Genomic DNA, 57,671 nt, shown 5'->3' with positions numbered 1-57,671 from the left:
GCGGCGTCTTCCATCAGGTTGTGGATCGGCACGCAGCCTTGTCCGTCCAGCCAGGCCGCCAGGTAGCGCACGCAGACGTCGATGTTGGCGTAGAAGCCTTCGCGGGTGATGGTGCCGATGCTGGGATGGATCAGCAGATCGCGATCGACGCGCACATCGTCGCGACGCACATGCAGCTGGTTCGGCGTTGGCATGTGTTTGTCGAAGATCTCGCGCGCCACCGGGATCAGGCCCGGATGCGCGACCCAGGTGCCGTCGTGGCCGGCGGTGACTTCGCGCAGCTTGTCGGCACGAACGCGGCCGATCGCTTCTTCGTTGGCGACCGGGTCGCCGGAGATCGGAATCTGCGCCGCCATGCCGCCCATCGCATGCGCACCGCGGCGATGGCAGGTCTGGATCAGCAGTTCGGAATAGGCCTTCAGGAACGGCACAGTCATCGTTACCTGGCTGCGGTCCGGCAGCACGCGATCGGGGTGACGGCGGAAGGTTTTGATGTAGCTGAAGATGTAGTCCCAGCGCCCGCAGTTCAGGCCGACCACGCGGCAGCGCAGCGCGTGCAGGATCTCGTGCATCTCGAACACGGCCGGCAGGGTTTCGATCAGCACGGTCGCCTTCATGCTGCCGATCGGCAGGCTGAGGTGGTGCTCGACGAAGGCCATGGCCTCGTCCCACAGCGCGGCTTCCTCGAAGGCCTGCAGCTTGGGCAGATAGAAGTAGGGGCCGCGGTCCTTCGCCTGCAGCGCGGCGGCGTTGTGGAACGCGAACAGGGCCATGTCGAACAGGCCGCCGGCCATCGGCGCGCCATCAACTTCAAAACTCGCCTCGGACAGATGCCAGCCGCGCGGCCTCACGATCAGGGTCGCCAGGCCTTCGGGTTTGAGCGCGTAGTGCTTGCCCTCGGGCGAGGTGTACTCGATGGTGCCGGCGACCGCATCCATCAGATTGATCTGGCCGTCGAACATGTTGCCGCGGGTCGGGCTGCTGCTGTCCTCGAAGTCGGCCATGAACACCTTCGCCCCCGAGTTCAGCGCGTTGATGATCATCTTGCGTTCGACCGGCCCGGTGATCTCGACCCGACGATCCTTGAGCGCATCCGGAATCGTCGCCACGGTCCATTCGCTCTCGCGGATCTCGCGGGTTTCGGGGCGGAAATCGGGCAGCGCGCCGGCGTCGATCCGCGCCTGATAGACACTGCGCGCCGACAGCAGCTTCTGCCGGGTGGACTCGAAGCGACGATGCAGCGCCTGCAGCAGAGCCACCGCATCCGGCGTAAGCACCCGGCCCACGCGCGGGTCGACGCTGGGGCTGGCGTGCTGGATCTGCTGGGCGGCGGTGCTGGCGGCCATGGGTGGATTCCAAGTCTCAAGGGATTCGGACCTTATGCCGCAGCGCAGCGTTTGCCTAAACAAATGTTTCAATGGATTGGATTAACTTTGCAAATACACAGATTTCATAATGCTAGGACTTTTACAAAAACAATGACTTACCGAGCTTCCTTGCGCACGCTCCGCGACTTGCGCCGCGCAACCTGATCATGGGCTACAGCGACGCACGCAAGCGCTGGGCGGATTTCGGGAGCGTTCGATGCCGGCTATCGAAGACCACGACGACCTGATGGGACATGCCTTGGCGCAGGGAGTCGTCGACGCTGAGGGCTAGCTGCTGCTGGAGCGCGCGCACAACGTGCGCAGCGCAGACACGCGCAGGGCCCTGCTGCGCGGGGTCGAGCGGCTGTGGGATTGAGCGGGGATTCGGGAATCGGGATTCAGAGCCGGCGGTGATTCTGCCCGCGACATCTGCCGTGCGTCAGCGGACGGCACCCACCTCGAAGCCATCGGCGAACAGCGCCGTGCGCGTTGGTGCCCGCCACACCCGCCGCAGCAGGGACGTCGAGGATGCGGCCAGCCCGCTGCGGTACTGCGCGGTGACCCGCAGCCACTGGCCGGCGAGTGGTGCAGTCGACTCGAAGCACCAGCGCGCGCCCACGCGTTCGGCATCACCCAGCAGGCTCCACTGGCTGCCGTTGTCCGAGCGCTCGAAGCGCGCGGCAAACGGCCGTGGTGCGGCACCTTCCGCCGCCCAGCAGAGCCGGGTGTCCGCCTGCTCCAGAAACCAGCTGTAGCGTGCGGGCTCGCGCAGGGCCAGTCGCACCATTCCGCCGCGCGAGCTGCCGCTGATTTCGACCGCCAGGCCGCTGATCAGCAGATGCGCGCGGTCGTCCAGCGCCAGCGCGTACACCAGCGATACCCCGTCCGGGTCGACGCCGGGCGTGGCGAACTCAGGGTCGCGGCTGCCGTCGCCCAACAGACGCGCGATTCCGGCCTGCACATGCCCCTGCACATTGCGAAAGTCGCCGCCGATGATGACCCGGCCATCGGCCTGCTGCACGGCCGTGCGCACTGCGCCGTCGAGACCGGCATCGACACGGAATGCCGGATCGAACTGCCCGTCGGGCAGCAGCCGGACCAGGTGTCGCCGTGGCTCCCCGCCGATGGCGCTGAAGTCGCCGCCGAGCAGCAGACGGCCGTCGTCCATCTCCAGAATCAGATCGATCGTGCCGTCCACACCGCCGGGCACATCGAAGCCCTGGGCAAGCTGACCGTCGGAAGTCAGCATGGCGAGGCCGCGACGGGGCTGGTCGTTGTACTGATCGAACAGGCCCGCCACCAGCACGCGACCATCGCTCAGGACGCGAGCGGCCGTCATGCGCAGGGCGTTGCCGCCCGCGGGCGCGAAGCTCGGGTCCACGCTGCCGTTGGCGAACAGCCGCGCCAGCGAGGGACGGGGCACACCGTTGATGGAAGTGAACAGTCCGTGGACCAGCCAGCGCCCCTGCGCGTCGCGACTCAGCCCCAGCACCTCGGGCGCCGAACTGACTGCGACGGCGGCGAAGGGTGGCAGCACGGTCGCGTTCGAATCGATGCGTGCGAAACCCTCGCGCACCTGTGCGCCGACGCGGTTGAACTCACCGGCCAGCAGCGCGCTGCCGTCGTAGTCCAGCCACTGCGCGAAGGCCTGGGCGAACGCACCCGTCCGCGTCAGGCCGCTGCTCACGCCGAAGGTCCGATCCAGCACGCCGTCTCGCGACCAGCGCGCCAGGCTGTCGCGCATCTCGCCATTCACCCGATTGAAGCCACCCGCCAGCACCACACGCTTGTGCGCGTCCAGCGCCAGCGCATTGGCGATGCCATGGACGAAGGCGCCGTTGAGCAGTGGGCGCTCGCGCAGGCCCTCCTCGTCGAAGCGCACCAGGCCCCGCTGCAGGACGCCGCCCACGGTGCTGAAATCGCCGCCGACGAGCAGACCGCCATCGGCCTGTCGAACGAGAGCGCGGGCGCCGCGCGTGTCGAGCGCATCGGGCTCGAAGCTGCCGTCGAGGCTGCCATCGGCCAGCAAGCGCGCGAAACCGCCCATGGTCGAGCCGGCCACGCGGTCGAAGTCGCCTGCCAGCAGCAGCCGGTCGACTTCGTCGATCGCCAGCGCATGCACGCCGCTGCCGCCTTGCACTTGCGGATCGATCTCGGCATCGAGGCGGCCGTCTTCGCTGAGCCGCACCAGGCCGCGTAGGGCGCCCTGCGGCTCGGTGCTGAACTGGCCGCCGACCCAGAGCCGCTCGGCGCGATCCAGCCGCAGGGCGCGGACCGCCCCACTCAGCGCGGGCGGCAGCGGCAGCGGCAGCGGCACGGCACGGCCCGCGCTGTCCAACAGGGTGAGCCGCGCCGCCCCCTGCGCGTCGAAGCTGCTGAACTCACCGCCGACCCAGACGCGACCGTCCGCGCGCTGCGCCAGCGCCCGCACCCGCCCGTCTGCACCCGCACCCACGGCGTAGGCGAGGTCCAGCCGGCCGTCGGTGCCCAGCCTTGCCAGTCGCCCGCGGTCGACGCCACCGACCCGCGTAAAGGCACCGCCCAGAATCACGCTGCCGTCGGCCTGCACCAGCAGCGCATTGACGCTGCCGTTGGGCGCCGCCGTCACGCCGACGCCGGGCTGCAGCGCGCCCTGCGGGCTCAAGCGCGCGATCTGCGCGCGCGGCTGGCCATCGACCGCGGTGAACTCGCCGCCGATCCAGACGCTGCCATCAGCCGCCACCGCCACCGCGAGCACGCGACCGTTCGCGCCCTTGCCTGGATCGAAGCCGAGGTCCGCCTCGCCGTTGGCGTGCAGACGCGCGATGCCGCGCCGCTGGGCACCGCCGATGCGCCCGAAGTCGCCCCCCACCAGAGCGCGCCCGCTGGCGTCCCGCGCCAGCGCCAGCACCTCACCGTCGGGATCGGGCGCATAGAACTCGGGCAGGGCCTGGCTGGGCGGCGCGACGCTCAGCAGCAGCCAGAACAACAGGGCGCAGGGCAGCGACCGCCTGTGCGCAGACACACCAGAACGCGAACGCAGGAAGAGATACATGGGACCACCACGGGGCAGCAAGGGATGCACTGAGAAGGCGGGAAACCGCGCCCTGCCCCTTAAGGCAACCCCGATCACGTCCATCCTGGCCTTGATCAATGGCCGCGCCCTCCATGGCGCGCGCCAGTGCTGGATTCTTCAGCCTTGCCTCAAGCCACCCCGATCACCTGCATCCGGACCTGATCCGCGCTGGCGCCATCAGCGCCTCGGCCCCGCACCTCGCCGGCTTACTCGCCCAGAGCTCGGCCCAGGTCTTCCATCTCCCTGCGCATCAGCACAGCGGGCGCCCAGACCGGCCGCAGAACGCGCGCCGCCTCGATGAAGCGCTGCCGCGCGGCCTCGCGCTGACCGGCAGCGAGCAGCGCCCGCGACCACCACAGATCAAGCTTGGCCACATCGGGATGCTGCTCGCCCATATCGCCGGCCAGAAACGCCCGCGCATCAGCGAAGTGCTGGACCGCGACCTCAGGCTGCGCCTCCAGCAGGGCGAGGCGGCCCTGCAACCGCAGCACCAGCATGCGGTCGAAGCGCTCGGCGACGAAGCCGCTGTCGGCAATCGCCTTGAGCTGAGCCCGGGCTTCATCGGCCCGGCCACGCTCCACGGCGAGCACGCCCAGGTACACCCGGCTGATCACGGTCTCGAAGTGCGTCGGGCCGAGCAGGTCGAGACGCGTGCGCAGCGAGGCATCCAGCAGCGCCTGCGCCTCGTCGTGGGCGCCGAGCCGCGACAGCAGATCGCCGAGATTGCCCTGCATCCGCGCCATCGGCACGCTGCGCTCCGGCTGGGTGCGCAGGCGCAGGCGCATGGACTCGCGGAAGTACGGCAGCGCCGCGGGTGGATCACCGCGGTCCACCGCCAGCGTGCCCAGGTTGTTCAGCGCCATCGCATGCTGCGGGCTGTCCGCGCCGTAGACCGCGATGGCGGCTTCGGCCTGGGCGCGGTAGGCGGTCTCCGCTTCGGCATAGCGGCCGAGATCGTGCAGGGCGGCCCCCAGATCGGCCTGCGCCGTGACCGCACCGGCGCTGCGCTGCTCGTCAGCGGAGAGGCCTTGAAGCAGGCTGCGGTAGAGGGCCACGGCCTCCTCGCCGCGCCCCTGGTCGCGCAGCGCACGGGCGATGCCCGCATCGAGGCTGCGCAGCGCCGGCGAACCCTCGCCGAGCCGCGCCGCCACGCGCTCGCGCGCCGCGCGCAGCACGCGCTCGCTGTCGGCATACCGGGCCAGCAGCCAGTACACCTCGCCCTGCTGCTCCAGCACGCGCTGCAGCGGATCGACCTCAGCCACCGGCAGACGCTGCGCGACGGGCTCGGCCGCGCTCAGGCGCGCCAGCGCCTCGTCGAGTTGTCCCGCGGCTTCGAAGGCCGCCGCCTCGGCCACCAGCACGGCCAGCCGCAGCGTGTCGCCGCCCGGCGCCGTCGCCTCCAGCTGCGACCCGGCATGCGCCCGCGCGCGCGCTGCCGAGGCCAGCGCCGCGTCGATCTCACGCGCCTGTGCCTGCAGCAGCGCCTGCTCAGCGGCACTGTAGGCCGCCGCCGGGCCCGCGGCGGACTCAAGATGCAGACGCTCCGCCGCCGCCCAGGCCTGCAGCGCAGGCTGGGGCAGACCCAGATTGCGATGAATGGCGCCGAGCGTGTCGTACAGGCGGGCGCGCACCTGCGGGTCCAGTGAGGCTTGCGCGTCGATGGCCTGCAGGCCCTCCGCCAGCACGCTGCGCAGATCGCGTTCGGCAGCGCGCGGCGCGAAGGGATCGGCGCCGCGAAACAGCCCCACCAGCAGATCGGCGGTGCGCTCGGCGGTGCGCGCCTCGCGCTCGGCGCGCGCTTCGGCGGCCAGCGCGCGGTCACGCTCGCGGACCAGCCCAAGCGTGAACGCGATCGCCACGCCCACCGCCATCAGCGCGGCGACCACGCCCAAGCGATGCCGGCGCAGAAAGCGCCCACTGCGATAGCGCCAGCCGCCCGCGCGCGCCAGCACGGGCTCGCCCGCGAGCAGTCGGCGCAGGTCCTCGCCCAGTGCTGCCGCACTGGCATAGCGCGCGGCCGCTTCCTCGCGGGTCGCGCGCTCGATGATCGAGACGAGATCACGTCGCCATGCGCGGGGTGGCTCGGGCATCAGCTCGCGCAGGATCACGCCCAGGCTGTAGACATCGCTCGTCACGCCCACCGTCTCGCCGCGCGCCTGCTCGGGGCTGGCGTAGCCCGGCGTCAGCAGACGCAGGCCCTGGGTCTGCGCGTCCTCGCCCTTGCCCATCCACGCGCCGATACCGAAGTCGAGCAGGCGCGCGCGACCCTGTTGATCCACCCGCACGTTGGCGGGTTTCAGATCGCGATGCAGCACCAGCTGCCCGTGCGCATAGGCCACGGCATCGACCACCTGCAGCCACAGCGCGAGCCGCTGTTGCGGCGAGACCTCGGCACGCGCGCACCAGGCATTCAGCGGCATGCCGTCGACAAACTCCATCGCCAGCCAGGGCTGGCCTTCGTCGGTGTGGCCGCCGTCGAGCAGACGCGCAATGCCCGGGTGTTCGAGCCGGGCCAGCAGCCGGCGCTCGCGCTCGAAGCGCTGCCGCAGCTCCGCTCCGGGAAATCCGCGCAGCAGCTTGATCGCCACCTGCTGCGCATACAGCCCGTCGCTGCGCTCGGCGCGATACACCACGCCCATGCCGCCGCGGCCGACCTCCTCGATCAAGCGCCAGGGGCCAAGACTGCGGCCGCCGAGATCGGGCGCGGCGTCCAGCGTGCGCGCCAGCCGCTGCGGCGATTCCAAAGCACGGCTGTCGCCGGCATCGGCGGCCAGCAAGGACAGCACTTCGGCGCGGATCTCGGCGTCCTCGCAGGTCGCGATCAAGGCGTCGCGTTCCGCCGGATCGGCCAGCGCAGTCGCCGCATGAAACAGCGCCCCGGCGCGCTGCCAGCGCTGCGGGCTCAGCACGCCGATGAGCTCATCACGTCAGCGCCCGCTTCAGGAACGCGCGCGCCATTCGCAGGTCGCGCTCCACCGTGCCCAGCGAGACATCCAGCAGCTCGGCGATTTCGGGCTGGCTCAGCCCGCCGAACACGTGCAGCTGCAGCGCCTGCGCCTTGCGTGCGTCCTGCGCCTGCAGCGCGCTCAAGGCCGCATCGAGGCTGAGCAGGTCGGCGGCGTCGGGCAGATCGGCTGCCAGCTCGACGTCCAAGGTCACCCGCACGCCGTCGCGCTTGGCCGCCAGCCGCGCGCGGGCATGGTCGACCAGGATGCGCCGCATCATCAGCGCGGCGATCGCCAGCAGATGCGCGCGATCGCGAAACGGCCCCGCGCATTCGCGCAGACGCAGCCAGGCCTCATGAGCCAGATCGGTCGGACGCAGGGTGTGCTCGCGTCGCTCGCCGCGCAGGCTGCGCGCGGCCAGCTGGCGCAGCCCGGCATAGACCTCGCGCAGCAGCGCCTCCTGCTGAAGCGCGTGAGCCGCATCCGGCTGCGCCTGCGCGGCGGGCGCGGACGACGCGCCCCAGCGCGCCAGCAGCGCCTCCAGATCGGTATCGATCTCGAATTGATCGAGCTCCGTCTCCATTCCTCTGCCGCCCCTGCACTGTCAGCCGACCCGTCAGAGCTTAGCAATGCTGATGTTTTCTGCTGTGTCGAGGGCGCGAGCGGGCCGGAGCTGTCATCGGCTGGCGGCTGCGGGATGCGGGATGCGAGGTGTGCCCGCACGGCGCAAGCCTCATGCGTGCGATGCGCGAACTGGCGCGAGCGACGGCGGCGAAGCAGCAGATCAGCCTGCCAGGCCGAGCGACCGCGCGAACGCCGCGAGCGTGCGCTCAACCGCCACATCGTCGATATCCAGATGCGTCGCCAGACGAATGCGCGGGCCACCGATCGAGGCCAGAATGCCAGCGTCGGCAAAGGCCGCACGCAGCGCATCAAGCCGCGCCTCCGGCACGTGCACGAACAGCAGATTGGTCGGCGTCGCCTCGACCTTGAGGCCCCGCGCCTCAAGCCCGCGCGCCAGATCCGTGGCACGGCGATGATCGTCGGCCAAACGCTCGACATGATGATCCAGCGCATAGCTGCAGCCCGCCGCAAGAATGCCCGCCTGTCGCCAGCCACCGCCCAGCACCTTGCGCCAGCGCCGCGCCTTCTCGACCAGGACCGCGTTACCCAGCAGAACAGAACCGACCGGTGCCCCCAGGCCCTTCGACAGACACACCGACACGCTGTCGAAATGCCGGGTGATCTCAGCCGCCGGCACGCCCTGCGCCACGGCCGCGTTGAACAGGCGCGCACCGTCCAGATGCAGTCCCAGCCCACGCGCATCGCACAGCGCGCGCGCCTCGGCCAGGTAGTCCAGCGGCAGCGGCCGGCCGTGCCAGGTGTTCTCCAGGCACAGGATCTTGGTGCGCGCAAAATGCGGGTCGATCGGCTTGATCGCCGCGCGCACCGCGTCGAGCGGAATCGAACCGTCGCCCGCCTGCGGCAACGGCTGCGGCTGGATCGAGCCCAGCACCGCCGCCCCACCGCCCTCGTACTTGTAGGTGTGCGCATCCATGCCGACGATGTACTCGTCACCGCGCTCGCAGTGCGCCATCAGCGCCAACAGATTCGACTGCGTACCCGACGGAACAAACAGCCCCGCCGCGAAGCCCAGCATGTCCGCGAGCTTGAGCTGCAGCGCATTGACGGTCGGATCATCGCCATACACGTCATCGCCCACCTCGGCTGCAAGCATCGCGGCGCGCATCGCGGCGGTGGGGCGGGTGACGGTGTCGGAGCGGAGGTCGATGGGGGGCATGGGCTGCGGTGGCGGCGAAGGGATTGACGAAGCCTCCATGCTCCGCGCCGGCGGGTCCAGTGTCATTGGGTGGGCCATCGAAAGTTCGCACTCACCAGGAACAAGGACCGAGAGTCGAAAGGTTGCCCGCTCACCCGGCAACTCAAGGCGCGGAGGCTGGCCATGTCACGCCTTGGCACCGGATCCACGCGCAACGCGGGAAACCAGCGCGCGACAGCGTCCCGGCGCCTGGGCTTTGCAGATGCGCTGGCAGCGGATTGCAGATAATCCTCGGTGAAGCACGCGCGCAGGCCGCTGATTCATCGAGTATTGATCTGCCGACTTTGCAGATGCAAAGGAATCCAGCTTGCAGAACCTGCGAATGGAATTCGCCGGTTGGCGCCCTTGGCAAAGCCACCCGAAACTGCTCGCGTTTGAATCGAACTCGAGGCGCCTCAGGCTTGCACAGACAGGGTCGAGCCGAAGAAGGGCCGAAAGTCGCCTTTCTGCGAGGCTTGCAAACGCTCTCACGGGAGAAGTGCCCTGAACTCTGAGCCCGCCGGCCTTGGGTCCCTGCCCGAAAGCCGTTTGCTACCCCAAGGCACTCTGTCCCCTCGATCGCTCAAGTCCGCATTCGTCTCGTCCCCCGAGACTGCACCGCCTAGAATGCCAAGGGTCAACAGAGGGCGAGCCAGTGCTGAAGCTTGAGAACATCACCAGGGGTCAAAGGCTCATGGGAGTCGACCCCGGCGGGCCCGTGGAGGTGTTGGTCTGTGAACCGGTGGGTGCAGATGCTGTGACGCTCGTCTATCGACGTGCCGCTGGCACGATTGGCGAACGGATGGTGCTGCGGAGCGAAGAGCCTGAGATTGCCGAGGCCACGCTGACCCGACCGTGGTCCTTCCTTGCCGGCGGTGAGGCGTTCCAGCTCGGCGCCGAAGCGCTGCGCATCCGGTTCGCTCACCTGTTCGACCCGATGATGGCCGTGCACACCTCAGATGTGGAACCGTTGCCGCACCAGATTTCGGCGGTCTACGAGTCCATGCTGCCGCGCCAGCCCCTGCGCTACGTGCTCGCTGACGATCCAGGCGCGGGCAAAACCATCATGGCGGGGTTGCTGATTCGCGAGCTGATCATGCGCTCCGACGCTCAGCGCATTCTGGTAGTCACGCCGGGCTCGCTGTGTGGACAGTGGCAAGACGAACTACGCGACAAGTTTGGCCTTGAGTTCACCCTGTTCGGCCGCGAGCATCAGGAGCTCTCGTCCTCGGGCAATGCGTTCGCACAGCACGACCAGTTGATAGCACGCCTCGATCAGCTCTCCCGCAGCGAAGAGCTTCAAGAAAAGCTCAAGGCCACTCACTGGGACCTGATCATCGTCGACGAGGCGCACAAGCTCTCGGCGAGCTTCACCGGCAACGAGGTCAAGAAGACTCAGCGCTTTCAGCTCGGCGAACTGCTCGGCTCGATCTGTCGACACTTCCTCTTGATGACCGCGACGCCCCACAACGGCAAGGAAGAGGACTTTCAGCTGTTTCTGTCCCTGCTTGACGGGGACCGCTTCTACGGGAAGTTCCGCGACGGCGCGCGCCGTGAAGATGTCTCCGATCTCATGCGCCGCTTGGTCAAGGAGGAGCTGCTCAAGTTTGATGGCACGCGCCTGTTCCCGGAGCGTCGCGCGTACACCGCCAACTTCGATCTATCGAATGCGGAAGCTCTGCTCTACGCCAACGTCACCGAGTACGTCCGAACGGAGATGAATCGCGCAGAGAAGCTAGACGGCAAGACCAAGAACACCGTCGGCTTCGCGCTCACCCAGCTGCAACGCCGCTTGGCGTCCAGCCCAGCCGCGATCTACCAGTCCCTGCACCGGCGTCGCAAACGGCGAGAGGAAAAGCTCGAAGAGGCCAAGCTGGCGGAACGCGGCAACTGGATTGCTCAGACGCAGCCGGCCTATCGGATGGTCGCGATTGATATCCCCGACAACCTGGACGACGCCGAAGACGCCCTGACCGCAGAAGACTTCGAGACCGTCGCGGATCAGATCGTCGAGCAATCCTCGGCGGCGACCACCATCGTCGAGATGGAAGCGGAACTCGCGAGCCTGCGTGCGCTTGAGGCCGAAGCCAAGCGCCTGCACGACAGCGGTGAGGATCAGAAATGGCGCGAGCTATCGCAGATCCTTCAAGTTGATCCCTTGATGCGCGACGCCCACGGTCATCAGCGCAAGCTCATCATTTTCACCGAGCACCGCGACACACTGAACTATCTGAGCGACAAGATCGCCGGGGTACTGGGCCGACCGAGTGCGATCGTGCAGATCCACGGCGGCACCAAGCGCGACGAGCGCAGGCGCATACAAGAAGAGTTTCGCCAGAACAAAGACGTACAGGTTCTAGTGGCAACGGACGCCGCGGGCGAAGGCGTGAACCTGCAGAACGCCCACCTGATGGTCAACTACGACCTGCCCTGGAACCCCAACCGCCTCGAACAGCGCTTCGGACGCATCCACCGAATCGGCCAGCGCGAGGTCTGCCACCTGTGGAATCTGGTGGCGAAAGAAACCCGGGAGGGGGCAGTCTTCCAGCGCCTGTTCGAGAAGATCGAGATCGAGCGCAAAGCGCTGGGCGGACGTGTGTTCGATGTCCTCGGCGAGGCCTTCTCCAACACCTCGCTCAAAGACCTGTTGATGCGTGCGATTCGCTACGGCGAACGCGAGGACGTGCGGCAGCAGCTGTTCGAGGTCATCGACAACAGCCTGGATGCAAACCACCTCAAAGAGATCTTTCGCCGCAACGCGCTGGTCGAGGACCACATGGGCCTCGACACCCTGCATGCCATCAAGGAAGAGATGGATCGAGCGGAAGCTCGGAAGCTGCAGCCTCACTTCATCCGCGCGTTCTTTCTCAAGGCTTTCGAGCAGCTCGGCGGCGAGGCACGCGCTCGCGAAGCCGAACGCTATGAACTGCCGCACGTGCCCGCGCAGATCCGCGAGCGCGACCGCCAGATCGGCGCAACCCGCCAACCGGTGCTGCGCAGCTACGAACGTATCTGCTTCGAGAAGTCGCAGATGCGAGTCACTGCCCGCCCGCTTGCCGACCTAGTCCACCCTGCGCACCCACTCATGGGTGCCGTGATCGACCTGACCCTGGAAGCGCGCGAGTCGGCCTTGAAACAGGGCTGCGTTCTGATTGACCCGACCGACACCAGCTGCGAGCCACACCTGCTGCTGATCGTCGACCACGCCATTCGAGAGGGCAGCGCCGAGAGCGAGCGCATCATCTCGCGCCAGCTGCAGTTTCTCCGCGTGGCGCCCGACGGCAGCACTGGCTTCGCGGGTTGGGCCCCGCATCTGGATCTGCGCGCCGCCACCGATGCCGAAGCGCAACAGGTAGAGACCCTGCTGGCCGAAGCGTGGCTAAGCCAAGGCCTAGAGCGGCGCGCCCTCGACTGGGCCGGCGGCGAGTTGGTCCCGCAACACTTGAACGAAGTGCGCGAGCGCCGTCTTCGCCATGTCGACAAGGTTCGCAAGGCCGTGCATGAGCGGCTTACCAAGGAAATCAACCACCTCTCCCATCGCGCCATCACCCTGCAGGAGGACGTGCGCGCGGGCAAACAGCCGCGCATGCAGCCCGAGTTGCTGCGGCGTCGCGCGGAGGAACTGACCGCTCGGCTCGCAGCACGCGACAAGGCGCTGGAGGCTCAGAGCCATATCGTGTCGGTCACGCCGCGCGTGGTCGGCGGCGCCCTGGTGGTGCCGTCAGGTTGGTTTAAGCACGCCGAAAACCCCAGCACACTCCCGATGTTCACGGCTGACGCCGCGGCGCGCGCGCGCATCGAACGCATCGCGATGCAAGCCGTGATGGCGGCGGAGCGCGCCATGGGCCACGAGCCGCGCGACGACTCCGCCTTGAAGTGCGGCTACGACATCACCTCGCGCCAGCCGGCTCGAAGCGACCTGTTGCCCGACGACCGGCTGATCGAGGTCAAAGGCCGCGCCAAAGGGGCCACCACGATCACCCTGACCAAGAACGAGATCATCGCTGCGCTCAACAAGCCGACCCAGTACTGGCTGGCGATCGTGCTGGTGAACGAGGACGATTCCACCGAAGGGCCCTACTACCTGCAGGGCCCGGTGAGCCAGGCGCCAGACTGGGCAGAAGTGAGCAAGAACTTGGATATCTCCGACCTCCTGGAGCGCGCGCAGCTTCCCGAAGGCGTGCGGCATGCTTGAGCCTGCGACGCCCCATACACAGATGAGAGATGTTCCATGTACCTGAAGAAGGTCACGCTCAAGAACTTCCGATGCTTTGAGCACATCGACGTCGACCTGCATCCGCAGCTCACAGTGCTGGTCGGAGTGAATGGTGCAGGCAAGACCGCAATCCTCGATGGCATTGCCGTGGGCTTGGCGCCGATCTTGAGCCAGCTTTCGTCGGCCAACCAACGCCTGTCCACCGTCGGCGCGAAGATTCTGGATACCGACTTTCGACTGGTTCCCGCGGGAAGAAGAGGTAATAGCGAACGCTGGGTCGCCAGCGACTTCACCCAAGTCATCGTCGAGACCACTGAAGGCTTACGCTGGGACGAGTGGCGCGCCTCTGGCAAGAACAAACGCGCTGGTGCCGAAGAGCGCATCGGCCACAAACCTCTCTATGCGCGACTCTCCGAGATTTCTGAGAGCTTCAAGCGCCCTGTGCGAGAGCTTCTGCCGATCTGCGCCTACTACGGTGGCCAACGCGGGAGGATCGAGGAGCCGAAGCGGCTGCGGGAAAACAAGAACAACTACGATCATCCAACCTCGGCCTTGAGCAACGCACTCAACCCCTTGACCGATTTCCGCGAGATGCTGGCATGGTTTGATCGCGAGGAAGCGTCCGAGCTGCGCAAGAACAAGGGATTGAAACCTGAGCAATGGAAAGCCTCACTGGCCTTGGATGCCGTTCGAGAGGCGATCCGCCTGCTGCTCAACGACGACTACGGCAACCCCTACTTCAACGATCAGCATCGCTTCGTCGTCGTCTCGAAGACGAGTGAGACCCCACTCCGTGTCACGCAGCTGAGCCAGGGCTACCAGAGCATGCTCGCGCTCGGGATGGACTTTGCCCGGCGACTAGCGCTGGGCAACGATCACCTGGATATCAAAGACAACAAAGCCGCGGTTGACGATCTGTTGGAGCGACTGCAGCGCCTTGACCGATCGATGCCAGGACTCGGGACCGGCGTAGCCACCAAGTTCGCGCCTGCGGTGATGCTCATAGACGAGATCGATCTGCACCTGCACCCTGCCTGGCAGCAGCGGGTTCTGGCAGACCTGATGCGGGCGTTTCCAGGCACGCAGTTCATCGTGACCACACACAGTCCTCAAGTGCTGACCAGCGTTGACGCTGCGTGCATCCGCTTGATCCAAGAAGAGCCCGATCCAGAAACGGCAGGGCGCAGCTTCTCCATCCAGTCAGGTTTTGCGCAAACGAAGGGCGTCGCAAGCTCGGACTTGCTCGCGGAGATCATGGGCGTCAACCCCATCCCCGACCTTCCAGAAGCGCGGATGGTGTCGAGCTTCCACGCACTCATCCAACAGAACCTTCACAACACCAACGAAGGAGGCCAGCTGCGCGCGCGCTTGAGCGCCCATTTCGGTGATTCCCATCCCGTTCTCCGCGAGTGCGATCGCATGATTCGTCTGCAAGGCTTCAAGCAGAAACTTCCGCTACCGACGGGGCAAGACTGAATGCACCGCCTACATCGCGACCCGCTTGTACCTTCAGGCTTGGGTCGATATCGACATGGCGTCGACACTTGGGGTGGCGGCTGTCCCACCCAGCCGGAACGACAGGCCATCTGGGAAAAACTCGACGCGATGCAAGGCGAACGCTGTGCCTACTGCGAGGCACAGACTTCCGCAAACAACCGTCACATCGAACATTTCCGGCAACGCGGCCGCTTTCCGCAAGGCACGTTTGATTGGGCCAATCTGTTCGGCTCCTGCATGCGGTCGACAAGCTGCGGCAAGCACAAGGACTCGTGCGGGATGTACGACCCGCAACACCTGATCAAGCCCGATATCGAGGACCCAGAGCACTTTCTGGTGTTCGCACCAACCGGGGCGGTGTCGCCCCGAGAGGGGCTGTCGTCGGACGAGCTGAGAAGAGCGACCGAAACCATCCGTATCCTCAATCTGGATGCTGCGCTTGAACAGATTCGGCACCGCGAAGTCAGCGGCTATGTCCAGACGGCGGAGCAATTTGCGGAGTTCGCTGAGCACTTCCCCGAGACCGAGTGGATGCCCTTGCTGCAGCAGGAACTCCAGAACATCGAACACCTCCCCTTCGTGACCGCGATCCGGCACGTGCTGACGCGCCAGAGCCCATGACAGTTATCAGATCCCCCAAGAAGCTCATCGAAGTCGCGCTCCCTCTCGACGACATCAACGAGGAGGCCTCGCTCAGAAAGCGCAAGGCACCGGCCGGCTATCCGACTGCGCTGCACAAGTGGTGGGCCCAACGCCCGCCTGCGGCCGCCCGGGCGGTGTTGTTTGCGCAGATGGTGAACGATCCGGGCTACGAGTCAGGCGGTGGGTTCCAGCGGGGAGTCAACAAGAAGGAAGCTGCGATTCAGCGCGAACGGCTGTTCGACATCATTCGCAAACTGGTGCTCTGGGGCAATACCAATAACGAGGCTGTGCTAGACGCTGCACGCGAGGAGATTCGCAAGAGCTGGCGGGAAACCTGCAAGCTCAATGAAAAGCACCCGCGGGCGGCCGAGCTGTTCAACCCGAACACGCTGCCGGGCTTCTACGACCCTTTCGGCGGCAGCGGCGCGATTCCGCTTGAAGCGCAGCGGCTGGGCCTGGAAGCGCACGCCTCAGACCTCAACCCGGTGGCGGTGCTGATCAACAAGGCGATGATCGAGATCCCGCCGAAGTTCGCCGGCTGCGCGCCGGTGGGGCCGCTGCCGGCCAGCGAGAAGCAAGCCCGACTGCACGAGGACTGGTCCGGTGCCAAGGGCCTGGCTGAGGATGTGCGCCGCTATGGACACTGGATGCGCGAACAGGCCGAGCAGCGTATCGGCCACCTGTACCCGCGTATCGAAATCACCGCCGAGATGGCCGCGCAGCGGCCAGACTTGAAGCCGCTGGCGGGCCAGCAGCTCACCGTGATCGCCTGGCTGTGGGCGCGCACCGTGCGCAGCCCGAACCCGGCCTATTCGCAGGTCGAGGTGCCGCTGGCCTCGACCTTTCTGCTGTCAACCAAGGCAGGTAAAGAGGCCTGGGTGGAACCGATACTGAGCGGCAGCAGCTACCGGTTTGAAGTGCGAAGCGTGGCAGCGGGGCATGGCAAGCCGCCTGAGTCGGCCAAGGCCGGCACCAAACTCTCGCGCGGCGCCAACTTCCGCTGCGTGATGTCGGATACGCCAATCGAGTCGCAGCACATCTACGCCCAAGCCAACGCAGGCCGCATGGGCGCACGGCTGATGGCCGTCGTTGCCGAAGGCGCCCGCAGCCGTGTCTATCTGGACCCTAGCGAGGCGATGGAAGCCATCGCCAGATCCGCGCAGCCTACATGGCAGCCAGACGTACTGATGCCGGAGAACCCGCGCTGGTTCTCCCCACCCTTGTACGGGCTGAAGACGTTTGGCGACCTATTCACCCCCCGCCAGCTCGTCGCACTGACCACCTTCTCCGATCTCGTGGCCGAGGCTCGCGAGCGCATTCGCGCCGACGCTCTGCAAACCGGCATGGCTGATGACGGACGCGGGCTGGATGCCGGTGGTTCTGGGGCAACAGCATATGCAGAGGCTGTGGCCACCTATCTCGCTTTCGCAGCGAGCCGCGCTTACGACTACGGTTGCTCGATCGCAACCTGGCGGCCGAAAGACAATGCCATGCGCTCCGGCATGTCCAAGCAGGCCATTCCGATGACTTGGGACTTCGCTGAGGGCAACCCTTTCGGAGAGTCCAGCGCCGGGTTCGTCGAGTGCGCGACAGTCGTGTCCAAGGTCGTCGCGACCTCGCTTGCACCCCACAGCGGAAGCGCGGGCCATGCCCTACAAAGAAATGCCGCCGGGGCCTTCCCAGACGGCTGGGCGACACGTCCTGTTATCAGCACCGACCCGCCCTACTACGACAACATCGGATATGCGGACCTGTCTGATTTCTTCTATGTCTGCCTGCGTCGGATCCTGCGACAGCAATTTCCCAATCTTTTCTCCACCTTGGCGGTTCCAAAGGCAGAGGAGTTGGTTGCTACGCCCTATCGGCACGGTGGCAAAAAGGAGGCTGAGCAGTTCTTCTTGGCTGGCATGACCGATGCGATGCATCGAGTGGGGGAGTCGTCGCACCCTGCCTTTCCCATCACAATCTATTACGCGTTCAAACAATCCGAAACCAAGGACAAGGGCACAGCATCGACAGGATGGGAGACCTTCCTTGCCGCGGTGTTGCGCGCGGGCCTGTCGATCTCTGGCACCTGGCCCGTGCAAACGGAGGGGGACAACCGCCAGGTAGGGGTCGGAAACAACGCGCTCGCCTCCAGCATCATCCTGGTCTGCCGCCGCCGCGCCGACGATGCGCCGTCCATCTCTCGCAAGGACTTTTTGCGCGAGCTGAAAGACGAACTGGCCGAGGCCCTGGTGGCGATGCTCGGCGGCGAGGGCAATATCTCGCCGATCGCGCCGGTCGACTTGGCCCAGGCCGCCATCGGCCCCGGCATGGCGGTGTTTTCGAAGTATTCCGCTGTGCTCGAAGCCAATGGCGAGCCAATGAGCGTGCACACCGCGCTGACCCTGATCAACAAGCAGGTCGACGAAGCGCTGGGCGGCGAGAACTTCGACGCCGACACCAACTTTTGCCTCGGCTGGTTTCAGGATGTCGGCTGGTCGGCCGGCGAATTCGGAACCGCGAACGTGCTGGCCCAAGCGAAGGCGACATCGGTGCTCGCGGTCGAGCAGGCCGGGGTGATCACCGCCAAGGGCGGCAAGGTCAAGCTGCTGAAACCCGCCGACTACCCCACCGACTGGGACCCGCAGCACGACAATCGCACCCCTGTTTGGGAAGCCCTGCACCAGCTCGTGCGCGCGCTGAACCAGGGCGGCGAATCCGCCGCTGGCCGCCTGCTGGCGCGCATGCCCGAACGCAGCGCCGACATCCGCCGGCTGGCGTACTGGCTGTACACCCTGTGCGAGCGCAAGGGCTGGGCCGAGGATGCGCGCGGGTATAACGAACTGGTCACGGCCTGGCATGCGATTGAGGCGGCGTCGCATGAGGCGGGGCCGATCCACGCGCAAACTGCATTCGATCTCTGAGGGCGAACCTATGCTGAGCGAACTGTACGTTTCCCAGTTCACCGTGTTTCGGGATGCCAAGTTCCGATTCTCGGAAGGCTTGAACGTGATCGTGGGCGACAACGGCACCGGCAAGACGCACCTGCTCAAGCTGGCCTATCTGTTTGGCCGCGCGTGGCCCGACTTGCAATCCAAACGGCTGCGGGTGACGCAAAAAAGTGCCGAGGCCTACCTGGCCGAGCGCCTGGCGGGCCTGTTTCGTACGTCCGACCTGGGCTTGTTGATCCGCAAGGGCCACAAGAACGGCGCGCGCCTGAAGGCCAATGTCCACGGTCACATCCCCACGGTCTCGGTGCGAACGGCGAATGAACCGGCGCCGACATCACCCGGGCTGCTCGAAGCCATGCCGTGGACAGTTGTGATCAAACGCGCGCAGGGCGTGGGTGCCTTGAGCACGGAAGTTCTGCCCGAGGTGGTGCCCGACTCGGCCGCGAACAACGCCTTTCTGCCGCGCCAGGTCTTCGTGCCCAGCAAGGAGATGGTGTCCCTGTTCAAGGGCCTGATCGGTCTGTTCGAAACCTATCGCGACTTTCCGCTGGACGATACGTATCGGGACCTGGCGGTTGCGATGTCCACCCTGGAACCGCGCGAGCCTTCGCCGCTGCTGCTCGGTGTCACCCAGGATATCCAGCGACTGCTGGGGGGCCACTTGAAGCTGGAGCAGGATGAGCTGGTGTTCGTGCAGGAGGATGGTTCTCGACTGCTCTCGCAGCTCCTCGCCGAAGGCCATCGCAAGTTGGCGATGCTGGTCTATCTGCTGCGCAACGGTCTGATCGAGCCGGGCAGCACGCTGTTCTGGGATGAGCCCGAAGCCAACCTGAACCCGTCGGCCGTCAAGCTGCTGATCCGGGCCTTGCATCTGTTGTCGGACCGGGGGGTGCAGGTAATCCTCGCCACCCACAGCCTGTTTCTGCTGCGCGAAGTGGAGATTCTGCAGGGCTCGTCCAAGACTGCCGTTGGACCACGCCCCCGCTACTTCAGCCTGGGGCTGGGGCGCCAGGGCGTTGAAGTCAGCCAGGGTGAGGACATTGCCGAGGTCGATCCCTTGGTGCTGCTGGACGAGAGCCTGAAACAGAGCGATCGCTATCTGGAGTCCAGCCGATGACCGCGGTTGTGGATGTCGATGGGGTTCGGTTGACAGTACCGAGCGGCTGGTGGATCTGGAAGTACGACGACTCCGCCTTCCATCGCAATCAGTTCCAGAGCTTTGCGGGTGGCTCCAAGGCCATGGACGCCGTTGCGCTTGGCGGGGGTGTGCTGTGGCTGGTCGAGATCAAGGACTACCGCCGAAGCCGCCGCAGCAAGCCGAGCACCGTTTTTGCAGAGGTCGCCGCAAAGGTGAAGGCGACGCTGGCGGGGCTGGCCGCTGCACGTGTGCGCGCGAATGATCCGGCTGAGCGTGCTTTCGCTGAGCAGGCTTTAGATTGCCAGGACATCCGCATCGCGGTGCAGCTGGCCCAGCCGACCAGCCCGTCGCGCCTTTTCCCACAGGTGGTCGATCCGGTCGACGCACGGATACAGCTGCGACGCGAGGTGCGCGCGGTGGATGCGCATGCAGAGTGCATCGTCGGCGATATCAACTCTCCACGCTTGCCGTGGACAACTCAGCTTTAGGGGCCGCTGTGAACTTGAAACCCTGGCGCGAAATCGCCGTCCCCCACGAAGATGTGCTCAAAGGCACCTTCCAGCAGGCCGAGTTCGCGGCCGATATCACCCGCGTGTTCGAGGGCTCGGCGACGGCCGAGTACCAAGACCCGGTGTTGTTCTTCCAGCGCACCTACATCACCGAAGGCATGCGCCTGCTGTTGGACTCGGTGGTGCGGCGACTGGCGGGCCGCGGCGGTGATCCGGTCATCCAGCTGCAGACTGCGTTTGGCGGCGGCAAGACGCACACTATGCTGGCGGTGCTGCATCTGGCCCAAGGCACGGTGGCGGCGCATGAGTTGTCCGGGGTCGCAGCGATACTTGAGTCAGCGGGCCTCGATTCGCTACCGAAGGCGAAGGTCGCTGTGCTGGATGGCACGCGGCTAGCGCCGAACCAGCCGCGCAAGGTGGACGGGCACAGCATCCGGACCTTGTGGGGCGAACTTGCCTGGCAGTTGGGCGGCGCGGCGGGCTATGCGCAGGTGGCGGACTCCGACGCTTCGGGCACCTCGCCGGGCAAGGATGTGCTGACCGCGCTGATCGCAGGCGCGGCGCCTTGCGTGGTGCTGCTGGACGAGATGGTGGCCTACATCCGCCAGTTCGAAGATGGCAAGTCGCTGTCGGGCGGCAGCTTCGGTTCGAACCTTTCGTTCATCCAGGCATTGACCGAAGCGATGAAGGCCGTGCCCGATGCGGTGCTGCTGGGTTCGCTGCCGGAATCGCATCGGGAAACCGTCGACCAGCAGGGCATCAAGTCGCTGCAAGCGCTGGAGCACTACTTCGCGCGTGTGCAGGCGCTGTGGAAGCCGGTTGCCACCGAGGAGGCGTTCGAGATCGTACGCCGCCGATTGTTCGCCCACATCAACGACCGTGCCGCCGCTGATGCGACGTGCAGGGCGTTCGCCGATCACTATGTGACGCATGCGGCTGATCTGCCGGGCGAGACGCAGGAAGGCGCTTACCTGCGGCGCATGCAGGCCGCCTATCCCATTCATCCGGAAGTGTTTGAGCGGCTGTACACCGACTGGTCCACCTTGCCAAATTTTCAGCGCACTCGCGGCGTGCTGAAGCTGATGGCGAAGGTGATTCATCGCCTTTGGCAAGACGGCAATCAGGATCTGTTGCTGATGCCGAGTAGCCTGCCGCTGTACGACGGGCCGGTGCGCACCGAGCTGACCAATTACCTGCCGCCAGGCTGGGACCCGGTGCTGGAGCACGATGTCGACGGCGAGCGCGCGGAACCGACCGAGCTGGACCTGCGCGAGCCTCGCTTCGGCGCGGTTCAAGCCTGCCGGCGAGTGACGCGCTGCATCTTCCTGGGCAGCGCTCCGACGGGGACGAGCACGCTTGCAAAGGGTCTCGAAACCGAGCGGGTCGTGCTCGGTTCGCTGCAGCCTGGGCAAGCACCCCATGTGTATCGCGATGCGCTGGGACGCCTCGAATCGCGTTTGACCTTTTTGAACAAGGGCAACAACCGCTGGTGGCTGGACGTGCGCCCCAACCTTCGCCGCGAGATGGAGGAGCGCAAACGACGCTTTGGCGATGGCGAGGTGGTCGATGCGGTGCGCGATGCGGTGCAGCGCGTTATGGGCCAGGTATGCGTCGAGGGCGTGCACTACTTCACGCCGTCTGCTGACGTGCCCGATGACTGGTCGCTGCGTCTGGTGATCTTGGGCCCGAACACGGCTTGGACCCGCTCGGGCCCGAACCCGGCACGCGATGCGGCGATCGCGATCCTTCGCGAGCGCGGCGGACAGCCGCGACAGAGACAGAATCGACTGCTGTTTCTCGCGGCAGACTCAGATCAGATCATGCATCTGAAAGACACGGTGCGTGCCTTGCTGGCCTGGCAGAGCATCGAATCGGATATTCGCGAGCTCCGCTTGAACCTCGACGCGCTGCAGACACGCCAAGCGACCCAGAATCGCGAGCAATCACGCGATACCGTGCACCGTTTGGTGCGTGACACGTTCAAGTGGCTGGTTGCACCCAGCCAGTCCACCAAGCGGGACGGCAGCTTGGGAGATGTCGAGTGGGAGGCCTTTGCGCTCAACCCAGCAGCGCCGGGCATTGGCAGGGAAGTCGACCGAGCCTTGGTGGAGAACGAGTTGGTCATCAACGAGTGGGCGCCCGTGCACCTGCACAATCTGCTGAAGGCTTGGTTCTGGAAAGACGGCGCGGCAGAAGTATCGGCGCTGGATGTGTGGCAGAAGATGTGCAGCTACATCTACTTGCCGCGGCTGGCCAAGTCCACGGTGATGCAAACCACCATCGCAGCCGGGGCGACCAGCCGAGACTTCTTCGGCTTGGCAACTGACAAGCTCGATGGCGCCTATCGGGGATTCGTGTTCGGCAAGGCAACCACACCCTTTCTCGACGCACTGCTTCTCATTGAACCCAGACATGCGGCTGCCTACGAGGAAGCGACTCGCGTGCCGCCGGCCGAGCCGGCGCAGCCCTCCGAAGCGCCGCAAGGTCAGCCGGGATCGCACACGCCTACGACAACCACGGCGAACACATCGACGACTGCGCCAAAGCAGGTGGTAACGCGCTTCTATGCCACTGCTGAGTTGGACGCGGTGACCGCTTCGCTCAAGTTCTCGACCATTGTCTCTGAGCTGGTGGAGCTCTTCAGCGCGACCCACGGAACCAAGGTTCGCATCCGCGTGGACATCGAGGCCGAGGACCCGCGAGGCTTCGGAGACGGCGTGGTTCGCGCAGCGAAGGAAAACAGCAAAGTGCTGGGGATGAAGACGTCGGAGTTTGAGTAGTTCCGCGATTCTTCGCCGATCGCTGAGAGCTCGACTCGCGAAAGTCTAGCCAAGCCAGTTTCATCGGCTACGGACTCGCCGTAGGGCGAGCCCGTAGCTGCCCGGGTTTAGCTACGCATGGGACCCGTCACTCATCCAACGTCAACAACGAAGCATTCCCCCCCGCCGCCGTCGTGTTGACGGTCAGCGTGCGCTCGGTGGTGAAGCGCAGCAGGTAGTGCGGGCCGCCGGCTTTGGGGCCGGTGCCGGACAGGCCTTCGCCGCCGAAAGGCTGGACGCCGACGACGGCGCCGATCTGGTTGCGGTTGACGTAAGTGTTGCCGACGCGCACCTGCTTGCTGATCTTGTCGATGGTTTCGTTGATGCGCGAGTGGATGCCGAGGGTGAGGCCGTAGCCGGTGGCGTTGATGGCCTTGATCACGCCGTCGAGGTCATTGCCCTGCCAGCGCAGCACGTGCAGCACCGGGCCGAACACTTCGCGCTTCAGCGTCGACAGGCTGGGGATCTCGTAGGCGCGGGGGGCGAAGTAGGTGCCGTGGCTGCAGCCCTCGCCGAGCGGTGCGCTGGCGATGCGCTTGGCCTCTGCGTCCATGCGCGCGGCATGGGCGTCGAGAATGCCCTTGGCCTCTTCGTCGATGACCGGGCCGACGTCGGTGCTGAGCAGGCCGGGGTCGCCGACTTTCAGCTCGGCCATCGCGCCGGCCAGCATGTGGATCACCTTGTCGGCGATGTCGGCCTGCACGAACAGCACGCGCGCGGCCGAACACCGTTGCCCTGCAGAACCGAATGCGCCGCTGATGGCGTCCTTCACCAGCTGCTCCGGCAGCGCGGATGAGTCGGCGATCAGCGCGTTCTGGCCGCCGGTTTCGGCAATCAGCACGCCGATCGGGCCGTCGCGTTCGGCCAGGGTGCGGTTGATCAGGCGCGCGACGTCGGTGGAGCCGGTGAAGGCCACGCCAGCGATGCGCGGGTCGCGGGTCAGCGGTGCGCCGACCGTGGGGCCGTCGCCGGGGACCAGCTGCAGTACGTCCTCGGGCACGCCGGCCTCGTGCAGCAGTTTGACTGCGGCGTGCGCGATCAGGGTGGTTTGTTCTGCCGGCTTCGCAATCACCGCATTGCCGGCGACCAGCCCTGCCACCACCTGGCCGATGAAGATCGCCAGCGGGAAGTTCCACGGGCTGATGCAGACGAACACGCCGCGGCCGTGCAGGTGCAGGGTGTTGCTCTCGCCGGTCGGGCCGGGCAGCACTTCCGGCTGGTTGAACAGGCGCCGGCCCTGCACTGCGTAGTAGCGGCAGAAGTCGACCGCCTCACGCACTTCGGCAATACCGTCAGCCAGCGTCTTGCCGGCCTCGCGGGTGGCGAGTGCCATGAACTCGGGCATGCGCTGTTCCATCAGCTCGGCGGCGTGCTCGATGATCTTGGCGCGTGAGGCCGCCGGCAGTGCGTCCCAGCCGGGCTGGGCCTGTTCGGCATTGGTGATGGCGCGTTCGACCGTCGCCGCGTCGGCGGCCTGCCAACGGCCCAGCTGTTGGCGGCGGTCCGACGGCGAGCGCACCTCGAACCACTCGCCGCTGCTGTTCGCGCCCGGCACCAGCGGCTTGACCTCGATCGGGAACTTGAGCGCATTCATGCGCTCGGCCAGGGCGCGCAGCGCGTTGTCGTCGGCGAGGTTGATGCCCATGGAGTTGGCTCGTTCGGTTCCGTACAGGTGGAGAGGCAGGGGAATGCGCGGATGCGCGGCATTGGCGAAACCGCGCACCGTTTCGGTGGGGTCGGCGACCAGATCCAGCGGGCTGATCGCGGGATCGGTGATGCGATTGACGAAGCTGGAGTTGGCGCCGTTCTCCAGCAGGCGGCGGACCAGATACGGCAGCAGATCTTCATGGCTGCCGACCGGCGCGTACACGCGGCAGGGCACGTTCAGGCGATCCGGGCCGATCACTTCGGCGTAGAGGTCATCGCCCATGCCGTGCAGCTTCTGGAACTCGAAGCGTGGCGGCGCGGTGGGCTCGACCGCGCCCAGCATGCCGAGCGCCATCTGGTGGATGGCGGCGATGGTGTGGGCATTGTGCGAGGCGAACATCGGGTACAGCGCATCGATGGTAGCGAGCATGCGGCGCGCGCAGGCGAGATAGCTCAGGTCGGTATTCGGCTTGCGGGTGAACACCGGATAGCCGGCCTGGCCTTCGACCTGGGCGCGCTTCACTTCGGCATCCCAGTAGGCGCCCTTGACCAGGCGCATCGGAATGCGGCGGCCGGCTTTGCGGGCGGCCTCGGCGACCAGATCGATCACCTGCGGCGCGCGCTTCTGGTAGGCCTGCACGGCCAGACCATAGCCCTGCCAGCCGTCCAGCGAGGGATCGGCGAACACCTGCAGGATCAGGTCGAGGCTGAGTTCGAGCCGGTCGGTTTCTTCGGCATCGATCGTGAAGCCGATGCCTTGCGCGCGCGCCAGCTGGGCCAGCTGCAGCACACGCGGGGCGAGTTCGCCCAGCACCCGCGCGCGCTTGCCGTGCTCGTAGCGCGGGTGCAGGGCCGAGAGTTTCACCGAGATGCTAGGTGCGTCGAACACATCGGCAAACGGGCCGGTGCTGCCGATGGCCAGAATCGCCTTGCGGTAGGCCTCCAGATAGCGGTCGGCATCGGCCTGGGTCAGCGCGCCTTCGCCGAGCATGTCGTAGCTGTAGCGGTAGCGCGCGTTCTCGCCTTTCTTGCTGCGCTTGAGGGCTTCCTCAATGGTCCGCCCCATCACGAACTGGTGGCCCATGATCTTCATCGCCTGCCGCACCGCCAGTCGCACCACGGGTTCGCCGGCGCGGCCGACGAGACGCTTCAGCGCGCCGACAAAATTGCCGCGGGTTTCCTCGGCCAGGCCGACCATGCGCCCGGTCAGCATCAGGCCCCAGGTGCTGGCGTTGACGAACAGCGAATCGCTCTGGCCGACATGCTTGCCCCAGTCGGCATCGCCGAGCTTGTCGCGGATCAGGCGATCGGCGGTCTCGCTGTCGGGGATGCGCAGCAGGGCCTCGGCCACGCACATCAGCAGCACGCCTTCCTCGGAGGAGAGGTCGTACTCGCGCATGAAGGCCTCGATCGCGCCCTGGTCCTGGGCGCGTTTGCGCACACGCTCGACCAGGTCAACAGCAGTGGCCTGCACGCGTGCTCGGGCATCGGCATCGAGCTGGATTTCGGCCAGCAGGGCGCGCACATGCTGATCTTCATCGCGCAGCCAGGCGGCAGTGAGGGCAGCGCGCAGCGGAGTGCTGGCGGCCGGCAGTTCCGGGGTCAGGATGGGGGTGTTCACAGGCAACCTTGCAGGGGCTTGAAGCCGCCACACCGGAACGGCGCAGCAGGGCCTGCGTAGTCTAGGGGCGCTGCCGCGAGTGCGGAAGCGTATGGATGGAGAGCCGGGATTCGGGATTCGGGATTCAACTTGCCAAGCAGCCACATGTTGAACCCACGAGGCTTCGCTGAAGCCACACGCAGCGCCAGAGCGCGCTGCGTGTGGGCAAGCCGTCGAACTGCACTCCGCGAGCTTCGAATCCCGAATCCCGAATCCCGAATCCCGAATCCCGAATCCCGAATCCCGATTCCCGATTCCCCGCTTACCGCCTCCGCCCCGAAATCCGCACCCAGTCCTCGCGGCGATCCACGCGCAGGTCGGTGAAGTCCGGGGCGTAGCGCAGCAGCAGCTCGTCCTCCTGCCCATCGAGGATGCCGGACAGGGCGATCAGGCCACCGGGTGCGCAGCGCGCGGCTAGCAAGGGTTCGAGTTCATCCAGCGCGACGGCGAGAATGTTCGCGACCACCACCGGGTACTGCGCGGCGGGTTCGTCCTCGGGCATGTAGACGGCGATACGCGCGCCGAAGCCGTTGCGCTCGGCGTTGTCGAGGGTGGCGGTCAAGGCCTGCGGGTCGTTATCGACGCCGACCGCGCGCTCGGCGCCAAGCACCAGCGCCGCCAGCGCCAGCACGCCCGAGCCACAGCCGAAATCGAGCACCGTCTTGCCAGCGAGATCCAGCCCGTCCAGCCAGGCCAGGCACAGCGCCGTGGTCGGATGGGTGCCGGAGCCGAAGGCCATGCCCGGGTCCAGGCGAACGATCGCCAGTTCGGGGTCCGCCGGCGGCTCGATGTTCCAGGGGTAGACCCAGGTCCGGCGGCCGAACTGCATCGGCTGGTACTGATCCATCCAGGCGCGCTCCCAGTCCTGGTCCGCCACCTGCTCGAACTCGACGCTGTCGGAAACTTCCGCCGGCACCCGCTCGGCCAGCGCCTCGTGCAGGGCGTCTTCGTCGGCGTCGGTCTCGAACAGCGCCTCCAGCACGATCTCGCCCCACAGCGGCATCTCGCCGACGCCGGGCTCGAAAATCGCCTGTTCATCCGGCGCATCGGCATGCGCATCGTTCAGCGTCACAGCAAGTGCGCCGAGCTGCTCCAGCGCGTCTTCGACGGCGGGCTGCTGGGCCAAGGTGCAGGTCAGGCGGAGTTTGAGGTGGGGCATCGGCGATCCGGTTTGAAACAGGTCAATCAAACATTGGGTGGGTCTTGGCCCACCGTGGGCGGCCCCTCGCCAGGCGACGCGAACCTTGCTCGGAGGCGTGGCCGAGGGTGGTCGTGTCGCCCCCGTGCGGGCGGCGGCGCGCGTGGCAGCAATGCATGACCAGCGCGGCAGCAAATGGTCCGTTGGGCAACCTTCCGCGGGGCGATCTGCGCGGTGGGTCAGGACCCACCCTATGGGTTTGGACAGGCTTGCGCTGACCTGTTGCGGCGAGGTCGAAGCTGCGGGATCCCGGCTGCGAGGCTCAGCCCAACCCGATCCCCTTCTCCTTCAACAGCGCCAGCTTTTTCTCAAGGTAATGAATGTTGGCGCCGCCGGCCTGGAAGCCGCTGTCGGCCATGATCCGCTGCTGCAGGGGGACATTGGTCTTGATGCCGTCGACGACCATTTCGGACAGGGCCACGCGCATGCGGGCGATGGCCTGGGCGCGGTCGGCGCCGTGGACGATCAGTTTGCCGATCATCGAGTCGTAATTCGGCGGCACGCGATAGCCCTCGTAGATGTGGGTATCGACGCGCACGCCGGGGCCGCCCGGGGCGTGGAAATGTTTGATCAGGCCCGGCGAAGGCATGAAGCTCTCGGGGTCTTCGGCATTGATGCGGCACTCGATCGCGTGGCCGCGCAGGACGATGTCCTCCTGCCGGATCGACAGCTTGTGGCCGGCGGCGATCAGCAGCTGTTCGCGGACCAGATCGATGCCGGTCACCAGCTCGGTCACCGGGTGCTCGACCTGGATGCGGGTGTTCATTTCGATGAAGTAGAAGCGGCCGTCTTCGTACAGGAACTCGAAAGTGCCGGCGCCGCGGTAGCCGATGCGGATGCAGGCGTCGACGCAGGTCGCGCCGATCTGCGCGCGCTGTTCCTCGGTGATGCCGGGCGCGGGGGCTTCTTCAACGACCTTCTGATGCCGACGCTGCATCGAGCAGTCGCGCTCGCCGAGGTGGATCGCATTGCCCTGGCCGTCGGCCAGCACCTGGATCTCGACGTGGCGCGGGTTCTCGAGGAATTTCTCCATGTAGACCATGTCGTTGCCGAAGGCCGCCTTGGCCTCGGCGCGGGTGGTCGAGATGGCGTTGTTGAGCGCGGCTTCGGAGTGCACCACGCGCATGCCGCGCCCACCGCCACCACCGCTGGCCTTGATGATCACCGGAAAACCAATCTCGCGCGCGATGCGGATGTTCTCCACGCCATCATCGCCGAGCGGGCCGCCGGAGCCGGGCACACAAGGCACACCGGCCGCCTTCATCGCCCTGATCGCTTCGACCTTGTCGCCCATCAGGCGGATGGTCTCGGCCTTGGGCCCGATGAAGATGAAACCCGACTGCTCGACGCGCTCGGCGAAGTCGGCGTTCTCGGACAGAAAACCGTAGCCGGGATGGATGGCCTGGGCGTCGGTGACTTCGGCCGCGGCGATCAGCGCCGGCACATTGAGATAGCTGTCGGTGGCCGGCGCCGGGCCGATACACACCGACTCATCCGCCATCGCGACGTGCTTGAGATTGCGATCAACCGTGGAGTGCACGGCGACCGTCTTGATGCCGAGGGCGTGGCAGGCGCGCAGGATGCGCAGCGCGATTTCACCTCGGTTGGCGATTACGACTTTATCTAGCATTTGAGGGCCGGGAATCGGGAATCGGGAATGGGGAATCGTTCAGAGCGGCTCAGCCGCGGTCTGGACGTTCGAGTGCGTTCATCAGGGCGGTCAGCTTGGCGAAGCACCGGTCAATCAGATCGGACACCGCTTCATTCGGGCTCGCGAGCTTGAGTCTTTCCGCAATCTGTACGTGGGTGTCGACCTCGGAAAGTGAGCCTCGCGCGATCGACAGAAAACGCAGGTATTCCGGCGTCGATCTGCGCGCTGCGCCTTCCGCGATGTTTGCGGGAACGCTGACGGCCGCACGACGAATCTGCGAGACCAGACCAAAGCGCTCGGAATCAGGAAACTGGGAGGAGAACCGGTAGACCGCTTCCACGAGGTCCATGGCATCCCGCCAGACCTCCAACCGCTCGTGCGGCCGCTTGGACGATTCCCGATTCCCCACTCCCGACTCCCGGCGCTTCAGCCGATCACAAACATCGGCTCATCGAACTCCAGCGGCTTGCCGCTCGACACCAGCACCGCCAGCACGGTGCCGGCGACGTCGGCTTCGATCGGGTTGAACATCTTCATCGCCTCGATGATGCCGAGGGTTTCGCCGACCTTGACCGCCTGGCCGAGCTTCACGAACGGCGGGGCGTCGGGGTTGGGCGAGGCGTAGAAGGTGCCGACCATCGGCGAGCGCACCACGTGGCCATCGGGGAGTGCGGCGCTGGCGCTGCCCTTCACGCTGCCGGTGGCGGCTTCGGTCGGCGACACCAGACCTTGTGCGGGCAGTGGCGCCGCGGCGCGGGGGGCTTCGAGGTAGACCGGGGCGGGGGCCGGCGCGGTACGCGGTGCACGCGACAGTCGCACCGATTCCTCGCCTTCGCGGATTTCGATCTCGGTCAGGTTCGACTCTTCCAGCAGATCGATCAGTTTCTTGATCTTGCGCAGATCCATGCAGTCCTCGTTCGCTTGATGCCCGCGGCGGCGGGGGTGTAAGGGTTCAGCTCGCGCCCAGCCGCGACAGCGCGGCGCTCAGCGCAAGCCGATAACTTTCGGCACCGAAGCCGGTGATCACGCCGACCGCGATGTCCGACAGATAGGAGTGCTGGCGGAACGGCTCGCGGGCGTGCACGTTCGACAGGTGCAGCTCGATGAAGGGAATCGCCACCCCGGCCAGGGCGTCGCGCAGGGCGATGCTGGTGTGGGTGTAGGCGCCCGGGTTGATCAGGATGAACTGGGTGCCATCAATACGCGCGGCGTGCACGCGCTCGATCAGGGCGTGCTCGGCATTGGAGTGGAAACAGTGCAGCACATGCCCCGCGCCTTCAGCGCGGGTGCTAAGGTCGGCTTCGATCTCGGCCAGCGTGGTGCGGCCATAGACTTCCGGCTCGCGTGTGCCGAGCAGGTTCAGGTTCGGGCCGTTGATCAGCAGCAGTGCCGCCACGCGTAGATCCTTTGGAGCAATCCGTCGGCGACGGGCCGCGTAGTGTGCGCGTGAAGTCCGCACACTGTCCAGCCGATACCCGCGCGTTGGCGGGAGATCGCCGGTGTTTGAATTTTGGCGCTTGTTGAACAGAGTCTGCAGCGGCCAACTCAGCCGCGGCGCCAGAAAGTTTCCATCTCGATGAAGGTGAAGCTGGCCGACCATGTGATCAACACGAAACCGGTCAGCGCCTCGGTGCCGACCAGGAAACGGATTGGACCGATGGGCGCCAGATCGCCAAACCCCACCGTGGTGAAGCTCGCCGCGGAGAGATAGATCGAGTCAAGCAGACCCGAATAGCCCATTCCGCTCAGATGGCCGGCCCCGGGCACTTGCATCAACAGCCACAGCGCCAGCCCGAACAGCCATATCTCGGCCACATGGATGAGCAGCAGGGCGTAGACGCCGTACAGGACCTTGCGGCGACGCTGGATCTCGAGCTTGCGCAGCCGTGCCGACAGCCAGACCAGCGCCTCGTAGTGCAGCAGCACGCACAGCGACACGACTGTGAGCGTGGCTGCCACCACCAGCGTATTGACACCCCAGTCCGCGTACATCCGGCCTCCCGCGCCGCCCGAGCGCATCCTACGCCGCAGCCGGGACCTGTGGCGGGCGCTGGCGGCGGATCCGCTTGCTACCATCGGCGCCCCATCCATCTGGAGAACCCGCGCATGCGAATTTCACTGCTTGCGGCCAGCCTGCCGCTCGCCCTGGGCCTGGCCGCCTGCTCGTCCGAAGCTCCGCCGAGCGCCGAGCCGGCTGCGGCAGCACCCGCTGCCACGGAAGCACCGGCAGCCGTGGCCACGACGTCCGCACCCAGCAGTCACAGCTTCGAGGCGGCGATCACTCCGGGCGACTATGCCGAACACGTGCGCGTTCTCGCCTCCGACGAGTTCGAGGGCCGCGCGCCGGGCAGCCCCGGCGAGAAGAAGACCATCGAGTATCTGCAGAAAGAATTCGAGCGCCTCGGCCTGCAGCCGGGCAACAACGGCAGCTGGTTCCAGACCGTACCGATGGTGGCGACCACCACCGACCCCAGCGCGAGCCTGGGCTTCAAGGTCGGCGAGACCGAGATCAAGCCGGCCTACGCCACCCAAATGGTGATCGGCACCCGCACCGGCGCACCGGAATCGAACCTGGCGGACAGCGAAGTGGTGTTCGTCGGCTACGGCGTCAATGCGCCGGAGCTGGGCTGGAACGACTACGCCGGGCTCGACGTCAAGGGCAAGACCGTGGTCATGCTGATCAACGACCCGGGCTTCCACACCGATGACGAGAGCCTGTTCGAAGGCAAGCGCATGACCTACTACGGGCGCTGGACCTACAAGTTTGAAGAGGCCGCCCGCCAGGGTGCGGCGCTGGCGATCATCGTCCACGACGACGCCGGTGCGGCCTACCCGTGGGAAGTGGTGCAGAACGGCTGGACCGGCGCGCAGTTCGACCTGCCGGTCAGCGTCGACCCCGAGCCGCGCCTGCCGCTGCAGGGCTGGATCAGCGGCCCCAGCGCCGAGCAGCTGTTCAGCGCCGCCGGCCAGGATTTCAGCGCCCTGCGCACTGCCGCCAGCCAGCGTGGTTTCACCGCCGTGCCGCTGAATGCCACCGCCAGCGCGGCGGTCAAGAGCAGCGTGCGTGAAGGCAAATCGGAGAACGTGCTGGCGATGCTGCCGGGCGCGCAGCAGGCGGAAGAGGCCGTGGTCTATATGGCCCACTGGGACCACCTGGGCCGCAGCTTCCAGCCCGGCGCCGACCAGATCTACAACGGCGCGATCGACAACGCCACCGGTGTGGCCGGTGTGCTGGAGATCGCCGAGAAGTTCGCCACCGGCCCGAAGCCGGCGCGCTCGCTGCTGTTCCTGATTGTCACCCTGGAAGAATCCGGCCTGCTCGGCTCCAAGTACTACGTCGGCAACCCGGTGATTCCGCTGCACAAGACCGTGGCGACGATCAATCTGGATGCGATGAGCGTGATCGGCCGCACCCGTGATTTCACCGTGGTCGGTTTCGGCAGCTCCGAGCTTGAGGACATCCTGCGCCCGATCGCCGAAAGCCAGAGCCGCGTGCTGCAGCCGGAGTCGGCGCCACAGGGCGGCTTCTACTTCCGCTCCGATCACTTCAACTTCGCCAAGGCCGGCGTGCCCTCGCTGTACGCCAAGGGCGGCGTCGATCACGTCGAGAAGGGCGAAGAGCACGGCAAGGCGCTGGCCGCCGACTACACCGCCAACCGCTACCACAAGCCCGGCGACGAGTTCGACCCGAACTGGGACCTGGCCGGCGTGATGGAAGACCTCGAAGCCCTGTACGGCGTCGGCAACCAGCTGGTCACCAGCGAAGCCTGGCCGAACTGGTACCCGACCAGCGCCTTCAAGGCCGCGCGTGAGGCCTCGCTGGAGGCAGGCAACGCCAGCGCGCCGCCCGAGCACGCGCAGTAAGCCGCGCGCTTCAAGCTGCGACACACAAACCGGGCCCACGTGGCCCGGTTTGTGTTTGGGGCTTCAAGGTGCGAAGGATCGATCGTTCCGAGGGGGTCCAACACTCATCGTCGGGCGACGCGAACGGCAGCCCGGATGCACGCGTCGGAGTCATGAGGACAGACTCCCGAGAGCCGGCAGCGACTGAGCCGATCAGATGGCCAGGCATCAGCGCACGACTCGCGATACAGACCCTGCAGTCGCTCAGCCCTCAAACCCATCCGCAAAAACCCCGACCGGGCGATCCACCCGCAGCTCGACCAGCGCGCTGGCGCTGGCGGCGATCTGCGAGATCACCACGACTTCGAACGCGGTCGGCGTGCCCAGTCCGTGGGGGCGAGGCTGCATGGGTGTGCCGGCGCCGTCGACGGTCGCAAGCCACGGAGACTCGGCCGGCGGCAGGCGCAGCCACAGTGAGGCGCCCTGCACCGGCACGTCGCCGAGGTTGTCGACCTGCAGGCGCAGGCGGAAGGCGTCGGACTCAAGCACCTGCACGCGCAAGTCTTCGCGGCGCAGCCACCACTCGAGGATGTCGTCGAGCCGCGCCAGCCACAGGTCGCCGCGGTCGCGGGCGTCGCGCAGCATCGCCTCCACGCGCGGCAGCTCGTTCTCGATCACCCACGGGTGGGTGATCCAATTGAACAGGCCACGACGGCTGGCGATGAAGGCCAGTTTGTCGCGCAGCAGAACTTCCCACTCGGCGCCGGACAGGCCCATTTCGACCATCAGGCGATAGTCCATCAGCGATGACGGCGGCAGCTCCCAGACTTCGCCGGTGAACCAGGGCAGGCTCCACTCGCTCCAGACGTCCTGATCGCTGCTGTCGTAGACGAGGCCCTCGGCCGCCAGCGCGCGCCAGGTGTTGCGGTCCACCGCCAGGGCAGGCCCGCGGAAACCCAGCAAGGGCGCGGCCGCGCCCATCAGCGGCTCGATCAGCCCGCGCATGGCCTGCAGGCGCGCGCGCTGGGTCGGCAGGTCCTGGTTCTGGAAACGCAGATGCACATCGCCGTGGCCGGCGAGTTCGGCGCCTGCTGACAGGATCTGGCTGACCACTTGGGGATGCTCGACTGCGCCCTCGGTGCCGGGGTCGCCGCCGGCCTGGCCGACAATGAAGAAGGTGCCGAAGCGCTGCAGGCCGAGCGCGTCGAAGATCGCCAGCAGGGCCGGGACCACAGTCGCCATCTGGGCGCGCTCGGTGTCGGCGCTGTAGGCGAACGCGGCGCGCTTGCCCTGCGGCCAATAGCCGAGCTGGATCAGTGCACCGCGGGTGTTGACCCAGCTCAGCGCCTCGCTGATCAGGGTCCGCCAGGCCAGTGGATAGTTCCAGTCGGGATCAACATAGACACCCGGCAAGGCACCGAGATACACCGCGCGGCCGGCGCCGGCCTGGTGGGCGAACACGGCCGGGCTGCCGTCGGTGCTGGACCAGATCGCCTCGGCGCGGCGCCATCGTGCCAGCACCTGCGCCTGCACGGGCTGGGCCGTGTAGGCCGGCCAATCGGGGTCGAGATAGAACAGCTGCTGGATGCCGGGCAGTTCTTCGGCAGGCATCGGCGGGGTCTGGCTGATCGGGCCCGACCAGAAGCTGCCGGTGGCGACCGGATGCGCGTTCTGCAGGCGGATCTCGGTGCTGCCGTTGCGCAGCAGCGTCTGCAGCGGGCCGACTCCGAGGGTGACTTCCAGGCCCAGTCCTGAGCGTCCGGTGGCGAACACGCCGCCACCGCTCTGCAGATAAGCCTCGACCGCCAAGCGCTCGCCTGCCTGCAGGTCGACATGCGCCAGTACGATCGCGGCATGCTGCTGCAGCTGGGCCGGGCTGATCGGGTTGGCGAGCCCGTGCTCAAACTCGATGCGCGGGATCTGCTGCTCGACCAGAGCCGCCCGAATGCCGGCGGCATCGAGTGCCGACAGCGGCTCTGCCGGGTCGAACACCAGCAGCACCTGTGGCTGCAGCGCCTGCACCGGCGTGGCCGCGAGCAGCACGGCCAGACCGATCAGGTGCAGCAGGGCGCGGTGGCATGAGGCGATGGAAAGACGCTGGATCAACACGGCGCAGCCACGGGGCGGGGTTTTCATCAAGCAGGAGCTGTGCCACAGACTGCCCAACGGCCCGCGACGGCAGCGCGAACCCGGCGCCGATGCGGACTGGGCGCAGCCGATGCGGCATGGTTATGGCGCCGCATCGAGCTTGGTCGCCCCAACCGTGTGCCCGGCAGCATCAGCGGCTGACGATGCCGGGCTGCACGGCGGTGAAGGACGGCCGAGCTGCCAGGACCCGATCGGGGTGGCGACAACTCGACCCATGCGGGTGCTACAGAAGACCTTGAGCCGTCGCGGCCCGCCCGGTCAGCGGGCCGCCGATCAATCCTTGCGCAGGGACTGGGCGTTGCTTTCGGCCAGGTTGCGTGTCTCCAGTGCACGCGCCTTGGCGGCTTCCAGCACGGCTTCGGCCTCAGCGCGGCAGGCGTCGGCAGCGGCGCTGGCCGGCATCGCGTTGCAGCGCTCCAGCGCGACCGTGCGGGTGCCGTCGGCGGTGGTCATCGCCAGGCTGTAGGCCGCGGCGGCGACGCTGTCCTCGCCTTCGGCACGGGCGTCGGCGACGGCTTCACTGCCCTCGCGCGCCGCCTGCACCACGTCCTCGCTCTTGTTGTCGGGGTCCAGGGTGGCCTGGCGCAAGGTGTTCTCGGAATTGGCCGCCGTGGTGCTGACTTCAGCGCGCGCATCAGCGGCGGTGGTCTTGAGGTCACGTTCGGCCTTGGCGACATCGGAGGCGCGTTCGCGCTCGGCCTTGGCGATATCCTCGGCGCTCTGCTGCGGGGTCGGCGGCGTGCAGGCGACCAGGCCAAGCGCGAGGGCGCAGGCCAAGGGAGCAGCAAATCGTCGCGTGTTCGGATAAGTCTTCATGCGGTGAATCTCCATCGGGATAGGGGCTCAGGTCTGCGGCCGCGGGTGGAACGCACCGATCGCTCTCGACTCAGGGTCAGGGCGAGCGTGCGTCTGCACCGCTGGATTGAGCGGGCCTTGGTCTGAGTACGCAGAAGAACCGATCACAGGCGCCGCGTCGGTCGGTTGGCGCACACAAGCCCCACGGGAGATCGTTCCTTTTCAGCACAGCCGTCTGCCACGCGGGCGATCGCGGCTAGCAGCCTGTCGGGCTTTGGGGGTCGAGGCGATAGTCGATTGCGAGAGGACAGTTTTTCGACGATTCGCAGGCGCCAGTGGGCTCTCGGCCAAGGATCGGCGGATAGTGGACCGCGCAGGCGGATTTGCAGCCCGGCCCACCAGAGTCCGACAGGCTGCTAGCGGTCCGGGCCACCCGGCAGCGCCGCACTGACATGCTCGGCCAGATGATTCAGCAGCGACTCCATCTGCAGCACATCGAAGCGATCCACCGCAGCGCTCAGACGCTGGGCGAAGTAGCTGATCTCCGGCAGTTCGCCGCGTTCGCCGAGCGCAACCAGTTCGCCAGCCAAGCGGCGCACTTCGGCGATCCGCATCGAGCCCAGCAGCGGTTGCAGATCCTCCTCGACGATCTGGCGCAGACGCCGGGCCACTTCGGCACGCGCGGCCGCGACGCCGGCATCGAGTTCAAGCTGCGCCTGCGCGACCGCCTCCGCGCCCGCGTGGGCGGCAGCGTTCTGGTCGGCCGCATTGGCGTTTTCGATCGCACCGGCGCAGGGCTTGGGCGCGGGTGCTTGGGTCGGCGCCGGCTGCAGCGGGCGCAGCTTGATGAACTCGGCCAGCGCCTGGAACAGCACCTCGCGCGACACCGGCTTGCGCAGATAGCCTTCGAATTCGGCGCTGAGCAAGCGTTCCTCGCGCGCCATGCTCGACGCGCTGACCGCGATCACCGCCAGCGCGCTGCGGGCCGGCTCGGTGGGCGCGCGCTGCGCGGCCCATTCACGCAGACGACGATTGGCCTCGCGCCCGTCCATCACCGGCATGCGCAGATCCATCAGCACCAGCTCGGGGTCGAACTCGGCGGCCACCGCCAGCGCCTCCTGACCATTGCTGGCAAAGGCCAGGACGTGCTCACCTTCGGCCAGAAAGGCGCCCAGCAGCTCGCGGTTCCAGGCCACGTCGTCGACGATCAGGATCCGGCTGGGCTGCAGCCGGCCGAAGTCGACGTTGGCGTGATCGTCGACCAGCGGATTGGCCAGCTCGCGGCTGATCGGCACGTCGCGCATCAGCACGCGGAACTGCGAGCCCTGCCCCGGTGTGCTTTCAAGCTCGACCTCGCCCTTCATCAACGCCAGCAGCCGGCGCACGATGGCGAGGCCAAGCCCAGTGCCCTGCGGTGCATCCGCCGCGTCGCTGGCGCGGAAGAACGGTTCGAACAGCTGAACCTGCTTGGCCGGCTCGATCCCGATGCCGGTGTCGCGCACGTCGATCAGCAGGTCGCAGATGCCCTCGACCCGCGGCCGCACGCTGGCGTGCAGGCTCACCTCGCCCGCGTGGGTGTATTTCACCGCGTTCGACAGCAGATTGATCAGCACCTGGCGCAGACGGTGCGGATCCACCATCAGGCAGCGCGGCAGCGACGGCGAGATCCGCACCTTGAGTGCCAGGCCCTTGCTGTTGGCCGCCTCGGAGAACACCGCCACGGTCGAATCCAGCAGCTCGCGGACGTCGGTGCTCTGCGGCGCGAGATCGAGTTTGCCGGCTTCGATCTTGGACAGGTCAAGAATGTCGTTGATCAGGGCCAGCAGGGCGCGCCCGCTGGTCTGGATGGCGCGGATGTACTCCTGCGCCTGCGGCTCGATGCGAGTCTTGGCGAGCAGCTGCGAGAACCCGAACACCGCATTCATCGGCGTGCGGATCTCGTGGCTCATGCTGGCCAGGAACGCACTCTTCTCGCGGCTGACCCGCTCGGCCTCTTCGGCGCGCACCTTGGCCAGCTGTTGCTCGACGCGCGAGCGCGCACCACGCCGCAGCGAGACCAGGGCGACGCCGCCCAGCACCAGCGCCAGTGCGTTCACCAGCAGCACGGTGACCGTGCTCTGCACGATCACCGCGTCGAGATCGAGTTGGCGCTTGCGCAGAAGGTCGGCTTCGGCGCTGTGCATGGCGGCCATCAGCGCAGTCATGCGATTGAGCAGATCGGCGCCACGGCCAGCGCGCACCCGCTGCGCGCTGGCGCTGAGGCCTTCGGTCTGGGCCTCACCAACCGCCGCGCGGTAGAACTCATCACGCGCAGCCACCAGCCCGCGCAGCTCCATGAAGCGCGCGGCCTGCTCGGGGTTGTCGGAAATCATCGAGCCCAGCGCCTGCAGTGCCGCCTCGACCTCGAACATGGTCTCGACATGGGTCTGCAGGTAGTCATCGCGATGGCTGAGCTGGTAGCGCAGGCCGTAGTTGTCGACGCTGTAGTTCAGCGACTGCACGCTGCGCAGCTGGGCCTGCAGCTGCAGGGTGTGGGTGACCCAGTCGACCGATTCACGCAGCTTGCCGGCGGTGAAGGCGCTGTAGCCGGTCGCTACGATGATCAACAGCACCGCCAGCGCCAGCAGGGCGAACTGGAAGCGCGGCGCGACCTCCGTCGTCTGCTGCTCGCGAACATCCGCGGCATCTTCAGCGTGCATGGCGGCCGGGCTCTCGATTGTCGGAAGGACTGGGTGCAGCGCGGCAGCACTGTAGCCGCTGCACGAGCGCTGTGCCGCGGGACACGCGTCGCAGCAGTACGTTCGCTCGCCGCGCTCTGGTACCCGGAGTGGTCAGTTCAGGGCCACGATCACACCGTTCAGCACCAGCGCAAAACTGACCCACAGCAGGGTCGGCACCAGCAGCCAGGCGCTCAGGCCGCGCACCGCGAAGGCGGCAAAAATGCTGGCCAACAGGGTGAGCCACAGCAGGCAGATGACGACAAAGGCCAGCAGCGGTTGTTGCAGACCGAAGAACAGCGGCGTCCACGCCGCATTCAGCACCAGCTGGGCGGCGAACCAGCTCAACGCATGCGTGCGCCGCGCCCCGGCAGGCGCCTGCAGCAGCAGGGCCAGCGACGCCATCATCATCAGATACAGCGTGGTCCACACCGGCCCGAACACCGCGTTCGGTGGCTGCCAGGTCGGCTTGCGCAATTCGGCATACCAGGCGTCTGGCGGAAACGCGGTGCCGGCCGCCAGCACGGCGGCCAGCGCGGCCGCGGCGATCAGCCATGCCAACGCGGGCTGCATGCGTTCACGGGTGAAGACGGTCGGATCAGCATTCATTGGATTTCCTGGCGCCGCCCGGTTCGGACCGGCGGCTTTGAGATCGGGAGCAGCAGCGTCGACGCTGCGGGGCTGCGGTCAGCTGAGTGCCTGCGCCACTGCGATGGCGGCGCACAGCACTCAAAGCAAGCGCGATGCCAAGCCTGCAGGTCAGGGCCTGTGGCGCTCGCCGCCGTGCAAGCTGCAAGCGGGCGTGCGCGGCGCTCGGGCGATCTGCATGCCTGCTGGCCTTGAGCGCGTTGCTGCCGACGTGACGGCGGCGCATCAATCGAGCCCATAGGTCTTGCGCTTGCGGTACAGGGTCGAGCTGTCGATGCCAAGGCTGCGGGCGGCCTCATCCAGCGTCGAGGCGCGCGCCAGCACCGCCTCGACATGGCGACGCTCCAGCGCTTCGAGGGTGATGTCTGCACCGATCTGCAGCGCCGCTGCGCTCGCCGCAACGCCCGCGCCCGTGCCGGTCTGCAGGCTGAGCAGGCTGGCCGGAATCTGCGCCTGCGGGCACAGGATCACCGCACGTTCGATCACGTTCTGCAGCTCGCGCACGTTGCCGGGCCAGTGGTAGTCGACCAGGGCGCGCTCGGCGGCCGGCTCGAAGCGGCGCGCCGGGCAACCGTACTCGGCGCCGTAGCGAGCGAGAAAGCTCTGCGCCAGCGCCAGCACATCCTCGCGACGCTCGCGCAGCGGCGGCAGGGTGATCGCCACCACATTGAGGCGGTAGTACAGGTCCAGACGGAACTCACCGACCTCGGACATCGTCGGCAGATCGCGATGGGTGGCGGTGACCAGACGCACATTGGCCTGACGGCTCTGCGGGTCGCCGACGCGTTCGTACTCTTTGTCCTGGATGAAGCGCAGCAACTTCGGCTGCAGCGCCAGCGGGAAGTCGCCGATTTCGTCGAGGAACAAGGTGCCGCCCTCGGCCTGGGCGACCCGCCCTTCGCTGCTCTCCTGGGCGCCGGTGTAGGCGCCCTTGCGATGGCCGAACAGTTCGTTCTCCAGCAGTTCGGCGCTCAACGAGGGGCAGTTGACCGGCACGAAACCGTGCTCGGCGCGCGGACTCCAGCCGTGGATGGCGCGCGCGAACACGTTCTTGCCGGTGCCGCTCTCGCCGAGCAGGAGCACATTGGCGCTGGTCCGTGCGACCTGCCGGGCCAGCGCCAGCGCCTGCTGCATCGCCGGCGCCTCGCTGGCGAGTTCGCGTGGATTGCGCTGGCCGGCTTCGCGTTCGAGCACATCGACTTTGCGCGCCAACCGCCGCGCCTCGATCTGCCGCGCGAGCGCGATCCGCAGCTGCTCCGGCGAAAAGGGCTTCACCAGGTAGTCGTCGACGCCGAGCCGCAGCGCCTCCAGCGCGGCATCGGTATCGCGATGGGCGGTGGCCATGATGATGCGCAGGCTCGGCGCCTGGGATTTCAGTTCGGGCAGCGCATCGGTGCCGAGGTCGTAGCCGATGTTGCGATCGAGCAAGCAGACATCAAAGGGGCGGGTCGCGGCCAGGCGCAGACCTTCGGCGAGCGTCGTCGCCGGGGTCAGGCGCATGCCTTGGCTTTCGATGATCGCGGCATAGGTGTCGAGCAGGGCGCGGTCGTCATCAATCGCCAGAATGCGCGCGCTGGGCTCGTCGGGCTTGGACATCGAGGCTCCGGTGAAAGGGACGGTGGTGGGGCGAACAGCTCAGCGGTCGAGGCCATCGTGGCACGGGCTCGGCAGTGGATTGTTCCGGAGCGACAACATCAGATCAGCGGCTGCCGTCGTGCAGCGCGCACGAAGCATGCCCGTAGACCGTGCCAGTTGCACGGTCGGCGCAGTGCGCGATGGCAGACGAACGCAGCCGGCCGTGGTGCGGGCGCTGGCTTCAGCGCGTCCCTTGGCGTCCATCCGGCCACTGGCACGCTCTTTGCGAGTGCACTAGCAGGCCAGCATCGGCGCCCTCCGCACTGCGGTCATCCGCCCACCGCGGCCCGTCGACCCCGCGCCGCCGCAAGCGGTGCACCGCCGGCCCCCTTCCCTACCGCGAGGAACTTCGCATGCTTTCCAAGAACACGGACAAGAACGCCATCTCCGAGCCTTTGCAGATCCACGCCAGCAGCCATTTGCAGGCGGCGGGCAATCACCTGCTGCAGGCCGGACGCAATGCCGCTGCCGGCGTCGGCGACGCTGGCAGCGCCGCCAAGGCCGCGCTGCACGACGGCCTCGCGGGCGCTGGTCCCGAACTCAGCGCCGCCCGCGAGGAGCTGAACCAGGCCGGCGGTGCCGCCGTCGCCAATGTGAGCCAGCAGTGGACAGATCTGCGCGGCCGCTCAGAGAACTTCGTCCGTGATCGTCCGCTGGCCGCACTCGGCCTCGCCGTTGCCGGCGGCTATCTGCTCTCACGTCTGCTGCGACGCTAAAGCGGCAGCGTCACCGTGGGCGGCCCGGACGCCATCCACGGTGACGCATCTTTTTTTCGATCTCGCCTGGAGACCCGCATGAATGCCGCGCCCGATGCGCCGACCGCTGCGCCTGATCCCGCGGACCGCGGCGATGCCGAACACGCCGCCGCCGATCTGCAGCTGGCGGTGCGCTCGATCGGCGGTGCCGCCAGTGCCCTGATGATTCTGCTGCAGCGCGAACTGAGTTTGAGCCTGTCGCTCGGTCTCCGTGCGCTGGTGCTGGCGGTGCTGGCTGTGGCCTGCGCGCTGCTGGCGGTGTTCAGCGCCGGCGCCCTGCTGCTGGCCAGCGTGCTCGCCTTGGGCGGCGGCTGGCCGGGCGCGCTGACGGTGCTGACTCTGGTGCTCGCGGGCGCGGGCTGGCTCGGCTTCGCGCAGGCGCGCGCCTGGCTGCGCCAGTGCAGCCTGCCGGCGACACGGCGTGAACTTGCCTCGCTGATGAACACCGGCGGAGACAGCGCATGAGTCTGGGCAAGCGACGCGCGGCGGTGGCCGCCGCCGAACAGGCCGCGCAGCGCGCACGCGAGCGCGGTGGCCGCGCGTTGCAGCCGATCGCAGGCACGGTTGGGCGGCATTGGCCTTGGGCTTGGCTCGGCCTCGGCCTGGTGATCGGCGCGCGGCTCGATCGACCCGGGCCGCGACCTGCCGCAGGCCAGAGCACAGCACCGGTTGAACGCAGCGGTCCGGGCACCTTGGTCCAGCTCAGCCTGCTGCTGAGCTTCGCCGAACAGCTGCTGCCGCTGCTGCTGCGTTTCGAGCAGCGTCCCCGCGTCAACGCCGACCCGCCGGGCGCGCCATCGCCGGCCCGCCACGACTGACGGCCGCCGCCAGTGTGTCAACCGCGCCGCCTGCGCGCGCCCTACGGACCTATGCACCATGAGCCACCCCGCCGCGATCGCGCCCGTCCTGCCCGCAGAGAGCCGCCCGGGGGTCGAATCAAGTCCGACTGACGAGCCGCGTCCGGCTGCCGAGCCCAGCCCGGCTGCCGAACTCAACGCGAGCCCGATTCGCAGCCGTCGCGGCGACACCCAACGTGCGCTTTGGATCCTGTGCACGCTGGCCAGTCTGCTGGCGATCTATGTGGCGGCGCCGATCCTCCTGCCGGTGCTGATCGGCGGCTTTCTGGCCCTGCTGTTGAACCCGCTGGTGCGCTGGCTGAGCGCGCATCTGCTGCCGCGCTGGATCGCAGCGATGCTGGTGCTGGGCTGCGTGATGGGGGGCCTCGGGCTCGGCGCCAGCGCGTTGTCCGGGCCTGCGATAGAGGCAATCGAGGCATCGCCGCGGGTGATCCAGGAGCTGCAGCGACGGGTCCAGCGCATGGCGCAGCCTCTGCTGTCGGCAGGCAAGTTCGATGAGGCGATGACGGCGTTCGACACCCTCGGCGGCCCGCCCTCGCCGCGCCCGGTCACGGTCACCGAGAACCGCAGCAGCCTGGGCGACCGCTTTGGCGGCGTGATCGCGCTCGCCGCCTCGATCGGCACTGCCCTGGTCCTGGTGTATCTGTTCCTGGTCTACGGCGAGCTGTTGCTCCGGCGCGTGGTGACCATCGCGCCGACCCTGCGCGACAAGCGCAACGCGGTGGAGATCGTACGTTCGATCCAGAGCGACATCAGCCGCTACGTCGTTACGGTGACCATGATCAATCTCGCCCTCGGCGCGACCATCGCCGGCGTGCTCTATCTGCTCGGCGTGCGCGAGCCGCTGCTGTGGGGCGCGATGACCGCGCTGTTGAACTTCGCGCCTTACATCGGGCCCCTGCTCGGCGCCATGGTGCTGCTGGCGGTGGGCATCCTGCAGTTCGACACGCCCGGCGCCGCCCTGCTGCCGGTTGCAGCGTATCTGGGCCTGAACGCGATCGAAAGCGAGCTGGTGACGCCGCTGGTGCTGGGCCGCAGCTTCGCGCTCAACCCGGTGGTGATCCTGCTGTGGTTGCTGCTGTGGGGCTGGCTGTGGGGTGCGCTCGGCATGCTGCTGGCGATGCCGATGCTGGTCTGCGCGAAGATCATCTGTTCACGCTATGAATCACTGCGCGCGTGGTCGCTGATGATCGAGCGCTGAGGGCGCACATCAGCATGCGCAGTCGCCTCGCGCCTCGCTGGCGTGTGCTCGCCTGCTGCCGTGTCCACAGGTCGACCCGCTGGCACGTTCTCCCAGCCGTTCAAGCGGCGGGCATGGCCGCCGCTGCGGGAGCAACTGTTCACCGGTCGATCTTCCGCCACTGAACAGTCACTGGGCTCTGCATCGATCGACCGATCGCGCGCGCCATCCTCGGGCGCGCGCTGCGGTTTCGTCTGGCCCGAGTCGTCTGCCGCACGCGTCTTCAACAGCAGACCCGCTGTGCGGCCACCCTGGTGCAAGACAGCGGCTACACCCGCGACCGACGGCCGAAGATCAGCGACAGCACGAACAGGACCACGAACAGATAGAACAGGATCTGGGCGATGCCGGCGGATGCGCCGGCGATGCCAGTGAAGCCCAGCAAGCCGGCGACCAGGGCCACCACAAAGAAGACCACGGCGTAATACAGCATGACAAAACTCCTTGAAATCAGACATCGGCGCCATTCGCGCACTGAGCATCCATCAAGGCTTGTGCCAAGCTCGATTTGTCTCGTATGTTCAGCCCCTTAGGCTCGAACGACCGGTGTCAGCAGGTGGTCGAGCCGTGCAGTTCGCGGCGCCGCGGCGGGCAAGATGCACGGCGCAGGCGCCAGGGCTATCAGTCGCCCGCGGCGGGCGCCAGAGGCAGTTCCAGAATGAAGGCCGCCCCGCCACCGGGCGCATCCTCGTACCACAGCTCCCCGCCCATCCAGCGCGCCTCCTGCATGGCACTGGCGAGGCCCAGCCCGGTTGAGCTCTCACCGCCGGTGGGCTCGGCGCCGAGCCGGACGAAACGCTGGAACAGTTTGCTGCGGTCGCTGGCGGAAATGCCGGGGCCCTGATCAAGCACCGCGATCTGCAGATGCCCGGGCTTGCCGCGCCGGGTCAGCACCGTCACCGTGCTGGCCGGTGGCGCGTACTTGCCGGCATTCGAGAGCAGATTGCGCAGCACCACGCCGAGCGCCTCCACGTCCGCCAGCACCGGCTCCAGCACGGCGAGCTCACGCGCCAGGCGCTGCTGCTTGTGCGCGAAGCCGCTCTCGAACTCGCGCAGCAGCACGGTCAGCACCAAGCCGAGGTCGCAGACCTGCGGCGTATAGCCGCGCCGCAGTTCGATGTCGGCGCGCTGCTCCAGATAGCTGGAGACGAACTGCAGCGAGCGCTTGGCCGATTCCTCGATCGTCCGTGCAATCGCCAGCACCCGCTCGGGCTGGTCGGCGACCTCGCGCAGCAGGGCGGCGTTGAGGCTGATGGTGAACAACGGGTTCTTCAGATCGTGGGCGACCACGGTGCTGATCTCTTCGCGCTCGCGAATGGCGCGACGCAGACGATCACGCAGCAGCTTGGATTCGGTGTGGGTGCGCACCCGCGCCACCAGCTCCTCCTCCACGAAGGGCTTGGTGATGTAGTCGACCGCGCCGGCATCCAGCGCCTGCACCACGAACTCGCGCTCATGCGCAGCGGTGACGAAGATCACCGGCAGATCGGCCAGCTCGGGATCGTGCTTGAGGCGCTTCAGCACCTCGAAGCCGTCCATCCCCGGCATGCGCATATCGAGCAGGATCGCGTCGGGCTGGGTGGCGCGCAGACGCTGGAACGCCTGCTCGCCCGACATCGCCGGCATCAGATCAAAGCCGGCGCGGGTCAGCACCGAGCCGACCAGGCGGATATTGGTTTCCTGGTCGTCCACGACCAGCACCAGCGGTGCCTGGGTCGACGTGCGTTGTGAAGACATGAGCGGGGTCCATCTTTGTTGAGGCGGTGCGGGCACTGCATCGCGGCCGCCCATGATGCGCGCCGTCGGCGCGGGCGGAGAGGCGCGCTGCTGGCGATCTGCGACGGCGGGCTTGCAGTCTGCCTGATCGCAGCCTTCGTTCTGCACGATTGCAATCCATCCGGATTCGCAGCAGCACCTGCAAGCCACTGTTCCCACACGGTTATCGGACTTGGCACGGGACGTGTAGGAGGATCCATGGGTCCGCTGGAAGCCGGCCGGTGCAGTGTGATCAGGGCATCGCCCTTACCTGCCGCCGCCCCAGCGCCCATCCACCCCCGCCGCACAGGAGCAGTACCCATGACGACTTCGATGAGCCATGCCGATACCGTGCAGGACATTGTCCGGATCGCCAACGACGGCGCCGACTTCTATCGCGATGCGATCGAGAAGACCAGCAACCCGGAGCTGCGCAACGTCTTCGGCCGCATGCTGGGCCACAAGCAGAGCATCGCCAACGCACTGCGCGGCAAGCTGCGCAGCGAGCATGCCGCGGCGCCGACCGACGGCACCCTGGCCGGCAGCCTGCGTCAGACCTATACGGATCTGCGTGCCCGCTTCAGCTCGAACGAAGACAAGATTTTCGTCGGCCAGCTCGAAGAAACCGAGGATCGCCTGCTGAAGGAGTTCGAGATGGCTCTCGACGAGGTCACCGACCCGTCGGTGAAGTCGCTTTTGCAGATGCACGCCCCGCAGGTGCGCGCCTGCCACGACGAAATGCGCCGCCTGAAGCAGACCTTCAACGCCTGACCCGAGCGCGGGCGGTGCCCAGCGCCGCCCGCCCGCTTCACCCTCCCAGCACACAGGATCACACCCATGAACACGTTCAATCGCTGCATGATCGCCGCTGCCATCAGCTCCGCCCTGGTTCTGAGCGGCCTGAACCCGGTCCAGGCCGCGCAGGACACCACCCAGCGCACGGCCGGACAGGCCATTGACGACGCAACCATCACCGCCTCGGTAAAGACCAAGCTGCTTGGCGACGAGCGCACCAAGGGCTTTGACATCAATGTCGACACCGTGCGCGGTGCCGTCACCCTGAAGGGCGGTGCGGACAGTGCGGCAGCCAAGTCCGCCGCAACGGAACTCGCCCGCAGCGCCACCGGCGTGACTTCGGTCGACAACCAGCTGGTCGTCGCCGCCGAAGGCACCCAGGCGCGCCTGGTCGCCAATACGGCAACCGCCTCCGGCGAGGTGCGTGAAGCAGCCGCCGAAACCGGCGAAGTGATCGATGACGCCTGGATCACCACCAAGGTCAAGTCACAGCTGCTGGCTGACAGCGACGTGGCCGGCACCGACATCAATGTCGAGACCAAGAGCAACATCGTGCATCTGCGCGGCGTAGTAACCACCACCCAAGCCCGCGCCACGGCAATCCGTATCGCCGAGACCACCCAGGGCGTGCGTGGTGTCGAAGCCCGCGACCTGATCGTGCGCGGCAGCTGATCTCAAGCCAACTGATTACGCGCAAGTGAACGCAGCCGCCACGTCGCAGGACGTGGCGGCTGCTTTGCTTTGTGTGAACGCCCAGCAGCCCGGCCAACCAAAGTCCGACAGGCTGCTAACGCGCTGGCGCAGCGGCACCAAACGCGTACGAGGCCATCGACAGCACGCCGAAATCGATGCCGCCGGCAATCCGCTGCGCGCGCTCGTCGGCCTCTGCTGCACCGAGCGCCACCAGCAGCGGCAGGAAATGTTCCTCGGTGGGGTGCGCGCGCGCGGCGCCTTCGATACGCGAGCGGTAGTCCCGCAGCAGCTCACGATCATCAGCGGCCAACGCGGATTCAATTGCGGCGACGAAGCGCTGCACGTGTGGCGCAGGCGCGCTGCCGGGTGCCTGCAGCTCGCGCAGGTTGTGGGTCAGGCTGCCCGAACCGACCACCCAGATGCCGGCAGTACGCAGCGGCCGCAGTGCCGCGCCGATGGCCAGCGCATACGCCGCATCCGCGCGCAGCGGAAGTGACACCTGCAGCACCGGCACATCGGCCGCCGGCAGCAGATGCAGCAGCGGAACCCAGGCGCCGTGGTCACGGCCGCGGCTCGCATCGAGCTCTGCCGGCAGCCCGGCCGCCTGCAGCAGGGCGAGCACCTGTGCTGCGATCTCGGGCGCGCCAGGCGCCGGGTATTGCAGGGTGTACAGCTCGGCTGGAAAGCCGCCGAAGTCGTGGATCGTGTCCGGCCGGGCACTGCTCATCACCCGCAGATCGTGGGTCTGCCAGTGCGGCGAAACCACCAGCACCGCCGTCGGCTTGGGCTGTGCACTGCCAAAGGACTGCAGCGCCTGCGCCGCCGCATCACGCGACAGCGCGAAGCTGGGTGAGCCGTGGGAAATGAACAGGCTGGGGGCGATCGACATGGCGTGGCCTCATGAGCGCGGACCACAGGCCCGCAGCTCCGCCACTGTGCGCCGCGGCCGGGGGATCGCCAACCCGGCCGCGAGCGACACTGTGTTGCAGCTGTCTCAGCCGTTCAGCGAAGACCCTTGCAGTTGGCGTAGAAGCTCACCGTCGCCGGCCAGTCGGTAAAGATGCCGATCACGCCGACGTCCTGCACCAGCGTGTCGATCACCGCGTACACATCGCCCTCGCGCTTGATCGCACTGTCAAAGGTCTGGAAGTAGAAGCCGTTGTTGCCATCGGCCAGCAGACCGCTGCGCTCAAGCGTCCAGGTGATGATCTGCAGGCCCGCGGCGCGTGCATCGCGGGCGTACTCCGAGGGCATCAGGCGGTTGTTCGCATCCACGCCCAGCAGGGCAAAGGTCGGTGGCGCCACAATGCGGATGCCCTGGCTGCGGTAGCTGCGCAGGGTGGCCGCATCGGGCAGATCGGCTACCGTGGCGGCGTCATCCAGAAACACCGCCTGGCGACCGTAGTTGCCGCCGTTGTTGACCCAGTACAGCACGTCGGCCTGGTTGAACGACTGCGGCCACACCCGCTGTGCCGGCACCCGCGCCTGCCGGTATTCGTCGATCAGCTTCTGCGCGTAGGCCTGCTGGCTGAACCCCTCGAAGGGCATCGGCACAACCGGGGTTTTCAGCTCGGGCGTCATGTCCACGCCGAGCTGCTTGAACAGCTCGATGCTCTCGGCATGGGTCAGCAGGGTGCCGCTGCTCGGTCCGGAGTACAGATCCGTCCGCCAGTTGGCGGTGCCGGCCATGTACTCGGCGACGGTGCGGGCGCGCGGATTGAACGCATCCATCTTGCCGCGCAGGGTCTTGAACTCGGCCAAGCTGATGTCGCTGGTCCGGCACTCGGCACTCGCCGCACGGGTCAGGGTGCCGGCGGCATTGAACTCGGCCGGGGTGAACCCGCGGGTGCACTTGGCCGCCAGCGGCGTGGCCAGGATATTGGTGGTGGTATGCAGATCATCCTGGGCGTGGCGACACACCAGCTGCTGGTCGCGGGTGAAGGCGACATCGCACTCGAGCACGCCGGCACCCATGCGCGCCGCAGCGATGTAGGACTCGCGGGTGTGCTCGGGGAACTGCAGCGGCGCACCGCGATGGCCGATCGACATCTGGCTGGAGCGGTACAGCGGGCGGGTCGCCGCACAGCGCTGCAGCTCACGCTTGAGCACGCCGTCCTGCATCTCGTCGGCAAGGAAGAACGGCCGCGGGCCGAGCTGGATCGGCAGCGCGCCAAACAGCTTGGCCTCAGCTTCAGCCGGCGCAGCGACGGGAGCCGAAGCGGCGCAGCCCAGCGGCAACAACGCGGCCAACAGCAGCGGGTAGATCTGGCGCAGCGGCATGGGGAGCTCCGGACACAGGTGGGAAGGGTCGCCATCCTGATCCAACTTCATGACTGTTCATTGACCTGCCTATGACAGCCGGCGCGTGCGGCTGGAGTTTGATGCTCACCCAGCCTGATGCACGCGCGGGCGTTCCAGCCACCACAGCAGACCAAGCACAGCAAGCAGCGCGAGCAGCCAGGGCCAGAACGGGCCGGACGCGCTCTGCAGAGTCGGCAGCGCGCCCAACTGGGCCTGCTGCTGCAGGTGACGGTTGGCCTGCGTGGTCTGCGCCGCCCACAGCGCAGGCAGCTGGTTGGGTTCAATCACCATCAACTGAGGCGCATTGCCGCCCGCCTCACCCAGTCGATGCAGGCCGCTGGACTGCGGCCACCAGGCGGCGCAGCCGCGACCGTCGGCCACAGCGAGGCGCGTGCTGCTGTCATCCGCTGCGGTGACCTGCCGCGCGGCGTGATTGTCGACGGCAACCGTCGTTGCGGCTGCGGTGTCTGCTGCGGCACCCAGGCCGCACAACAGCGCGCGTTCGCCGCGCCAAGCGAAGGCCGCCGCGTACAGGGAAGGACGTGTTCTCGAAGCAGACGGCGGGCGCGCCAGGGTGGTGCTGATCGCGCTCCACAGCGCGGCATACGCCTCCGCTTCGCCGCTGGCCTGCAGGCGGAAACTGTCGCCCAGCCAGAGCAGACCGAAACGCCCCAGGCCGACGGCTCGCCAATGCCCCAAGGGCTCGCCATCGGTGGCGCGCAGCAGCGGTATGGCGTCCGATGCATCGACGCGCAGGTTCAGCCGCCGCAAGCGGGTCGGCAGGCCGGGCAGCTGGGTCTGCACGCTGATCTCGCCGACGCCGAGCGTGAAGCCCTGCGTGGCCAGCTCGGCGCGCAGCGGCGGCGTCGGGCTGGCGGCCAGACGCAGCAGCACGCCGAGTCCATCGCGGGTTGCCGCCATCACGGCCTCACGCGCGGCCGGGCCGAGTGCGGCCCAGCTGCGCTCGTCGACGATCAGCAGATCGAGTTCGCTCAGTTCGGTCGGATCGACCTGCAGGCGCGCGCCGCCCTGCACGATGCCGGGCGCGAACTGGATCCGGCTGCTGAAATCGAGCCCGGCATCGGCGGCCCAGCGCCGCAACGCACGCAGCTCCGGGCCCGGTGCACCGCCCAGCAGGAGGGTGCGCAGCGCGCGCGGCGGGCGGATGTTCAGCGGCACATCGATGAGGGAGCTGCTGACGCCAGCGGCATCGACGGCCGTGAGCCGCAGCACGCGCTCGCCGACCGCACGCCCCGGCGTACGCAGTGCGAAGCGCTGGCCGGGTTCGTTGTGATCGTGATCGTGATCGTGATCGTGGTCGTGATCTGCGTCGTGGTCGTGGTCGGCACTGCGCGCATGCGCGGTGCTGTGGTCGTGGGCCGCTGCGTCAGCGAGGCCGGCCGCATCAGTCGCCGCACTACCCTCTGCAGCGCTGCCAGTCCCCGCAGCCGCCGCCGTAGCGCCCTCGCCCGCCGCGGGCGCCAGCGCGATCTCATCCAGCACCTCGCCCTGCGGGTCCAACAGCCGCAGCAGGGCCGGTGGCGAGCCGCTCCAGCGACCATGCAGCTCGATCTGCGCGCCGAGCTGCGGCGCTGCCGTCCATTCGAGCGCCACCAGACCCTCGGGCAGCGGCGCGGCGGCGTACTCCAGCACGCGGCCACGCGCGGCTTCGCGGTCGCGCGTCGGCAGGCCGCGGCCGAGCACGCGCAGGCCGAGGCTGTCGCCGTGGATTCGCAGTGCGGTCGCGAGGTCCGGCACCCGGCGCAGGCCCGCGGGCAGCTCGGCGCCGGCTTCAGGCAGGGCGACCACCGCCGCACTCGGGCCGACCTCCACGCCGGCCTGCTGCCAGTCGGCGCTGAGGACAGTCAGCGCGCCGGCCCGCGGCAGCGGTTGCGCGGGCGGATGCAGGCACAGCCACAGCAGTGCCGCGGCAGCGGTTTGCAGCAGCAGGCGCAGCGGCCAGCGCGAGGGCCGCAGCCACAGCAGTCGCGCGGTGGCGAGCACCACGGCGAGCGCGAGCGCCAGCAACAGCACATCGTTCGACAGCAGCGAATTCGGCAAGGTGTCCGCCAGCGACATATCGAACAGCGACGTGCCGGCCAACTGCGCGCCTGACACGGGCAGGCTCGACCACAGCGCAGTCATCCCGGGCATAGGCGAGAACATCAGGATCCGCCCTCACGTGCTTGCAGCCAGGCGCGGCCGGCGGTGTCGATCGGCGCGCGCGGCTGCGGGCCCTGCGGCGGCGTCTGCAGCCGCGGCCACAGCGCCTCGCGCAGGTCCGCGGCGCAGTCGCTGCAGTCGGGCGCGCGACGCAGGCGATCGAGCTGTTCGCGCAGGTCCAGCGTGGTGTCGGCCGGTTGCCGCGCCAGCCACTGTTCGAAGCCCGCCATTGCCGCCTCGCGCTCGGTAACATCCACGGCCATAGGCGCCAGCGCGGACCACAGCACCCGCAGCGGCGCATCGCTGCGCTGCGCCGGCTGCAGCGGATCGCGCGGACCGCGGGCGGAGCTGCGATCGCCGCTCAAGCGCCGCGACAGCATGATCGGCGGCAGCTCCAGCCCGACTCGCGCCAGGTAGATGCGGCTGGCCTGCTGGATCTGCTTGATCAGCGCCAGCGCGCGGAACTGGTAGGGCAGCGCCGCCACCGGATCGCCCATGCGCAGGTGCAGCTCGCTCTGCCACATCTCGCGCAGGGCCTCGCGCAGACGCTCGCGGGTGACGGGATCGAACAAGGTGGTGGCCTCGGCCTGGTCATGGTTGTGGCCGTAGGCGCGGATCACCGATTCGGCATCGCCGAACTGCGAAGGATCGGTGTGGCCGTGGCCATCATCGAGGCTGTGACCCTCCGGCAACAGCGGGCCGTCGTTCTCGACCTCCTCGCCGAGGAACTCGCCATAGCGCAGGCGCAGCAGGCGCTGGTCCACGCCGATGCTGTCGCTGCGGCTGAGCAGGAGCGACTGTTCCAGGCTTGAACGCTCGGCGATCAGTGCCTCGGTGTCGATGATGACCTGGCGCTGGCTGCGGAAGTAGGCCGGCAGGATGCGCTGCACGAAGCCTTCGACTCCGCTGCCTTCGGACTCGCGCAGGCGCGGCCAGCGCAGGATGTAGCTGGGGCTGCGACTGCGCTGCGGCGAGGGCGCGCGGTTGTCGACGATTTCGACCCGCAGGATCAGGTCATTGCCCTCGGCGAAGCCCATCGCCGCCAGATCCAGCCGGCGCAGATAGCGCCGCTCACGCGCATCGCCTTCGCCACGCAAGGCCAGCCGCTGCTCGCTGACTTCGACCATTTCGCCATCGCCCTGGGCCAGGGTCAGCACCAGCTCGGCGGCGCCCAGACCGAAGTCATCACTGGCCTCGATCTCGAGCTCCAGCGGCGTGGCCGAATCGACGATGTTCAGGGTCTGGCCGGGCCGGCGCACGCGGATCACCGGCGGCGCGTCGGCGCTGACCTCGATCTGCGCCGCCGGCTGATCCAGGCCCTGCACCGCGCCATCGAGTTCGAGCCGATAGCGGGTGCTGGTCTGCAGGGCCATCGAGGCGCGGAATTCGGCCTGGTCCGCGGCGGCAAGTTCAAGCCGACTGCCGTCGATGAACACCAGCGCCGCGGCGGTCGGCGCCGGCTCGATCCGCAGCCGCCACTCGGCGCGGGTCGCTGCCAACACGGCGATATCGAGGCCGGTCTGGCTGCGCGCAGGCTGGCCGCTGTAGGCCGGCGACTGCAGCTCAATCCGCGCGCTGCGCAGCTGCGGTGGGCCGCTGAGTACGGTCTCGTCGGCGGTCGGTGCACGCAAGGTCGGCGCAGACGTCGGCGACTGTGCCAGCAGTGGCAACAGGAACACAGCCGCCACGGCCAGCAGCGGCGGCAGGATCTGGCCGCGCCGCAGGGCACTCAGCCGCAGATCGCGCAGCCGCAGCGGCAGCAGCCGGCGCTGCAGGCGCACGCGCTGCAGCGGCGCCAGCGCACCGCCGGCGTCGGTATGCAGCAGACCGGCACTGTCCTCGAACTCGCGCCGCGTGTTCAGCCGCTGCGCCAGCCACCCCGGATCGCGCTGAAACACAGCACGCGCAACCAACACTGCGAATGCGCACAGCGCCAGCCCGTCGAGCCACAGCGTCGGCGCCAAGCCTGCGCCGCCGAAGCGCAGCAGCGCCCAAGCCGGCAGCACCCACAGCGCCGCGCTCAGCAGCGCCTGCAAACGCGCGCGGCGCAGCAGGGCCGCGAAGGTCGGGCTGATTGCTGCATGCGTGGCGGAGCGGCTCATGTCGGCCGCCTCGATGCGGCCAACCAGCGCTCCAGCGCGAACAGCGCGATCAGCAGCAGGGCCAGCGCATCGCGCAGCGGCACGCCGACCGGCTGCGGGGTCGGGCCGTCGGCACTGGGCTGCAGTTCTGCAGCAGGCGCACGATCCGGCGCCGGCGCCGGCGCGGCCAGCCACTGCTGCAGCAGGCGCGGAAACTCCGGCGACAGCAGCTCGGGCAGGCAGGCCGGATCGAAGTCGCAGTCGAGTCGGCGCAGCTCACCGCGCCCAACCCGGCGCCCGCTGAGCTGAGCGTGGACGCCGTGCCAGAGTTCGATCGATTCGGGTTCAGCGCTGAGCGTGTCGGGCTGACGGTCTGCGGACTGATCGGCGACAGGCGTTGTCGATCCGCGCGCATCGGATGTTCCGCGATCCTGTGCGGCCGATGCGTCACCCGCCGCAGCGTCCGTAGCGAGCACCGGCTCGGCTTTGCGCGGCGGCCGCGCTGCGATCACCAACACCCGCCCGCCGTCTTCGAGCCAGCGCTGCCAGTCGGGCTTGATCGCGTCCGTGCCGAACTGAAGGGCCGCATCGAACTCCGCCTGCTGCGGGCTCTCAGCCTCGACAAACTGCAGCGGCGAGTCTTCACCTAGCGACGCTGCGAAGGCGGTCAACTGAGCTCGCGCAGTGTCGGCCCAGTCCGGCGCATCAGCCGGCGCAAGCAGCGCGACCCGCAGCGCTGCCGCCAGTGCTGGCTTGGACGCGTTCGGCGCACTCGGCAGCACGGTCCAGGTGATCTCGCGGCCCAGGTCCAGCCGCGCGCCATCCAGCCCGCCAAGTTGATTCGGCAGCCGAACTTCCAGCGCCTGTGCAGGCGGACGCTCGAAGGCGAGCTGGCGCAGCAGGCTGGCGCTGCCGTGCGGCGGTGACAAGGTCGGTGCGGGGACGTTCGGCTCGACGATCGGAAACCCCGGCGCCAGCCAGCGCAGCTCGGTCGCATCGGGCACGCTGCCTGCTGCGGCGGGTTCGACTTCAGGATGCAGCAGCACCCACGGCGCCGGCCTGCGCCCGAACAGCAGCGGCTGCGCCAGCAGCAGGGCGAGCACGGCGAGCAGCAGCAGGCGCAGCAGCAGCAAGGGCAGATCCCGCAAGCGCAGACGACGGCGCGGGCGTGCGTTCGGGTCGACATAGGCCAACGCGGCAAAGGCCAGCGGCGGCGGCGTTTCGCGGCGGCGCTGCAGGTGGATCAGCAGCGGCAGCAGCAGCGCGCCGAAGGCGAACAGAGCCGAAGGCAGCAGCCAGCTGAGGCTCATGCGCGCAGGCTCCGACCGGGCGCGAACAGCGCGCGCAGCACGCCGTCTTCGGGCGCGTCCAGCCAGTGCTCGGCCGCAGCCACGCCGGCACTGGCCAGCTCGGCTACAAGCTGCGCGCGCGCCTCGCCGAAGCGCTGCAGAAAGCCAGCGCGCACGCCGGCCGCATCGCATTCGCGCTCGGCGCCGGTTTCCGGATCGGTGAGTTTCAGCGCGCCGCTGAACGGGAACTCGCGCTCTTCGGCAGTCAGCAGCCGCAGCAGGGCAACGCTGCGGCCGGCGGCGGCCAGGCGCTTGGCGAACGCGATCGGTGCCGGATCAAACCCATCACTCAGCACCAGAACCAAAGCGCCGCGCTCGATTCGCGCGGCGAAGCCATCGAGCACCGCATGCTCGGGCCAGCCGGCGTCGGGCGCGAGCGTGGCCAGCGCGGCGAGGCAGCGATCGCGCTGGCTGCGGCCGGCGTTAGAGGCCAGCCAGCGCGGGCCGGCGGCAGTGAAGGCCAGCAGGCCGAAGCGCTCGTCCTCTCGCAGGGCGATCTCCAGCGCGCAGGCGGCGATACGCCGCGCCGCATGCAGGCGCGACCAGCCCGGCCGGGCCTGATCGACCTGGGCCATCGAGGCGCTGGTGTCGAGCACCAGGTACACACTCAAGGGGCTGTCGCGCTCGGACTCGCGCACGAACAGGCGATCGCTGCGCGCATACAGCCGCCAGTCGACCAGACGCGGCGAATCGCCAGCGACATAGCCGCGGTACTGTGCGAACTCCAACCCGCTGCCGCGGCTGCGGCTCATCTGCCGACCCAAGGGGCCGACCGGCGCCGCGGCCGGCGTGCGGAAACTGATGTCGCGCAGCCGCGCGCGCAGATCGGCCGGCAGGTCGAGGCCGCTGCCGCTTAAGTCCATCGCTGCGACCCCGGTGCCCCACGCGAATACGCTCGGCGCTGAACAAAGCGCGCGCAGCGACGTGCGAGCGATAGGCGCGTGGGCTCAGCGCAACGGCGTGGTCGCGTGGCGGATGAAGACAGCATGAGGCGGACGCCCGCTCAGCCCGTCACCGCGGCGAGCACGCCGTCCACCACCCAGTCGGTGCTGCGACCTTCGGCCTCGGCGGCGAAGCCCAGCAGCAGACGATGCCGCAGCACAGGCTTCGCCAGCGCGCGGATGTCCTCGCGCGTTGCCGCCAGCCGCCCGTGCAGCAGTGCACGCGCCTTGGCCGCCAGCACCAGCGACTGCCCCGCGCGCGGGCCGGCACCGAAGCGCAGGGCCTGATTGACCCGCTCCGGCGCATCGGGGCCAGGGCGAGTCGCACGCACCAGCTGGGCGATCCAGCGCACCAGCTCGGGCGCGATATGCACCTCGCGGGTCAGCTGCTGCAGCTCGATCAGGGCAGCTGCATCCATCACCGGCGTCGGCTCGGCGACGCCACGGCCGGTGGTGAGATCCAGAATCGCGATCTCTTCGTCCAGGCTCGGATACTCGACGCGGATGTAGAGCAGAAAGCGGTCGAGCTGGGCTTCCGGCAGTGGATAGGTGCCGGCCTGCTCCAGCGGGTTCTGCGTCGCCAGCACGAAGAAGGGCTTGGGCAATGCAAAGGTCTGGCCGGCGGTGCTGACGGTGCGCTCCTGCATGGCCTCCAGCAGGGCGGCCTGGGTCTTGGGCGGGGTGCGATTCAACTCATCCGCCAGCAGCAGGTGGGTGAACACCGGCCCCTGCTGGAACTTGAACACGCGCTTGCCGGTGCCGTGATCTTCCTCCAGCACCTCGGTGCCGAGGATGTCGCTGGGCATCAGGTCCGGGGTGAACTGGATGCGGTGGAAATCCAGATGCAGGGCCTGGCCGAGGCTGCGAATCAACAACGTCTTGCCGAGCCCCGGCACGCCCTCCAGCAGGCAGTGGCCGCCGGCCAGCAGCGCGATCAGCAGCTGCTCGACGACCTCGTCCTGGCCGACCACCACGCGGGCGATCGCGCGCTTGAGCGCGTCCAGGCGTTCGATGCGGGCGGCAAGGCTGGCTTCATCCAGGGCGATCGCGTTCATCGGCTCATCCATTGAGTGCATACATCACGATGTTGACGGCGAAGCGGGTGTTGTCTTCAGCGAGCCAGCGCTTGTTGCGCCAGTCGTAGTCCCACTCGCAGCCGTAGTCCTTGTTGCTGTACAGAACCGCCAGCCGACCATCGATCTCGATGCCCTTGAGGTAGTCATGCACAAGGTCGTCGCCCCAGCCGTTCAGCTCGAAACTGGTGGTGGGCGGGCCGTCGAACCTGAAGAAGCTGGAGTAGATCGGGTGGGTGTTCGGCAGCTTGGCCATCGCGCCGGCACCGAAGATTGCCTCCATCTCGGTCTCGAAACTGCGCGCGAACAGGCCATCGATGTCGTGGTTGCAGTCATCCACGAACACGAAGCCGCCACGCCGCACATAGGTTTCGAAATTGCGCCGCTCATCCGGATCGAACTCGACCAGTTTGTGCCCGGAGATGTAGCAGAACGGCGCCTCCAGCATCTTCGGATCGGCCAAGGGAATGACACGTTCGACCGGGTCGACGCGCAGCCCGGTGTGGTCGATCAAGGTCGTGATCAGGTTCGACGGCATGCGCTGATCGACGTCCCAGTTGCCGGAGGCGTACATCAGCCGGGTGAACCAGAAATCGAACTCGCCGTCGGAGGGCTGGAACGCTGATGCGCGTCGCGCCGCGAGAGCGGCGAGAGCGGCGGTGCCGAGGTGGAGGAAATGGCGGCGGTGCATTGGGAGTCGGGAGTCGGGAGTCGGGAGTCGGGAGTCGGGAGTCGGGAGTCGGGAGTCGGGAGTCGGGAGTCGGGAGTCGGGAGTCGGGAGTC

General features: G+C 67.6%; 41 protein-coding genes (1 of these 41 running past the window's edge). 14 read left to right on the top strand and 27 right to left on the bottom strand.

Features of this window, described 5'->3' with window-relative positions; translation table 11 throughout:
• The 5 genes from aceB to ltaE form a co-directional block, all read right to left on the bottom strand.
• Window positions 1-1,346, bottom strand: the 5' portion of a protein-coding gene (gene aceB, locus ACIQ7H_RS10310) for a malate synthase A (protein WP_395791075.1). It extends 256 nt beyond the left edge of the window; only the first 1,346 of its 1,602 coding nucleotides appear in the window; its start codon is at window positions 1,344-1,346; the stop codon falls past the left edge of the window.
• 460 nt (window positions 1,347-1,806) lie between these two features.
• Window positions 1,807-4,401 (bottom strand): hypothetical protein, encoded by a 2,595-nt coding sequence (locus ACIQ7H_RS10305; protein WP_395791073.1) that lies wholly within the window; start codon window positions 4,399-4,401, stop codon window positions 1,807-1,809.
• Window positions 4,402-4,628: 227 nt separating this feature from the next.
• Entirely contained in the window at window positions 4,629-7,331 is a 2,703-nt protein-coding gene (locus tag ACIQ7H_RS10300; RefSeq protein ID WP_395791071.1) for a tetratricopeptide repeat protein, read from the bottom strand.
• A 13-nt stretch (window positions 7,332-7,344) separates the two neighbouring features.
• Window positions 7,345-7,950, bottom strand: a complete 606-nt coding sequence (locus ACIQ7H_RS10295) for an ECF-type sigma factor (RefSeq protein ID WP_395791069.1) — start codon at window positions 7,948-7,950, stop codon at window positions 7,345-7,347.
• A gap of 201 nt (window positions 7,951-8,151) precedes the next feature.
• Complete coding sequence (gene ltaE, locus ACIQ7H_RS10290; protein ID WP_395791067.1) at window positions 8,152-9,168, bottom strand: low-specificity L-threonine aldolase; 1,017 nt, start codon at window positions 9,166-9,168, stop codon at window positions 8,152-8,154.
• 712 nt (window positions 9,169-9,880) lie between these two features.
• On the opposite strand from ltaE, the gene ACIQ7H_RS10285 reads away from it, so the two are divergent.
• From ACIQ7H_RS10285 to ACIQ7H_RS10255, 7 genes are read left to right on the top strand one after another with little or no spacing between them, the layout of a single operon-like run.
• Window positions 9,881-13,381 carry a helicase-related protein gene (locus tag ACIQ7H_RS10285; RefSeq protein WP_395791065.1) on the top strand — a complete coding sequence of 1,167 codons (3,501 nt, stop codon included), beginning with the start codon at window positions 9,881-9,883 and terminating at the stop codon, window positions 13,379-13,381.
• A gap of 36 nt (window positions 13,382-13,417) precedes the next feature.
• Complete coding sequence (locus ACIQ7H_RS10280; RefSeq protein ID WP_395791063.1) at window positions 13,418-14,878, top strand: AAA family ATPase; 1,461 nt, start codon at window positions 13,418-13,420, stop codon at window positions 14,876-14,878.
• Window positions 14,879-15,520, top strand: a complete 642-nt coding sequence (gene ptuB / locus ACIQ7H_RS10275; protein ID WP_395791061.1) for a retron Ec78 anti-phage system effector HNH endonuclease PtuB — start codon at window positions 14,879-14,881, stop codon at window positions 15,518-15,520.
• Entirely contained in the window at window positions 15,517-18,450 is a 2,934-nt protein-coding gene (locus ACIQ7H_RS10270) for a DUF1156 domain-containing protein (RefSeq protein ID WP_395791059.1), read from the top strand. Before ptuB ends, ACIQ7H_RS10270 begins: the two co-directional genes overlap by 4 nt.
• Before the next feature lie 10 nt (window positions 18,451-18,460).
• Window positions 18,461-19,594: an AAA family ATPase gene (locus ACIQ7H_RS10265; RefSeq protein WP_395791057.1), complete on the top strand. Its 1,134-nt coding sequence runs from the start codon at window positions 18,461-18,463 to the stop codon at window positions 19,592-19,594.
• On the top strand, window positions 19,591-20,103 hold the full coding sequence (locus ACIQ7H_RS10260; RefSeq protein ID WP_395791055.1) for a hypothetical protein: 513 nt from the start codon (window positions 19,591-19,593) through the stop codon (window positions 20,101-20,103). The genes ACIQ7H_RS10265 and ACIQ7H_RS10260 overlap by 4 nt, the downstream gene beginning before the upstream one ends.
• A gap of 8 nt (window positions 20,104-20,111) precedes the next feature.
• The gene (locus ACIQ7H_RS10255) at window positions 20,112-22,904 is read left to right on the top strand and encodes an ATP-binding protein (RefSeq protein WP_395791053.1); all 2,793 of its coding nucleotides are present in this window, start codon (window positions 20,112-20,114) and stop codon (window positions 22,902-22,904) included.
• 127 nt (window positions 22,905-23,031) lie between these two features.
• Here ACIQ7H_RS10255 and putA read toward each other — a convergent pair whose 3' ends face one another.
• The 7 genes from putA to ACIQ7H_RS10220 form a co-directional block, all read right to left on the bottom strand.
• Window positions 23,032-26,244 (bottom strand): bifunctional proline dehydrogenase/L-glutamate gamma-semialdehyde dehydrogenase PutA, encoded by a 3,213-nt coding sequence (gene putA, locus ACIQ7H_RS10250; RefSeq protein ID WP_395791051.1) that lies wholly within the window; start codon window positions 26,242-26,244, stop codon window positions 23,032-23,034.
• A 268-nt stretch (window positions 26,245-26,512) separates the two neighbouring features.
• Window positions 26,513-27,409 (bottom strand): 50S ribosomal protein L11 methyltransferase, encoded by an 897-nt coding sequence (gene prmA / locus ACIQ7H_RS10245; protein WP_395791049.1) that lies wholly within the window; start codon window positions 27,407-27,409, stop codon window positions 26,513-26,515.
• A gap of 301 nt (window positions 27,410-27,710) precedes the next feature.
• Complete coding sequence (gene accC, locus ACIQ7H_RS10240) at window positions 27,711-29,078, bottom strand: acetyl-CoA carboxylase biotin carboxylase subunit (RefSeq protein ID WP_395791047.1); 1,368 nt, start codon at window positions 29,076-29,078, stop codon at window positions 27,711-27,713.
• 49 nt (window positions 29,079-29,127) lie between these two features.
• Window positions 29,128-29,508, bottom strand: a complete 381-nt coding sequence (locus ACIQ7H_RS10235) for a four helix bundle protein (protein ID WP_395791045.1) — start codon at window positions 29,506-29,508, stop codon at window positions 29,128-29,130.
• A gap of 17 nt (window positions 29,509-29,525) precedes the next feature.
• Entirely contained in the window at window positions 29,526-30,005 is a 480-nt protein-coding gene (gene accB, locus ACIQ7H_RS10230; RefSeq protein WP_395791043.1) for an acetyl-CoA carboxylase biotin carboxyl carrier protein, read from the bottom strand.
• 46 nt (window positions 30,006-30,051) lie between these two features.
• A complete protein-coding gene (aroQ, locus tag ACIQ7H_RS10225; protein WP_395791041.1) occupies window positions 30,052-30,495 on the bottom strand; it encodes a type II 3-dehydroquinate dehydratase in 444 nt (147 codons plus the stop codon).
• Between the two features lie 149 nt (window positions 30,496-30,644).
• Entirely contained in the window at window positions 30,645-31,091 is a 447-nt protein-coding gene (locus ACIQ7H_RS10220; RefSeq protein WP_395791039.1) for an ion channel, read from the bottom strand.
• 114 nt (window positions 31,092-31,205) lie between these two features.
• Between ACIQ7H_RS10220 and ACIQ7H_RS10215 the strand changes: the two genes are divergently transcribed.
• Window positions 31,206-32,963 carry a M28 family peptidase gene (locus ACIQ7H_RS10215; protein ID WP_395791037.1) on the top strand — a complete coding sequence of 586 codons (1,758 nt, stop codon included), beginning with the start codon at window positions 31,206-31,208 and terminating at the stop codon, window positions 32,961-32,963.
• 243 nt (window positions 32,964-33,206) lie between these two features.
• On the opposite strand, the gene ACIQ7H_RS10210 is transcribed toward ACIQ7H_RS10215, so the two are convergent.
• The 5 genes from ACIQ7H_RS10210 to ACIQ7H_RS10190 all read right to left on the bottom strand — a co-directional run bounded on the left by ACIQ7H_RS10210 (window position 33,207) and on the right by ACIQ7H_RS10190 (window position 40,846).
• Window positions 33,207-35,078: a polysaccharide deacetylase family protein gene (locus ACIQ7H_RS10210; protein ID WP_395791035.1), complete on the bottom strand. Its 1,872-nt coding sequence runs from the start codon at window positions 35,076-35,078 to the stop codon at window positions 33,207-33,209.
• Window positions 35,079-35,363: 285 nt separating this feature from the next.
• Entirely contained in the window at window positions 35,364-35,906 is a 543-nt protein-coding gene (locus ACIQ7H_RS10205) for a hypothetical protein (protein ID WP_395791033.1), read from the bottom strand.
• 395 nt (window positions 35,907-36,301) lie between these two features.
• A complete protein-coding gene (locus tag ACIQ7H_RS10200; protein ID WP_395791031.1) occupies window positions 36,302-38,584 on the bottom strand; it encodes an ATP-binding protein in 2,283 nt (760 codons plus the stop codon).
• A gap of 132 nt (window positions 38,585-38,716) precedes the next feature.
• A complete protein-coding gene (locus tag ACIQ7H_RS10195) occupies window positions 38,717-39,211 on the bottom strand; it encodes a TspO/MBR family protein (RefSeq protein ID WP_395791029.1) in 495 nt (164 codons plus the stop codon).
• 264 nt (window positions 39,212-39,475) lie between these two features.
• A complete protein-coding gene (locus ACIQ7H_RS10190) occupies window positions 39,476-40,846 on the bottom strand; it encodes a sigma-54-dependent transcriptional regulator (RefSeq protein ID WP_395791027.1) in 1,371 nt (456 codons plus the stop codon).
• Window positions 40,847-41,238: 392 nt separating this feature from the next.
• Here ACIQ7H_RS10190 and ACIQ7H_RS10185 point away from each other — a divergent pair, with 392 nt between their 5' ends.
• The 4 genes from ACIQ7H_RS10185 (at window position 41,239) to ACIQ7H_RS10170 (ending at window position 43,698) form a co-directional block, all read left to right on the top strand.
• Entirely contained in the window at window positions 41,239-41,601 is a 363-nt protein-coding gene (locus ACIQ7H_RS10185) for a hypothetical protein (protein WP_395791025.1), read from the top strand.
• A gap of 78 nt (window positions 41,602-41,679) precedes the next feature.
• Window positions 41,680-42,105, top strand: coding sequence for a hypothetical protein (locus ACIQ7H_RS10180; protein ID WP_395791023.1), 426 nt, complete (start codon window positions 41,680-41,682; stop codon window positions 42,103-42,105).
• Window positions 42,102-42,458, top strand: a complete 357-nt coding sequence (locus ACIQ7H_RS10175; protein ID WP_395791021.1) for a hypothetical protein — start codon at window positions 42,102-42,104, stop codon at window positions 42,456-42,458. Before ACIQ7H_RS10180 ends, ACIQ7H_RS10175 begins: the two co-directional genes overlap by 4 nt.
• Before the next feature lie 58 nt (window positions 42,459-42,516).
• Window positions 42,517-43,698, top strand: coding sequence for an AI-2E family transporter (locus ACIQ7H_RS10170; RefSeq protein WP_395791019.1), 1,182 nt, complete (start codon window positions 42,517-42,519; stop codon window positions 43,696-43,698).
• Between the two features lie 307 nt (window positions 43,699-44,005).
• Here ACIQ7H_RS10170 and ACIQ7H_RS10165 read toward each other — a convergent pair whose 3' ends face one another.
• Window positions 44,006-44,170 (bottom strand): DUF1328 domain-containing protein, encoded by a 165-nt coding sequence (locus ACIQ7H_RS10165; RefSeq protein ID WP_395791017.1) that lies wholly within the window; start codon window positions 44,168-44,170, stop codon window positions 44,006-44,008.
• 188 nt (window positions 44,171-44,358) lie between these two features.
• Window positions 44,359-45,474: a response regulator gene (locus ACIQ7H_RS10160; RefSeq protein WP_395791015.1), complete on the bottom strand. Its 1,116-nt coding sequence runs from the start codon at window positions 45,472-45,474 to the stop codon at window positions 44,359-44,361.
• Between the two features lie 339 nt (window positions 45,475-45,813).
• On the opposite strand from ACIQ7H_RS10160, the gene ACIQ7H_RS10155 reads away from it, so the two are divergent.
• Both ACIQ7H_RS10155 and ACIQ7H_RS10150 read left to right on the top strand, forming a co-directional pair.
• Window positions 45,814-46,263, top strand: coding sequence for a PA2169 family four-helix-bundle protein (locus tag ACIQ7H_RS10155; RefSeq protein ID WP_395791013.1), 450 nt, complete (start codon window positions 45,814-45,816; stop codon window positions 46,261-46,263).
• A 66-nt stretch (window positions 46,264-46,329) separates the two neighbouring features.
• Window positions 46,330-46,959, top strand: coding sequence for a BON domain-containing protein (locus ACIQ7H_RS10150; RefSeq protein WP_395791011.1), 630 nt, complete (start codon window positions 46,330-46,332; stop codon window positions 46,957-46,959).
• Between the two features lie 115 nt (window positions 46,960-47,074).
• Here ACIQ7H_RS10150 and ACIQ7H_RS10145 read toward each other — a convergent pair whose 3' ends face one another.
• The 8 genes from ACIQ7H_RS10145 to ACIQ7H_RS10110 form a co-directional block, all read right to left on the bottom strand.
• A complete protein-coding gene (locus tag ACIQ7H_RS10145; protein ID WP_395791009.1) occupies window positions 47,075-47,869 on the bottom strand; it encodes a DODA-type extradiol aromatic ring-opening family dioxygenase in 795 nt (264 codons plus the stop codon).
• A gap of 113 nt (window positions 47,870-47,982) precedes the next feature.
• Window positions 47,983-49,260, bottom strand: coding sequence for a glycerophosphodiester phosphodiesterase family protein (locus tag ACIQ7H_RS10140; RefSeq protein ID WP_395791007.1), 1,278 nt, complete (start codon window positions 49,258-49,260; stop codon window positions 47,983-47,985).
• A gap of 105 nt (window positions 49,261-49,365) precedes the next feature.
• Window positions 49,366-51,447, bottom strand: coding sequence for a hypothetical protein (locus tag ACIQ7H_RS10135; RefSeq protein ID WP_395791005.1), 2,082 nt, complete (start codon window positions 51,445-51,447; stop codon window positions 49,366-49,368).
• Complete coding sequence (locus tag ACIQ7H_RS10130; protein WP_395791003.1) at window positions 51,447-53,546, bottom strand: hypothetical protein; 2,100 nt, start codon at window positions 53,544-53,546, stop codon at window positions 51,447-51,449. Before ACIQ7H_RS10130 ends, ACIQ7H_RS10135 begins: the two co-directional genes overlap by 1 nt.
• Entirely contained in the window at window positions 53,543-54,835 is a 1,293-nt protein-coding gene (locus tag ACIQ7H_RS10125; RefSeq protein ID WP_395791001.1) for a BatA domain-containing protein, read from the bottom strand. Before ACIQ7H_RS10125 ends, ACIQ7H_RS10130 begins: the two co-directional genes overlap by 4 nt.
• Complete coding sequence (locus tag ACIQ7H_RS10120; RefSeq protein WP_395790999.1) at window positions 54,832-55,737, bottom strand: DUF58 domain-containing protein; 906 nt, start codon at window positions 55,735-55,737, stop codon at window positions 54,832-54,834. Before ACIQ7H_RS10120 ends, ACIQ7H_RS10125 begins: the two co-directional genes overlap by 4 nt.
• Before the next feature lie 140 nt (window positions 55,738-55,877).
• Window positions 55,878-56,882: an AAA family ATPase gene (locus ACIQ7H_RS10115; protein ID WP_395790997.1), complete on the bottom strand. Its 1,005-nt coding sequence runs from the start codon at window positions 56,880-56,882 to the stop codon at window positions 55,878-55,880.
• Entirely contained in the window at window positions 56,875-57,579 is a 705-nt protein-coding gene (locus ACIQ7H_RS10110) for a DUF4159 domain-containing protein (protein ID WP_395790995.1), read from the bottom strand. Before ACIQ7H_RS10110 ends, ACIQ7H_RS10115 begins: the two co-directional genes overlap by 8 nt.
• Between the last annotated feature and the right edge of the window lie 92 nt (window positions 57,580-57,671).

Source organism: Aquimonas sp., from assembly GCF_044377145.1.
Classification (GTDB): domain Bacteria; phylum Pseudomonadota; class Gammaproteobacteria; order Xanthomonadales; family Xanthomonadaceae; genus Aquimonas.
This window is presented reverse-complemented; position numbering and strand designations above follow the sequence as displayed.

What these genes read in the sequence shown, in the direction of transcription:
- accC (WP_395791047.1), bottom strand. Translation starts at nt 29,078, where the DNA reads ATGCTAGATAAAGTCGTAATCGCCAACCGAGGTGAAATCGCGCTGCGC.
- ACIQ7H_RS10125 (WP_395791001.1), bottom strand. Translation starts at nt 54,835, where the DNA reads ATGAGCCTCAGCTGGCTGCTGCCTTCGGCTCTGTTCGCCTTCGGCGCG.
- ACIQ7H_RS10170 (WP_395791019.1), top strand. Translation starts at nt 42,517, where the DNA reads ATGAGCCACCCCGCCGCGATCGCGCCCGTCCTGCCCGCAGAGAGCCGC.
- ACIQ7H_RS10220 (WP_395791039.1), bottom strand. Translation starts at nt 31,091, where the DNA reads ATGTACGCGGACTGGGGTGTCAATACGCTGGTGGTGGCAGCCACGCTC.
- ACIQ7H_RS10265 (WP_395791057.1), top strand. Translation starts at nt 18,461, where the DNA reads ATGCTGAGCGAACTGTACGTTTCCCAGTTCACCGTGTTTCGGGATGCC.
- ACIQ7H_RS10280 (WP_395791063.1), top strand. Translation starts at nt 13,418, where the DNA reads ATGTACCTGAAGAAGGTCACGCTCAAGAACTTCCGATGCTTTGAGCAC.
- ACIQ7H_RS10140 (WP_395791007.1), bottom strand. Translation starts at nt 49,260, where the DNA reads ATGCCGCTGCGCCAGATCTACCCGCTGCTGTTGGCCGCGTTGTTGCCG.
- ACIQ7H_RS10190 (WP_395791027.1), bottom strand. Translation starts at nt 40,846, where the DNA reads ATGTCCAAGCCCGACGAGCCCAGCGCGCGCATTCTGGCGATTGATGAC.
- ACIQ7H_RS10195 (WP_395791029.1), bottom strand. Translation starts at nt 39,211, where the DNA reads ATGAATGCTGATCCGACCGTCTTCACCCGTGAACGCATGCAGCCCGCG.
- ACIQ7H_RS10210 (WP_395791035.1), bottom strand. Translation starts at nt 35,078, where the DNA reads ATGAAAACCCCGCCCCGTGGCTGCGCCGTGTTGATCCAGCGTCTTTCC.
- ACIQ7H_RS10270 (WP_395791059.1), top strand. Translation starts at nt 15,517, where the DNA reads ATGACAGTTATCAGATCCCCCAAGAAGCTCATCGAAGTCGCGCTCCCT.
- ACIQ7H_RS10200 (WP_395791031.1), bottom strand. Translation starts at nt 38,584, where the DNA reads ATGCACGCTGAAGATGCCGCGGATGTTCGCGAGCAGCAGACGACGGAG.
- ACIQ7H_RS10115 (WP_395790997.1), bottom strand. Translation starts at nt 56,882, where the DNA reads ATGGATGAGCCGATGAACGCGATCGCCCTGGATGAAGCCAGCCTTGCC.
- ACIQ7H_RS10295 (WP_395791069.1), bottom strand. Translation starts at nt 7,950, where the DNA reads ATGGAGACGGAGCTCGATCAATTCGAGATCGATACCGATCTGGAGGCG.
- ACIQ7H_RS10285 (WP_395791065.1), top strand. Translation starts at nt 9,881, where the DNA reads ATGGGAGTCGACCCCGGCGGGCCCGTGGAGGTGTTGGTCTGTGAACCG.
- ACIQ7H_RS10185 (WP_395791025.1), top strand. Translation starts at nt 41,239, where the DNA reads ATGCTTTCCAAGAACACGGACAAGAACGCCATCTCCGAGCCTTTGCAG.
- ACIQ7H_RS10160 (WP_395791015.1), bottom strand. Translation starts at nt 45,474, where the DNA reads ATGTCTTCACAACGCACGTCGACCCAGGCACCGCTGGTGCTGGTCGTG.
- ACIQ7H_RS10145 (WP_395791009.1), bottom strand. Translation starts at nt 47,869, where the DNA reads ATGTCGATCGCCCCCAGCCTGTTCATTTCCCACGGCTCACCCAGCTTC.
- ACIQ7H_RS10155 (WP_395791013.1), top strand. Translation starts at nt 45,814, where the DNA reads ATGACGACTTCGATGAGCCATGCCGATACCGTGCAGGACATTGTCCGG.
- ACIQ7H_RS10120 (WP_395790999.1), bottom strand. Translation starts at nt 55,737, where the DNA reads ATGGACTTAAGCGGCAGCGGCCTCGACCTGCCGGCCGATCTGCGCGCG.
- ptuB (WP_395791061.1), top strand. Translation starts at nt 14,879, where the DNA reads ATGCACCGCCTACATCGCGACCCGCTTGTACCTTCAGGCTTGGGTCGA.
- ACIQ7H_RS10135 (WP_395791005.1), bottom strand. Translation starts at nt 51,447, where the DNA reads ATGTTCTCGCCTATGCCCGGGATGACTGCGCTGTGGTCGAGCCTGCCC.
- ACIQ7H_RS10260 (WP_395791055.1), top strand. Translation starts at nt 19,591, where the DNA reads ATGACCGCGGTTGTGGATGTCGATGGGGTTCGGTTGACAGTACCGAGC.
- accB (WP_395791043.1), bottom strand. Translation starts at nt 30,005, where the DNA reads ATGGATCTGCGCAAGATCAAGAAACTGATCGATCTGCTGGAAGAGTCG.
- ACIQ7H_RS10110 (WP_395790995.1), bottom strand. Translation starts at nt 57,579, where the DNA reads ATGCACCGCCGCCATTTCCTCCACCTCGGCACCGCCGCTCTCGCCGCT.
- ACIQ7H_RS10165 (WP_395791017.1), bottom strand. Translation starts at nt 44,170, where the DNA reads ATGCTGTATTACGCCGTGGTCTTCTTTGTGGTGGCCCTGGTCGCCGGC.
- ACIQ7H_RS10130 (WP_395791003.1), bottom strand. Translation starts at nt 53,546, where the DNA reads ATGAGCCGCTCCGCCACGCATGCAGCAATCAGCCCGACCTTCGCGGCC.
- ACIQ7H_RS10205 (WP_395791033.1), bottom strand. Translation starts at nt 35,906, where the DNA reads ATGAAGACTTATCCGAACACGCGACGATTTGCTGCTCCCTTGGCCTGC.
- ltaE (WP_395791067.1), bottom strand. Translation starts at nt 9,168, where the DNA reads ATGCCCCCCATCGACCTCCGCTCCGACACCGTCACCCGCCCCACCGCC.
- ACIQ7H_RS10180 (WP_395791023.1), top strand. Translation starts at nt 41,680, where the DNA reads ATGAATGCCGCGCCCGATGCGCCGACCGCTGCGCCTGATCCCGCGGAC.
- ACIQ7H_RS10150 (WP_395791011.1), top strand. Translation starts at nt 46,330, where the DNA reads ATGAACACGTTCAATCGCTGCATGATCGCCGCTGCCATCAGCTCCGCC.
- ACIQ7H_RS10305 (WP_395791073.1), bottom strand. Translation starts at nt 4,401, where the DNA reads ATGTATCTCTTCCTGCGTTCGCGTTCTGGTGTGTCTGCGCACAGGCGG.
- prmA (WP_395791049.1), bottom strand. Translation starts at nt 27,409, where the DNA reads ATGCCCCACCTCAAACTCCGCCTGACCTGCACCTTGGCCCAGCAGCCC.
- ACIQ7H_RS10175 (WP_395791021.1), top strand. Translation starts at nt 42,102, where the DNA reads ATGAGTCTGGGCAAGCGACGCGCGGCGGTGGCCGCCGCCGAACAGGCC.
- ACIQ7H_RS10215 (WP_395791037.1), top strand. Translation starts at nt 31,206, where the DNA reads ATGCGAATTTCACTGCTTGCGGCCAGCCTGCCGCTCGCCCTGGGCCTG.